The organism is Flavobacterium panacis (assembly GCF_024649945.1).
Classification (GTDB): Bacteria; Bacteroidota; Bacteroidia; order Flavobacteriales; family Flavobacteriaceae; genus Flavobacterium; species Flavobacterium panacis.
In genome coordinates this window covers 173,015-230,685 of record NZ_JANKMS010000006.1, presented here as the reverse complement: position 1 = coordinate 230,685, position 57,671 = coordinate 173,015, and the positions used below count along the sequence as shown (strand labels likewise).

The following is a 57,671-nucleotide window of genomic DNA, read 5'->3' as shown; positions in this document are numbered from 1 at the left end:
GTAACAAAACGAACCAACCGAACGCATTCCTTCAATTTCTGTCGGTGACACTACTTTTATCATTGCACCTTCTTCATTTGTTAAACCTAAACCAAGATTTAATAAAATATTTGACTGCCCTTTCGGGAAAGTGAATCTGCTAATCCCAACTCGTTTTGAAGCCGTGAATTCGCCTTTTACTTTGTACTTGTCGATGTTTACGCTGTAATAAGCCGCTTTTGCAACTTCATTAGAATAAGTCGAACCGTATTTTAAATGATCGATTTCTACCTTTCCAGTCGTTGGCATCAATAAAATAACGCCCAATTCTGGACAACCAACGCCGCTCAAATTGACTTGAGAAAATCCCGTCAAAAAAGTGTTTTCATTCACATACGGATTAGAAAGCCATTGACTATCTTTTTCCATCGGAGTATTTTTTACTCCCGCCACATTAAACGGACTAATACTTGCCATTCCTCGTGGTGCAATCGGACCTGGATAAGCCGCACCGTAATTTGAAGTTCCAATAAGCGGATTGACAAAGTCAACTGGCTCTTGCGCAAAAATCGTAATGCTAAAAAACAGCATGTATAAAATACATGCTGTTTTAAATTTATATTTAGTATTTAAAACCATAGGCTTCTTTTCTTATCTGTTAATCGCTTCGATTTTTAAAGTCCAAGCTTCTTTTGCAGGAAGATTGTTTCTTAAACTTTCTGGGATAACTACTTTAAATCCGTTTACTTCTTTTGTCCATTTTAAAGAAGTTTTAGAACCTAACATCGTAATTTTTGTTCCTTTTTTAGGGCTGATAGCTTTTACTGTAACTTCAGCAGGAATTTTATCTTCTCCTTCTTTAGCTAAATAAAATGCGAATACATTTCCTGCTTTGTTTTGTGTAAAGCAGATGTTTTCCTCTTTGTAAGGCTCGATTGGTTTTGTGTTGTAAATCGCTGTGCTGTTTACTTTCATCCAATCTCCGTAAGCTTGTAATAAATCGTAAGCGCCTTTGTCCCATTCTCCTTCTGGACTTGGAGCAACGTTTAATAATAAGTTTCCTCCTTTTGCTACAATATCAATTAACATGTGAATCCCTTGTCTTCCAGTCATATATTCAGCACCCGGAGAATAAGACCATCCGCCTCCAGCTGGAATACAAGATTCCCAAGGATAAGGCAACGTTTTAGCTGGAACACGTCCTTCTGGAGTTAAGTAGTTTTGGTTTTTACCGTGAACTGCTCTATCTACAACAATTAAACCTGGCTGTTTTTGACGTGCTTTTACCACTAACTCATCCATTTTAGGATCTTGGTCAACTACTCTGTGTTTAATGAAACCGTTTTTAGATTCGTTTTCTGTAAACTTCTCATCGTAGTTTTCTTTGATGTTTACTTGATCTCTTTTTCTAACCCATCCTCCATCTAACCATAAGATGTCTACTTTACCGTAGTTTGTTAAGATTTCTAAGATTTGGTTGTGCGTGAAATCAACATATTTCTGCCATTTTTCTGGATATAATGACGGATCGTAGTTTACGTTTCTGTCAAATGGTGGGAAATAAGGATCCCAATAGTTTTCGTTATGCCAGTCTGGTTTAGAGAAATAAGCTCCTGTTGAAATTCCTTCTCCTCTAAAAGAGTTGAAAATTTCTTTCAAGACGTCAGCTTTTGGATTTGTATGGAAAGGAACATCTTTACTCGTAATTTTGTAATCCGAATATTTAGTATCGTACATGTTAAATCCGTCATGGTGTTTTGTAGTGAAAACCATGTATTTCATTCCCGCATATTTAGCAGCTTTTGCCCATTTTGCAGGATCGAATTTCACTGGATTAAAAGTCTTTCTTAATCCTTCATAATCTGCAATGTACTGATTGTAATTAGCAGGATTGCTCCCTTTTTTACGCTCACACCATCCGTAATCTTCTGGACAAATAGACCAAGATTCTACAATACCCCACTGGCTGTAAGTTCCCCAGTGCATTAGCAAACCAAATTTTTTGCCTTGCCATTCGTCTAGGTTTTTTAATACTAACGGATCTGTTTCTGGTACGTATCTTTCATCTTCATAAATCGCCTGCGCGAATATCTGAGCTGAAAATAAAAGGGCGATAATGAATATTCCTCTTTTCATCTTTAATCTATTTATTAGGTTTTATTTATTCTTTTGTTTTTTGTTTAATAGGTATTCTTAATTTAATTTTTCAAGTATAGGCTGATCTGTAAAAGTTAATTCTGTTTGCTTATTTTCATTAAGTTGCTCTAACACAACAAACTTATTTTCACCTGCTTTCAACCAACAACCTGGTACATAAAGTGTTTGTTGTGGTCCTACTTTCCAGTAACGTCCAAGATTGTGTCCGTTTACAAATACAATTCCTTTTCCCCAAGTTGTCATATCAAGAAAAGTATCCGCTGGTTTGTCAATGTTTACTGTAGCTTCATATAAAACTGGACGCCCAGATTTTACCGTTTCATTTTTAATAACTGGAACTTCATTCATTGGCATTTTATACATTTCCCATCCACCACTAATTTCATATTCATTCAAAAATACTGGAGAAATAATTCCTTTCGTATTATGTACTATTTCGGCACCGTAATTAATACGTCCCATATTTTCAACTAGGATTTCTAACATACCGTTAAAAGGAATCGTAACATCTAATTCGTAGTTTTTGAAGACTCTATTCAATTCACCCGCTTTAACTCCGTTTACATAAACTGTAGCAAAGTCTCTCAATCCTTCAATTTTTAATTTACCAGAAATAGGCTGCGTAAATCTTTTTCGATATAAAACATATCCATGTCCTTGACCTAATTTTTCAAATGTTAAAGGCTGGTCATTTACAACTGGTTTTTCCTTTTTTATCCAACTTAAAACATCCATATTGGATTTGATAAGCTGATTAGGATATTTTGTAACTGGTATTTTCTCTGGAATTGATGCTAATTTTGTTTTAGAATACTTTTGCATTACTTCACGTATCGCCATATATTTTGGTGTTGCCCAACCTGCTTCGCTAATAGGCGCATCATAATCATAGCTTGTAATATCAGGCTGAATATCCATTTCTTCATTATAATTTGCTCCAGAAGTAAATCCGAAATTAGTACCTCCATGTACCATATAATAATTAAATGAGACACCTGCATCAAGATACTTTTTAGTTTGACTTGCAATCTCCTCAGATCCAATTCTAATAAATGGCTCTGCCCAATGATCCAGCCAGCCAGAATAAAATTCTGCTACCATATAAGGTCCTTGTCCTTTATGGAATTTATCAACTTCCTTTTTTAAATTATCTATGTTTGATTCTCCATTTGCAGTTGGCAACACGCCTTCAACACTACCACCTTCAAACAGCCAAGTTCCATCAGAAGTAAAAAAAGGTTCTGGAAATCCAGTTTGTTTTAGCATATTATAAATTGCTGTTTTGTATGCTTTATGATCCTCAGCTTTAATATCTGTTCTTTGAGAAACATAGGAACCAAATTCATTTTCAGCCTGAACCATAATAATTGGCCCTCCTTGATTAGCAAAAAGACCTTTGACCTCTGCATACAAATGTTCCATATAGGTTTTGCAAGCTTCTAAAAATGCTTTGTTATTGGTACGAATAACTAAATCTGGATTATTTTGCAGCCACCAAGGGTAACCTCCAAATTCCCATTCACCGCATGCATACGGACCTGGTCTAAGAATTACATATAATCCTTCACTTTTAGCAAGACGAATAAACTCTGCTAAATTTTTATTTCCTGTTTTAAAATCCCATACGCCTGGCGCTATTTCGTGATAATTCCAAAATACATAAGTTGCTACGGTATTCAATCCCATAGCTTTAATCATTTGCAATCTATGTTTCCAGTATTCTTTTGGAATACGTTCATAGTGCATTTCTCCAGAATGTATTTTAATAACTTTCCCGTCTTGACGAAATTCTCCATTAGATATAGAAAACCCTTTGGTTTGTGCAGTACTAAAAAACGGCATCAAACAAATCAATAATATCCCGAGCTTAAGTAGTATCTTATTCATTTCTTTAAATAATTAATCAATTAAAATTTCATCGACAAACAGCCAAGAACTTTCTCCTTTTGGACTTTTCTTCAAGTTGCGTGCAATTACTTTCACAAATCGTGCATTTTGTTTTTGGAAATTGATTTTGAAATCTTTCAATTCTGGAACCGCATTTATTGCATACGGACGAGTGATTTTTCCAACTTGCTGAAATTTAACTCCATCATTAGAAATCAAAACTTTAACTTCGATAGGGAAATTTACTCCCGCTCCTTGACTTTCTAAAGCTCCCAATTTTACTTGCTCGATGCTTTCTGTTTTTTGCAAATCGATTACCAATTCCATATCGTTAACCAACCAAGCCTGCCATTGTCCATCATGGAAATTTTTGCTTCCTCTGATTGTGTTTACCATTGTATTGGCATCTCCTTTATAACTTTGATTAAAAGGCGTTAAGTATTTTACTTTTTTCGCAAATGCTTTATGGAAAACTATAGTATCTGTATATGTTTTTCCTACTGGTTTATCATCTTGAAATAAAGAAGCTTTTAAAACAGTCGTTTCTTTGATTTCAATTGGAGAAATATATTTTACAGCATGATGATCAATACTTTGATTTCCTAAAACATAACGAATGTCTGGATTTGGAAACTCATTTTTCAATTCGACTTTGATTTGTTTATTAGGTAAATCAGCTGTTGAAGAAGCAGTTACCAAATAAGCACTTTTCGCATAATTGATTCCCAAATAATCGTAACGTTTAAATAAAGAAAACAATCTTGTTGTGAAATCATTCCAATTGCGTTTTTCTTTCGGACTCCATAAAGTTTCTGATAATGCTGCCAATCTTGGAAAAATCATGTATTCAGAATCTTTTGGTAATGCTAAATGTTCTGCCCATAAATTGGCTTGTCCACCTAAAACATGTGCCGCTTCTTGAGGTGTCATGGTTGAAACTACAGGATCAAACTTATACACTTCACTTAACGGATTATAAGCATCAAACGCTAAAGGTTCTTCGTTTTGTGGTCCTTGGTAAAAGTTGAAATAACAAGGAGATTCTGGAGTCATAATAACGTCATGACCTTGATCTGCAGCTTCAATTCCGCCTTTCATTCCTCTCCAGCTCATTACAGTTGCATCTGGAGCCAAACCACCTTCCAAAATTTCATCCCAACCGATAACTCTTTTACCTTTTGAGTTGATGTATTTTTCCATACGTTTTACAAAGTAGCTTTGTAATTCGTCAACACTTTTTAATTTTTCATCTTTAATTCTTTTTTGGCAATGCGGACATTTTGCCCAATTAGTTTTAGTCGCTTCGTCGCCACCAATATGAATGTATTTTGAAGGGAAAATCGTGATTACTTCGTCAATTACATTTTGTAAAAATTCAAAAGTCGATTCTTTTCCGGCGCAGTAAATATCTGTCAAAGGCCAAACGCCACCTGACGGAACACCAATTTTCTGATCAAAACATGCCAGTTCAGGATACGATGCGATAGCACTACTTACGTGCGCCGGCATTTCGATTTCTGGAATAATTTCGATTCCCTTTGTTGAAGCGTATTTTACGATTTCTCTTAATTCATCTTGCGTAAAGAAGCCACCATAAGTTCCTTTTTGATCTGCTGTAACCGGAAGTCTTGCATTCCATGATAAATTTTCCTGATCTACTCTCCAAGCACCAACTTCCGTTAATTTTGGATATTTTTTGATTTCGATTCTCCAACCTTGATCGTCAACCAAATGTAAATGCAAAACATTCATTTTGTGCATAGCCAAACGATCGATTGTTGCCAAAACATAATTTTTATCGAAGAAATGACGAGATAAATCCAACATTAAACCTCTCCATTTGAAACGTGGTTCATCGTTAATCGTCAAACTTGGAATTTCCCATTTTGCAGAAGTGATTACAAATTTACTTTCAATCGCTTCTGGAAGTAATTGTCTAACACTTTCCAAACCATATAAAAATCCAACATTTCCTTTAGCAGAAATCACAATACTCGTCGGATTTACATCTAAAACGTAAGCTTCATTCTTTAAGTTTGGATCTACTTTAAACTGAACAAAATTGCTTACTGGAGCTTTAGTTGTCGTTTCTGGTTTCCATCCTGCAGCCACTTCAAATTTAGAAGCCAAAGCATTTGCAGCATCTTTTTGGAAATCACCGTTTACTACAAATTTTGTATCTTTTGTGAATTCAAAAACACCTGTTTTAATAAGAGTCTGACTCGGTTTCGGAATGATACGAATATCATTCTCCGTATAAATTTTCTGCGCATTAGCCGAGAAAACTGAAGTGATTAGGGTTAGTAGGAATAGTAATTTTTTCATTCTTTGTTTTTTGGTTTCTCTATTTGCTAAATTAATTTAAACACATAGAGATATAGTTTTTTAAGCTTAAAAAGGCGTTTCACTTGTATAAATGCACATAGCCTTCGTTCTGTTTGTCATTTCGACTTTAGGAGAAATCTCCGTGAGTTGCTCCTCATAGTAGCTCGCCAATCTTTGTAGAGTTTCTTGCGGAGATTTCTCCTTCGTCGAAATGACAAATATTACATTTAATCCATCTAAACGTGATAAATTATTTATCCCAAGACATTTTAAATTTCGCGTCTTCCATTCTGTGACCTTTTGCATCATCAGAAACGGCGTAATTAAATCCTGATCTTAGGCTGTAACCTGCATATTCACCGTTTTTGTTCAAAGCAATAAAACCAACTTGAAGATACTCCATGTCTTTATGGTTTTTATGTTTGTTGTAAATACGTTCTGTAATTTCTTTACAAGCATCATAAGGCGATTTTCCTTGACGCATTAATTCGACTACCATTGCACTTCCTGCAGTTCTGATAACGGCTTCACCTAAACCAGTTGCCGCTGCAGCTCCCACTTCGTTGTCCAAGAAAAGACCCGCGCCGATTATGGGGGAATCACCGACGCGTCCGTGCATTTTCCAAGCTGCACCGCTCGTGGTACATCCGCCAGAAAGGTTGCCTTCTTGGTCTAACATTAGCATACTTATGGTATCGTGATTTTCTATATTAATAACTGGTTTGTATTTAGACTCTTCCATCCATTTTTTCCAGTCTTTTTCTGATTCAGGTGTTAGAAGATTTTCCTCTTTAAATCCTTCTGATAAAGCAAATTGCAAAGCGCCTTGTCCCGCTAACATCACGTGAGGCGTATTCTGCAATACTCTTTTTGCAACAGAAATAGGGTGTTTGATTCCTTGAAGAAAACAAACAGAACCGCAATTACTATTGTGATCCATAATACAGGCATCAAGAGTCACTTTTCCTTCGCGATCTGGATAGCCTCCGTAACCCACACTTCGAACAGTTGGGTCGGCTTCAGGTATTTTCATTCCAGCTTCGATAGCATCCAAAGCTGATTTTCCTTCTTTTAGGTTTTTCCAAGATTCTTTATTCGCAGGCAAACCGTGATTCCATGTCGAGATGATAATCGGTTTTGTCTGTTTTTTTTCTTTTGATTCAACTTCTAGTTCATTTTCGGGAGCAGCAAATCCGCTCACACCTAAAACAGAACCAATGGCTAAAGTGCCTAAAGTTGTTTTCTTGATAAAATCTCTTCTATTTGACATGTCTTTTGTTTTTAATTCAACCTTGAGAAACAAAATGTTCTTAATGTTGCTAAATTAATCAGTAATAATTTTTAATCCCACTAAAATCGATTATAACGTCGATTTTACTTGCTTAATTGTCTTTAAATTACTTTCTGATAAAGCATTTCCGTCAAAAAATGAAACTCCAGTTGCACCATTTTTCTTAGCTTCTAAAATCGCTTCTTTCAATTCTGCATCCGATTTTAAACCTGGAATATAAATTCCTGTATTTACTTTCGTTGGTTTTCCTTCTAAATCTGCCACGCCTTGTTTTGTTGCGTAACCTACCCAGTCAATTTCTTCATCATAAAAACTGTGATAAATCATTGGGTAAACTTCGTCAATATTCCATTTATCCCAACGCTGACGCACCATGTGATCAGCCATTTCTGGATAAGGAAATACTGCTGCTGTTAATTTTTTATTGTGTTTGTGAGCAATTTTATATGCATCATCAACTACCGCTTTTACCGCATTTAATCTGAAATTTTTCCATTCCATATCAATTGAAGTATTGTGGCTTTGTTTAGGATTTTTGTGATGTTCTTTTTCGAATTTGCTTACACAAGCATCACAATAACAAAAATCAAATTGTGGTAATTCTACATCTTGAACCAAGTTGTATTTTGGCAACAAACTGATTGGCAAGAAAATATCCGGGAAACGAATGTAATCTAAATGCACACTTTCAATTCCTTCCACTTTTGCTAAACCTTCAACTAAACCTAAAACGTGGTTTCTAGATTCTTCTTTAGTCGGGCAAAGCCATTGGTAATAATCTACATACGGACGGTTATCAAAACAAGATTTTCCTTCTTTGCTTACTTGATACCAATCTGGATGCTGTAAAGCTATTGAATCGTTTGGTCGGTTCATCGCCATAATCCAAGCGTGAACTTTTAGTCCTTCTTTTGTTGCAAGCGGAACCAATCTTGCTAATAGTTTTGGGTCGGTTTGTGTGTTAATTAAAACTTCGTCAATTCCGCCATCTTTGTATTTTTTGAATTCTTTCGAATAATCTGCATCTGATTTTTTAGCGTCAGCAGTCGTCCAAACACCAAAAGTGAATTTCCCGTTTTCTTCTGCTTTAGTATCTTTTTGTCCGCACGAGAATAAACTCAGCGAAAGCGCCAAAACTACAATCTTTGAAAAATTTTGTAATTTATTCGTTCGTAATAATTTTACCATCTTCTTTAATTATTAAGGTTTTGTTTGAAAAAGGACTCTTTACCAAGATATTAAATCCTGATGAATGATTTTCTAAAACTGGTTTTAAAACTTTTCCATCAACAATTATATTTTTTTTACTGATATTTTGAAGGGATTTTGCCCACGTTTTATTCTTGTCAAAATATCTTTTTTGAGCTCTGTACAAAGTGTACAATTCCCATTTTACTTTTTCTTCCTGCGGAATCGCAAATTTGTCATCGCTTTCTTTTGAAGAGAAGTATACATAAGCCCATTTTTCGGGCTCATGCATATTTATCACTCCCATAGGCGACCAAACCCAATTGTATTCTGGGAGAAATTTTCCTTCTTTACCTTTTTTACGTTCATATTTTCCGTCAACAATATCATGTTGCCAATTCACTCTAGAAAAATTCACTCTCCAAAATTTATCTTTCGGCACAATATCATCAAAATAGGACGTTTTATAAACCGACCATGGAATCGCAATTTCTAATGTCCAGCCTTTATCAATATCTGAAGCATTATTTAAAGTTCCGTCAATCTTTACAGCCGATTTTAATCCGTCGATATTCCAATCGTTTAAAACCGTATTTTTTTCTCTGTAAGGTTTATTGATGAATAAATCCCAAGCGGTGTTTAACGCGTTAATTTCTAATTCGTAATAATTATGTGTGTCATTATCTGGATCGATAAAAACTTCAAAATCATTATTGTAAAAAATAATCGTATCGCGCTGTCTTAAATTTGCCCAAACGTGAGGCTCCTCCATTTTTGCCAAGATATAGTAGTATTTATCGTCCCAAAGCATTTTGACTTGAGTTTTGTATTTTGGAGTTTCAACTCCTTCTATATCGATAAAAGGTGTTGTCCACTCTGCTTTTTCCCAAGCTTTATCTGCTCCGTCTCCGTCAATAACAATTTCTTTTGAAGTCTTATATGCAATATAACTTTTTGGTGTAACCTCTTTTTCAGATTGCGCATAAGTCATCAAACCAACAAAAAAAACGGCAAGGGACAATAAATTACTTCTACTATGCATCTTTATATTATAAACTATTATCTTTTGTAAACTGAATTACTTCACTTAATTTCCCGAAAGCAATTGCTACGTGAGTATCTGCAGCTCCATAATAAACGGCTAATTTGTCTTCTTCTACATCGTGTAAAGCTGCACAAGGGAAAACTACGTTTGGAACATCTCCAACCATTTCATAAGTCTCTGCTGGCCCTAATAAATAAGGTTGTGTTCTGTATTTTACTTGGTCTGGTGAATCAACATCTAAAAGCGCTGAACCCATTGCATAACGGAAACCGTTGCAAGTGTTGATCACTCCATGGTAAATCATTAACCATCCTTCTTCAGTTAAAATTGGAATTGGTCCTGCGCCCACTTTTGTACATTGCCAAGCACTTTGCTCAAACGGAGACGGTTTCATCACCAATCTGTGTTCTCCCCAATATTTCATATCTGGGCTATAGCTGATCCAAATATCTCCAAATGGCGTATGCCCGTTATCACTTGGACGGCTTAACATCGCGTATTTACCATTAATTTTTTGAGGAAATAAAACTCCGTTTCTGTTGAATGGTAAAAAGGCATTTTCACATTGAAAAAATTCTTTAAAATCGAAAGTATAACCAATTCCGATTGTTGGTCCGTTGTAACCATTACACCAAGTAATCCAATAACGATCTTCAATCCAAACTACACGAGGATCGTATTTATAAGCTGATTCGATCATTTCTGTATTTCCAGATTTCATCTCAATTGGTTCGTGGTTAATGTCCCAATTGATTCCATCTTTACTGAAACCAGCAAAAATGTTCATTTGAACCGCTTTGTTATCACATCTGAAAACCCCAGCATATCCGTCTCCAAAAGGTACAACTGCACTATTGAATATACTGTTTGATGAAGGAATCGAATATCTGTCGATAATTGGATTCTCAGAATATCTCCACATTACATCTTTACTGTTTTCGGGTCTGTCTTGCCAAGGAATAGTACTCATTTTTTTGTTTTTTTATTTATTAGTTTTTTATGCTTGTTTTTGTTTTGAGTGCTTATTTTATTAGAATATCCACTCAGTTTTGTCATTTCGACGAAGGAGAAATCTCCGCAAGAAGCTCCGCAATCTTTATCTCCAATCTTTGTAGAGTTCCTATGCGTTCCCATAGTTGAAACTATGGGCTATGTTGCAATCTTTGTCGCCAATCTTTGTAGAGTTACTCGTGGAGATTCCTCGTTCCTCGGAATGACAAACTGCAGAGAAATTCTCTACTCAAAAATCTTTCTTCTTGCTTCTATTTTCTTTCTTCTAAAATCTACTCTTCAATCTTCCTAACTCTATCCAGCCAAGTAAATTTCAGCACCGTAGTCGTCACTAAGAAAACTACTAAAGCCACTCCTGCTTTCGGATAATCTCTGATAATGAAGTAAATCGGAAGCAGAATCATGCTTGACTGCCAGATGATTCCGATTACACAATTCATCATATCTAAATAGAAATCATTATTTTTTTGGAAAGATTGATCTTCTGCTTTCAATTGTTTGTAAACTGGATTCCAGAATCCCCAAGGTCTTACATTACTGTAGAAAGATTTTAAAACTTCCATATCTGTTGGTTTACTTAAATAAGTTCCTAAAAGACAACCTAAAATTGACATTCCGAAAATTAATGGGAACAAGTAGATTGATGGTACTTGTGAAAGATCGTGCAAGAATGTTCCTGCCGCTAAATTCCCTTTGTTTTGATCTAAAACGAATTGAAGAGAAGCTGCGATTAATCCGCCGACCATTCCCCAGAAATAACCCCATCCGTTAAAACGCCACCAAATCCATTTTAGGAAGTTGGCTGCAACGTAACCTCCGTACAAAGCACTTGTAATCCAAAGTGTTAATGAGTTAATAGAATCTGCGAAGAATCCCATGAAAACTCCAAGACCAACCACCAAGAAAGAAGAAATCTGACTTACTTTGATATAATGTTTGTTTGAAGCAACTGGCTTGAAGTATTTTTTATAAATATCATTTACAATATATGCTGGTCCCGCATTTACGAAAGCTGAGAATCCAGACATGAAAGCCGCTAATAAACCAGCTAAAAGAATTCCTTTAATTCCAACTGGAATATAAAGATTTACCACTTTTGGCATTAATAATTCTAAATCGGCACCCGTTAAGTTTACGTTTGCATTTAATTCTGGCGCTAAATTCACTAAAGCAATAACCACAATTCCTGTAATTAATAAATATCTAGGAATGAATAAAATCAAGTTCGTGAAACCACTCATATAAGCTGCTTCTTTTACTGATTTTGTAGAAAGAACACGTTGTAAATCGTAACTTGGAGTTGGTCCAGCCACACTCGCAAAAAATCCTTTGAAAAGCGTCATTCCGATGAAAGCACCAAACATTTTGTAACCTTCTGTATCAATTAATCTGTTGAATGTTTCAAATTTATCGCTCCATTGTGTTTCAAATTCCCATCCAAAGAAAACATTTTTCCATTCTGGTGTAATAACCGAATTGATTTGAATATCTGTATAATTAATGAAGGCGTAACCAGCAATTAAAACACCAGCCACAATCATAATAATATATTGTACAACCTCTGTCGCAACTACAGAAAACATTCCTCCTTTAACGGTATAAATTGTAGTTAAGAAAATAATTAACAAGGCATAAGCTTGTTCTGAAGTTAAGAAAACAGAACCATTCATGTGAACTGTTAAATCCCAAGGAAGAATAATGGTTACAAATTTCCCAATTCCTACGAAGAAATAAGCGATGAAACCAATAGTAGAAATAATCGCAAAAATAGCCACAATAATATGGGATGCTTTTCCTGCTTTGTCACTTCCAAAACGAGTTAAAATCCATTCAGAACCCGTCATTACTTTCGATCTTCTGATCCAGACTGCGAGGAACATCATCACAAAAATCTGATTCCAAATCGGCCAAAGCCACATAAACATGAAGCTTTTTACTCCATATAAAAATAAAACTCCAATCATCCAGGAAGTTCCTGAAACATCAAACATTCCTGAGCCATTGCTCAATCCTAAAAAATACCATTTGATTGATTTCCCGCCAAGGAAATAATCGTCAAGCCCTTTTGATGCTTTTCTTGAAATCCAGATTCCTATACCAACCGAGAGTACGATATAGATTAAAATGATTGATACGTCAATAATGTTCATTAAATTATTTATTTTGAATTAGTTAGTTCTGACCCCAGTTTTTGTTTGGCTGTGCTCCCATTACAAAATGAAGCACACCTCCTTGTAGCATTTCTTGGTGAGAAATGGCTGTTTTATTAAATGTTTTTCCGTTCAACGTAGCCGATTGGATATAGAAATTCTTCTCTGAAACATTTTCTGCTTCAATGACAAAAGTTTTTCCGTTTGGAAGATTTAAAGTTGATTTTTCGAAAATCGGACTTCCAATTTCGTATTCTCCAGAAGCTGGATTCATTGGGTATAATCCCATTGAACTGAATACGTACCAAGCTGACATTTGTCCGCAATCTTCGTTTCCACTAAGACCGTTAGCAGTTGTATTATATTGTGTATCCAAAATATGACGCACCCAATATTGTGTTCTCCAAGGCTGACCAGCGTGATTAAACATATAAGCAATGTGGTGACTTGGCTCGTTTCCGTGTGCATATTGTCCGATTAAACCAGAAATATCTGCCGAAACATTGTTTCCTGTAATCTCAGAACTCTCTGTAAATAATTGTTCTAAACGTTTTGTAAAAATGTCATTTCCACCGTGAAGTTTAATAAAATTATCCACATTATGAGGTACAAACCAGCTGTGTTGCCAAGCATTTCCTTCTGTATAATCAGTATGCTCTCTGTGGTTCGAATGTTTTGGGTCGAAAGGTTCATTCCAAGATTTTCCATCTTCTGATTTTCCTCTCATGAAACCAGATTTCGCATCAAATAAATATTCGTAAGCTTTTGCACGTTTAGAGAAAAACTCATAATCGGCTTGTTTTCCTAGGGCTTTCGCCATTTGAGCCACACACCAGTCATCATAAGCATATTCTAAAGTGATCGTAACCGATTCGTCTAATAAATTATAAGGAATGTAACCGTATTTTTTGTAGAAATTTAATCCGCGTTCGTCTTGCATCATCGTTGCTTTCATTGCTTCGAAAGCTTTTTCAGCATCAAAACCTTTAATGCCTTTCATGTAGGCATCCACAATAACTGGAATCGAATGATATCCTGTCATGGTATTGGTTTCATTTGCATATAATGTCCAAACCGGAAGTATTTTTTTTGTTTCGTAATACGCTAACATGGAGTTCACCATATCCGAAACTCTATTCGGTTCTAAAATTGTAAGCAGTGGATTTTCAGCTCTAAAGGTATCCCAAAGAGATAAAGTAGAATACGCTGTATAATCTTTTGAAGTAACAATTTTGTCGTCTTCTGTTCTAAATTGTCCGTTTTTATCGCTGTAAGTTACTGGTGCAACTTGAGCATGATATAAAGCGGTGTAGAAAATCGTTTTTAGTGAATCTACTGGAGTTTCAACTGTAATTTTGCTTAAAGCTTTGTTCCAAACTGCAGAAGCATCTGTTTTTACTTTTTCGAACTCTTTGTTTTCTTCCAGATTATCTTTAGCATTAGCGATACTAACTGAAGAAAGTGCCACTTTTACATCTAATTCTTTAGAATTTTTAGAATCGAAAAATAATTGAAGAGCTGTATTTTCGCCTTCAGCACTTTTTCCAGAAACAACTTTTTTATCAGCTGTGATAATTGATTCTGTAATTGGTTTAGAAAACTTCGCTACAAAAAACACTTTCTGATTTTTTGCCCAACCTGTACTATAACGGTAACCGCTAATTGTATTCGCATCTTCAACCGTAATAGCAGTTTTTGTCGCTTTATCCCAGTTTATAGCAAAACCTAAATCAACCACAACAGATTGTGTGTCGTTATTATTATAGGTATACTTATGGTATGCGGTTCTTTGTGTAGAAGTTAATTCTACATTGATTTTAGGATCTTCAAGAAAAACTTGGTAATAACCCGGTACTGCTTTTTCGTTAACATGACTATATTTTGATTTATACGGTAGGAAATCGCGTGAAGCGGCTTTGGCGGTTAAGTCTAATTTTTTGTTTGTAGGCATAAATAAAATATCTGCCAAATCACCGATTCCTGTCCCGCTTAAGTGTAAATGACTAAACCCAGAAACTATGGAGTCAGAATAATGATAGCCTGAACACCAGTCCCAGCTAGAAATTCCATTATCTGGACTCACTTGAAGCATCCCGAACGGAACTGTTGCTCCCGGATACGTATGTCCATGACCTCCAGTACCTATAAAAGGATCTACATAATTTGTTGCAAAACTTTGTGGATGTTGATTTTTATCAACTTTTATTTTGCAACTTGCAATAAAAATTACCGTTAAAGAAAGCAGAGTAATTTTTTTCATATCAAAACAATATTAATTTAACTTTAAATTTAGATAAATTCAACTTTTACCAAAATAAATTTAGACGGACGACATTTAAACAGCTCTAAACATCAAAAAATACTAATAAACGACATTCTAAAACACCACTAATGATATTCAACTCAAGCAAGCTTTACAGAGTACCTGTACGTTTCCATGTTTACTTCTGGCTGACGTATTTTGTATTCAATACATTCCGCTGGGGAAGTTATTTCAACGATTACGTTTACTCCTTAAAAACTACATTACTTGGATTCCCAATTCACATGGCATTGTGTTATCTGAATATTTTGGTTTTGATGCCTTATTTGGTTTATCGCAAAAAATACTTCCTATATATAATAACCGTACTTTCGGCAATTTTTGTCATGGTGGTCATAAAATTTAATTTGACTTATTTGTTGATTACACACGATGTCTGGCCTGAAGGACCTCAAACCATAAACAATCTTACGCTAAATTATACAATTGATATGATGATGGGCGAATTGTACGTTATGACTTTTGTTACGGCAATTAAAATCACATTTGATTTATTGCAAGAGCAAAGACGTGTAACCGATCTGGAAAAATCGCAATTGGAAACAGAACTGTTGTTTTTAAAATCTCAGATCTCACCACACTTTTTCTTTAACACCTTAAATAATATCTATTCCCTTTCTGTAGAAAAATCTAACAAGACACCTAAAATAGTCCTGAAGCTCTCTGAATTAATGCGCTACATGCTTTATGAAACAAAGGAAAAGAAACAAAGCTTGGAAAATGAGATCATGTGCATTCAGAATTATCTGGATTTGGAAAGAATTAGAAATGGAGAACGCTTAGAAGTGAACATGTACATTTCTGGCGATATTCACGATAAAGAGATTTCTCCTGTTTTACTTTTGACTTTCGTCGAAAATGCTTTCAAACATGGCGTAAACAAAAACACTGGTAATGTTGTAATTGACATTAACTTTAAAGTAAAAGGTGATTATCTATATTTCATTATTTCAAACCCAATGCCTGAAATTACCGTACATAAAGATAATTTTAACAAGTCAAGTGGTATAGGCATTGAAAACGTCAAAAAAAGACTTGAGCTTGGATATAATAAAAGTGACTATAAGCTTTCATTTAAAAATAAAAAGAATATTTTTGTCGTTAAACTAGTTATAAAAGTCACATAGACCAGCTTTTAGCCATAACTAATATTATACTTACAAGAAAACCACATACCGGCCTAAAACAAAAAGTTACAAATGAAAATAAAGTGTTTAATTATCGATGATGAGCCATTGGCAATAAACGTTATTAAAAATTATATTGAACAGATTGAGGATTTAGAATTAATAAACACCTTTAGTAATTCTATTGAAGGATTAAATTTTCTAAAAAACAATACTATAGATGTAATTTTCCTAGACATAAACATGCCTGTTTTGGACGGTATTAATTTTATTAAAAGTTTAGAAAATCCACCTTTATTAATTATTACAAGCGCTTACGATCAGTTTGCAATTGAAACATACGAACTTGACGTTTTAGATTACTTGGTAAAACCAATTGAGTTTCCGAGATTAATGAAAGCGGTCAACAAAATCAACAAACGCCTTAACAATACAAGCAAACTTCCACAGGAAAACAGCAAAGAAAATCCTTTTATTTTCGTAAAAATCGATAAGAAAAAAATGAAAAAGATTTTCTTGAACGAAATTTTAGTAATTGAAAGTTTAAAAGATTATTTAAAAATCAGTACTACTTCTGGAAAGTTTATCATTCACAGCACTTTATCTGATTTTACAAGTTTATTACCTGAAAGAGATTTTATTAGAATCCACAGATCGTACACGATTGCAATTGATAAAATCGACGCTGTCGAAGGAAACAGCATTGAAATTGAAGGACTTAGATACGTAATAGGAAGATCTTATATCGACGAAGTTAAACAGAAGATTTTGAATTCTTCTATATAGATATTTAACCGCAATTTTTTTTACCGCAAAGGCGCTAAGGTTACGCAAAGTTCGCAAAGTTTTTTTGTGTTTGATGCCTAAAAAGAATAAAAAAAGTTCGCAAAGCTTTATGTTAAGCTTTGCGAACTTTTTTTTATTCTCAATTATATAAATAAATCTCCGCGATCTTCGCGTAAAAACCTTAGCGAACTTTGCGTAACCTTAGCGCCTGTGGTTAAATAATAAAAACGAAAATGCGGCCAACCACGACCGCATTTTCTCTCAATTATAGGTAACTAACCAAAATAAACCATGAAATAGTCTATTATCTTTATTGCTGCAAAAAGCTTAGAAATGATAACGTTTAAACGCCTCGATAGCCGAATAATCTGCCAATCCTAAGTTGTGATATTTTTCTGCAGTCAATCTATTTCTGTCTTCAACTCGAACCCAAAACTCCCTGCTGTCATCACCTTGAAACATAACGCCGTCTTTTTGAGACTGGTGATAAAAAATAGCATGTCGTTTCTTTAAAACCTGGTCAGGACTCATTGGAACTGCCATGTCAATTTGGTACGATTCCCATTCATGCCATGCGCCTCGATACAACCAAACCCAGCAATCCCTCATAAAGTCTTTATGTTTTAGTCTTTTTAAAGCTTCAAACAAACTATCCAAACACACTTTATGAGTTCCGTGCGGATCTGCTAAATCTCCAGCGGCATAAATTTGATGCGGTTTTATTCTTTCAATAATATCACACATAATGTTGATATCTGCATCCGAAAGATTATTCTTTTTAACCGTTCCTGTTTCGTAAAACGGAAGATCTAAAAAGTTTACATTAGAATCTGGCAAACCTAAATAACGAGTTGCTCCTAAAGACTCACTTCTTCTAATCAATCCTTTTAATTTTCTAACTTCTAACGAATCGATTTCATTTCCAGTTCTATTCTGAAGAAACTCAATAATTTCATTAGACACACCAGAATTTGGATTTAACGCTTTTGAGATTTCAGCAAATTTTAAAGCCTCTTCATTAGAAACAGCAATATTTCCCGAAGTCTGATATGCAATATGAACCTCATGTCCCTGCTCTACCAAACGATCAAATGTTCCTCCCATAGAAATCACATCATCATCTGGATGCGGACTGAAAATAATCACTCTTTTTTTCTCTGGAGTAGAACGTTCTGGTCTGTATGTGTCATCAGCATTTGGTTTCCCACCTGGCCATCCTGTGATGGTTTGCTGCATTTTATTAAACATCTTAATGTTCAAATCGTATGCAGTTCCTTCTTCCGTCAAAAGACTTGACATTCCGTTGTCGTTATAATCTTTATCCGTCAGTTTTAGGAAAGGTTTCTTCGTTAACTCACTTAACCAAGCGACCGCTTTTAGCTTTAATTCATCTGTCCAAATACAAGATTTCACCAACCATGGTGTTTTTACTCGTGTCAATTCAGACGAAGCTTCTGTATCCAGAACAAATGTTGTGTTGTGATGCTCTTGTAAATACGTAGCCGGTACTTGCGAAGAAACCTCGCCTTCGATTGTCTTTTTTATAATTCCTGCTTTACTGATTCCCCAACCTAGTAAAACGATTCTTTTTGCATTTCTAACGGTTCCAATTCCCATTGTAATGGCTTTTCTCGGAACATTGTCAATTCCCAAAAAAGAGGAAGCCGCATCTATACGTGTCAAATGATCCAGCGTAATACTTCTGGTTCCAGAATTCACGTGAGAACCTGGCTCATTAAAACCAATATGTCCTGTTCTGCCGATTCCTAAAAGTTGAAAATCTAATCCTCCATAAGAGATAATTTTCATTTCGTAATCGATGCAGTATTGTTGTAATTCCTCAGCACTCACCTGCCCGTCTGGAATATTGATATTTTCAGAAGGAATATTTACGTGATTGAATAAATGCTCATGCATAAAATGATAATAACTCTGAATATCATTTTTATCCATCGGATAATATTCATCTAAATTAAAAGTCACTACGTTTTCAAAACTTAGTCCTTCTTCTTTATGCATTTTAACCAGTTCTTCATATACCTTAATTGGCGAAGATCCTGTTGCTAAACCCAAAACACAAGGTTCACCTAATTCATTTTTCCTCTGAATTAAATTAGCAATTTCGCGCGCCACCAACAAAGAAGCTTCTTGCGATGATTCAAAAATAACATTGTGAATTTTCTCGAAACGAGTTTCTTCAAACTTTCCTGCTTCTCTAAAACCTATATCTTCTTTAATCATAACGCCTCGCTGTTTTAATTAATGCAAGATAAAAGTAGAATTATATTATCCTGAAATACTAAAAATTCGACTAATAACGATTGCCGTTCGTCAGAAAACAAAATAAGAAACGCAAAGTTGTTTTATACTTTCAAAAAAGAAATTTATTCTACAATACCGATTTCAGCTATCGAAACACTTTGTCCGTTTCCTACAGCAGCTGTTGCAACAAATCTTAAAAACCTTGCTTTTACTGCAGTAAAACTCTTCATTTGTTCAATCGGATTGTGTTTGATATTCGAGAATTCTCCTTCAGATTGTTTGGTCCAAGTAACGTTATCTTCACTAGTGTAGAATTCATAATTCGAAATCAAATTCGAATTACTTCCTATTTGTTTTGGAGTAAAAGTAAAACCTGCAATACTTCTTTCTTCTCCCATATCAATAATGATGGACTGAGGCAGTTTATTTTCGGTATTTCCAAATTCCCAATCGGTATTGGCATCTCCGTCAATAATTCTTTCAACCGATTTATTATCGCCACTAGAAATCGAAATTACTTTCCATTTTTCTTTAGAAATACCATATTTAGCCGATTTAACCGCACTGTTGCTTTTCTCTTTTGTGTTTCTTGAAATGGCTTTAATTTCTACTGCTTTATTGTACACAAAAGGTCCTTTATATAAAATGCTTTTTTCTGAAGGATTTTTTCCGTCAAGCGAATAGTAAACAGCATTTCCATCTTCCGCTTTAAGCGTTACCAAACCCTTTTTATCTCTAAGAATTTGTGGTTCTTTAACGAACGTTGGCGCATTATAAGCTTCAATTGTACTGATTACAAAACCTGCTTTTGCATCTAAAATATTCACTCTAATTGCAGAAGCCGTAACACGATCTAAACGCAAAATTCTTTTATAACCAATTGTAGTTTCATTGGCAATCGTTTTCCATTGTCCGTTTACATTGGCTTCAACCGAAAACGCTTTTACACGCTGTCCAAGCTTAATATATTCCTGAAGTAAAATTCTATTAATTGCGGTTGGCTTTTTAAACGTAAATTCGATTGTAGCTTGCTTTACTTTATCGTCTGTTGCCCAATAAGTGTCTTTATTTCCATCAATAACATTCTGCGGACCGAAATTAGAATCTGCCACTCTTGTGTTTGAAGCTTGAACTTTTGTTCCTTTTAATAATTCTGTTTTGAAATCGGCTTTGATTGTGGCAACCAATTCTTTTAATCTTGCTTCATCATTTTCATGAACCAAACCTCTTGTATCAACAGGAAGGTTTAATAATAAAGTCGCATTTCGTCCAATCGATTCGTAATAAATATCAACCATTTCGTCAAGCGAACGGACTTTGTCATCTTCAACCGAATGATAAAACCATCCCGGTCTAATAGAAACATCAGCTTCTCCCGGAACCCATTTTTCTCCGTCTTCGTGTCCAGACGTGAATTCGCTGTAATGCACTTTTCCAGCCAATTCATCTTTTTGGCGTAACAATGACCAATTGGTTTTTCCTGCACGTCCTTCTTCATTTCCAATCCATCTCGCTTCTGAAGGTCCAACTCCCCAAACCAAAGTTTTTGGAGCAATACTATAAATTAGTTTATAAGTTTCATCCCAATTGTAATAGGTAAGCGAATTGATTTTTCTAGTTTCGTTTGCACCTCCATAATAACCGTCGCCACCATTTGCACCATCAAACCACATTTCGAAAACATCTCCGTAATTGGTCAATAGTTCTTTTAGTTGATTTCTGAAATACGTTACATATTCAGGTTTTCCGTATTGCGGATGATTTCTGTCCCAAGGCGAAAGATATAATCCCAATTTTAAATCGTATTCTTTACAAGCTGCAGCTAATTCCTTAACCAAATCACCTTTTCCGTTCTCCCATGGAGAATTTTTTACAGAACGTTCTGTATAAGCTGAAGGCCATAAACAAAAGCCGTCATGATGTTTGGCAACTAAAATAATTCCTTTCATTCCAGCTTCTTTTACCACTCTCGCCCACTGACGAACATCTAATTGCGACGGATTAAAAAGTTCTGGCGATTCGTCTCCAAAACCCCATTCTTTATTGGTAAAAGTATTCAATGAAAAATGCACAAAAGCGTAGAATTCCATTTCCTGCCAGTCGATTTGTTTCTGCGTCGGAACAGGTCCAAAAGGTTTGGGAGCATTAGCAAATTCTTGACTCGAAACATTAGAAATTATACCAAAAAGACATAAGGAAAGGAATATTTTTTTCATTCTGAACTGCTTTAAAATAGTCTATAAAGCATAAATGTAATATAATTTGAAATCTGTTGTATAGAATTTCGACCAATGACGGGTTTTAAAGCGTTTTGGTTTAAAATGATTTGCCTTAATCACCTCCTCCTCCACAGCCACCGCATGAACTTCCACACGACGAACCACAAGAACTTCCGCCTGAGCCGCACGAGCTTGAACTTCCGGAATCATTGGAAAAAGAGTTACCAGAATTGTAATTAGTTATTGGAACAAAAAAACTGTAAAGTACTGCGCTTCCATAAAAAAAATAATTCCATTCCCAATCATTCTCTTTGGGGATCGTTTTTCTAACTTCTTGTTTAAATGAAGCTGGAATAATCTTAGTAAACATGAGTTTTAAGATGCGATGCAAAGTATACATCGTTATTAATATTAATGGAATAATCGATAATAATAAGTAAGTTACCGGTTTGCCTCTCCACATCCCTGTGAGAAATCGGCTGAAAATGATATCTAGAAATAATCCTAAAATGATCATCGATAACATTGCAATAAACGTGAATTCTTTTGAAGCAATAATTCTATTTTTGATTCTATAGGTTGCTTTCTCTAATTGTTCAAAAATCGGTTTCTGCATAATTGCAAGGCACAATTGTTTGTACGGCATTGGATCACCACCTTTCATAATTTCTATTACACAATTTTCATATCGATTATTTCCAAAACTGTTATCGAGTAATTCTAATCTGTTATCAGTTAATATTCTAATCTTTTGACTCAATATCAAATTATTGACAACACCATGCACCACTTTTTCCAGTTTGTCTTCTTTAAGAAAAACCAATTCTAAAGCAGAAAGATTTTGGATGATTGGGTTAAATCGGATCTTTTCATACAACAATTTAAAACTTCGTTTAACATAAAAATCTAATAAGAAAAGAAGTGAAACAAAGGATAAAATGTATCCGATTAAAAAATATGGATTATTGATTCTTATCAATAAAGGAAAAATCAGAATACATACTGGAACAGAAGCAAATATCGAATAAAGTAAAAAATTCTTTCTCAGTCTGTGAACGTCAAATTTACTATTTTCAAGTTGCAAAGAATCCATTTCATTATGGTAATCCCAAACTTCTGTTGGTTGAATACCAAAATTAAGCTCGTATAACTCTTTAGTACGTTCTTTGGCAATTTTAAATTTCTCGAATTCGGATCGATTGTGGGTTGACGGAATATGCTCAATCCTTTTTCCTAAAAGATTACAAAATTCGGAATATGAGTTTGTAAAAATTAAATGCTGATGCCAAACAATATCCACTATTTCAGAAGGCGAAACCATTTCATTATTGGTTGCTGCCAAAAACATGAATTTTTTATATTCTAATAAAGCACTTTGAGTAAAGTATAAGGTCCAATGATTTTCAAGTGCCAATCTTGTAGAAAATCCGTATTGATCAGTATCGTTATCAAACTCAAAACGCTCTACTTTTTCCCAAAGTATTTTATTCATAAAGACATCTTTAATCATTAAAAGTATACCAAAAATAACATCTTATTTTATTCTTCCAAATTTAATTCTATAAAGAAAACATCGTTTTATACAAAAAAAAGAGCTGTTCCTAAGAACAGCTCCTTATAAGGTTTTTCAAGTTAGTTGTATAAGCTTACTAATTCAAAATACTTCTAAAAAAAAATACTGAAAAACCAATGGTATTTTAATATTCTGGCGCAGTAACTTGAGGTTTTGATTTCATAATTACTTCAACCGTACTTGGTTTAGCAAAAAACTCTTTTGCAAAAGCTTTGATATCTTCTGGAGTTACTTCGTTTAATGTTTTTTTGTAGATAACGTCATCTTTGAACGTTTCATTGTTTAGAAGCATATTATTTAAATTTCCTAACCAAAAACTGTTGGTCATTACTTTTTCTGCTCTCGCTTTTAAAAGTGTATTTTTAACCGATTGAACATCTTCTTCTTTTGGTGCTTTTTTCTGAATCAAATCGATTTGTTCGTAAATAATTTTAGTCAGTTTTTCTTCTTTTTCAGGATCACTATCAAAGTTGATGGTCATAGTATATTCATCTGATGGTAAACGGCTTACTCCAGATTGAACGTGAACACCATAACTTCCACCCTCTTCTTCACGAATTAAATCCAAGTATTTTTTAGACAGTAATTCGGCTAAAATATGTGATGTAAATACATTTTTATAGTTGTATGGAAATTGCTTCACAAAACGAATATAAACACTCGCTTTTGGCACATTCATTTCGCGAACCAATAATTGTTTTGCAACTCCAGTAGCTGGATCTAATTTATTGTCTACAAAATTTTCTTTTTTGGTGTCTGAAGATATACTTCCAATATATTTTTCGATTAATGCTAAAGTATTTTCAGGAAGATTTCCAGTGAATACAAAAGTAAAATCACCTGCGTTTTGAATTCTTTGTTTGTAAAGTTCTGATGCTTTCTCAAAACTCAAACGTTTCAAAAATTCTTCGTTTAATAACGGAACTCTTTTGTTATGATTGTAATTCAATTGCGAAATAGTATCTTGAAAAACTTTCGGATTGGTATTTAAAGTATTCTCTAATGAATTTGTAAAACCAGTAACCATTCTTGTGTATGAGTCTTTGTCAAATCTCGGTTCTTCAAAATACAAATACAATAACTGCAGTAAAGTTTCGAAATCTTTTTGATTACTTGAACCTCTAAACCCTTCTGTTAATTCTGTGATGTAAGGTTTTAAATCAACAATTTTACCGTTTAGTTTGTCTTTTAAATCAGTGCTTTTAAAAGTGCCTAAACCAGAACTTTCTACCAAACTTACTGCAATTTGAGCCGACGGAATGTCTTCTGTTTTAATTAATGAACTTCCTCCAAAACTAAATCCTGAAAACAGAACTTCGTCTTTTGCTAAAGTCGTTGGATACAAAACAATCTTTGCTCCGTTTCCTAAAACATAGCTTTTTGCTCCAGCAATTCCCTCGATTGGAGTTTCTTTTGCTGCTTTAGAACCTTTTAATTCTGCTGTAATTAAAGGTTTGTCTGTGTCGGTTTCTTTGTATTTATCAAGAGCCATTTTCTTCACAGATGCCATAATCTTTTCGTAATCTGCTTTTGACGGATAAACCACCTCACTTTTTTCTGGACCCGTAACCATTAAAACAACATTGTCTATAGTCTGAAGTTTTTTAACTGCTTGATTTATATCTGCAAGTGTAACAGAAGCTAATCTCTTTTTTATGTTTTCATATTGCGTTTCGATACTTTCAAACGGAACTGCTTTCAAGAAATAATTCACCAATTCTTCAGACAATCCATCACTTTCGAATTTGTCTTTATTCTGAAGCATGTTTTCATAAGAACTCAAAACGGCTTCTTTGTTACGATCTAATTCTTTTTGTGTAAATCCGTAACGAACTGCTCTTTCAGTTTCGATCATCATTTCTTTGAAACCTTCTAGCGTTTTGTTGTTTTTTGGCGTCACATACAAATAGTACGAATCTGTTAATCTTGAAACTTCTGAAGTTCCTGTTCCTATTCCTAAAACCGCTGTTTCATTGTTTTGAATGAATTCCTGATAACGTCTGTTCATCATATCAGTACAGAGATTATTGATTAAATCTCTTCTAATGGTTTCGTAGCTTTTTACTTTATCAAATTCCTTTTTAAAGTATAAAACAACGTTAGTTTCGTTTGCTTCTTTATCTTTTGCCAAAACGTAATTGATACCTTTGTTTTTTGGAACAGAAACATAATAACGTTCCGCAGCATTTTTAGGCATTTCTATAGAAGAAAAAGTTTCGATAATCTTCTTTTCGATTTCTTTTGGATCAATATCTCCAACCACAATAACCGCTTGTAAATCTGGACGATACCATTTTTTATAATAATCTCTTAAAACTTGATAATCAAAAGTATTGATCAAATTTAAATCGCCAATTACGTCACGTTTTGCGTATTTTGAATCTTTGTACAAAACTTTATCTGTTTCCAAACGAAGTCTGAATTCTGAATTTCTTCTTGTTCGCCATTCTTCACGAATAACACCGCGTTCTGCATCGATTTCTGCATCTTTTAAAGAAAGAAAACCAGACCAATCGTGCAATGCCAATAAACAAGAATCGATTAGTTTTGAATCGTTTGCAGGAACATTACTCAAATTGTAAACGGTTTGATCTTGGGCAGTATAAGCGTTGATGTCTTTTCCAAAACTAACTCCCTTTTTCTCCAGCATATCAATGATTCCTTTTCCTTCAAAGTTTTGAGTTCCGTTAAAAGCCATGTGTTCTAAGAAATGCGCCAATCCGTTTTGATCGTCATTTTCTAAAATAGCTCCAACATTTTGTGCAAAATAAAAACAGACACGGTCTTTTGGCCATTCGTTATGCAGCACATAATACTTCATTCCGTTTTTTAATTTTCCCGAAACTACCTCCTTGCTCAACGGAACTGTAGTCGAAAACTGAGCAACGCTTTTAAATCCGATGAATAGGACAAAAAGCCAACATTTTGATTGAAAAATTTTCATTTGATATTTTTTGATTATTGATTATTGGGGTGTTTTTTCTTAACACATAGGAACATAGTTTTTTTTCTCTTGAAAAGGAAATTGAAGAGAAACTCGTTTCTCAACACATAGCTTTGAGGTATTTCTATGTTTGTTCAAATAAATAAAAATGCCTTTTAACGCAATCCTAATCCTATGATTCTATGTGTTTAAAAAATTAAACCCAACAATATGTTTTGATTATTTTTTGAAATTCCGGACTCCTTCTTGAAGCCAGTTGTAATAGCCGTTAATATCTGGATTATAAGCCGATGGTTTGTTCAAATCCTTTTCGTTGTGATCCATTAAAACATAATATGGCTGTGCATTTGTTTTATATTTTAAAATTTGAAGCTCACTCCATTTTTGTCCTGTATATTTTAAGACTTTACCTGTAATTTTAGAAACCACTTGTTCATTTTCTGGTAAAGGCCTTTTGTCATCCACATACAAAGAAATCAGCACTACATCATTATTTAAAACTGCTAAAACCTTTGGATCTGGCCAAACTCTTTCTTCCATTTTACGACAGTTTACACAAGCATAACCAGTAAAATCTATCATTACAGGTTTGTTTACTTTTTTCGCGTAAGCTAAACCTTGATCATAATCATGGAAAGTCGGAATTCCGTTTGGACCACTTTCTGCTCCTTGTGGTAAATCGCTTTTTTCTGTATTTTGAGTCACAACATTTCCAAAGCCATTTGGTGATTCACTGTATTGTTTTGCTGGTGGAAATCCGCTAATGTATTGTAACGGAGCTCCCCAAAGTCCCGGAATCATATACACTACAAATGACAGCACAATAATTCCTAAACTCAATCTTCCTACAGAAATATGAGTCGAAGGCGAATCATGCGACAACTGGATTTTTCCAAACAAATAAAAAGCTAATACCGTAAATATGGCAATCCAAATGGCTAGGAATACTTCTCTTTCTAATAAATGTAATTGTAAAACTAAATCGGCGTTGCTTAAGAATTTAAGTGCTAAAGCCAATTCTAAAAAGCCCAAAACCACTTTAACCGAATTCAACCATCCGCCTGATTTTGGCAATGAATTCATCCAGCCTGGAAAAGCAGCAAATAAAGCAAATGGTAAAGCAATGGCCAATGAAAACCCAAGCATTCCGACAATTGGTGCAATTCCCGCCTGACTTGCTGCCTGAACTAATAAAGTTCCAACAATTGGTCCTGTGCAAGAAAACGAAACTACAGCCAATGCCAACGCCATAAAGAAAATTCCAACAGCTCCACCAATTTCCGATTTTTGGTCGATTTTGGTCAACCACGAACTTGGTAAAACAATTTCGAAAGCACCTAAAAATGATAAAGCAAAAACCAATAAAAGGAGGAAGAACACGATATTAAAAACAACGTTTGTCGCTAAAGCATTTAAGGCATCTGCACCAAAAATTGCTGTCACTAAACTTCCTAAAATCACGTAAATTATGATGATAAAAATACCATACATCATGGCATTTTTAATTCCTGCCGCTTTCGTTTTACTTTGTTTTGTAAAGAAACTCACCGTCATAGGAATCATTGGAAATACGCATGGCGTAAACAAAGCAGCAAGACCTCCTAAAAAGCTGAAGAAAAATAAAGTCCAAAGGCTTTCTTCAGGGGCTGTTTTTCCTGAATCAGTTTCTGTTGTCTTTTTTAAACTTTCAGAAGTGTCTTTGCTGACAGTGCTAACAGAATCTGTTGTGTTGTTTGTGGTATCCTGTTTAGTGATTGATTCGTCTTGTGCAGGCAAATCTGTATTTTTTTCTTCTGTTACTGCAACTGCCGTATCTTCGTTTTTAACTGGCGTATCTGATTTTTTAAAAGTAAATTTTACTTCTTTTTCTCCTGGAGGCAAACAGCTGTTATCATTACAAACCATAAAAAATATGGTCGCATTTATAGTAAAAGCTTCGTTTGTTTTTCTTTCTATATTCTGCGTAAAAACAGCTTTATCTGCAAAATATTTAATTCGCATATTAAAAACCGGATCGTCTACTTCATGTCCTGCAGGTTCCACTACAGAACCAATCGTTTTGTAGTTTTTAGACTTCGGAAAAGTAAAATTTGTTGGTGCTGGTCCGCCAGATGGAACGTTTTGAGAATAAATGTGCCAGCTTTTATCAATTTTGGCAATTATACTCAAAGTATATTTGTTCTCTCCTATTTCTTTTACGGATGTTGTAAACGAAACTGGATCGTAAATTTGAGCAGTGAGATTACTTATCGCAAAGAAAAATGCGATAAAAAGGACTATTTTTTTCATGATGTTAGAATGAAATACTACAATTGAAAAGTTGTGATGATTTTAATCTTTGTCAAAGTTTTGAACTTTGACAAAGATCTTTTTTTTCATCATTTTTTATAACGGGTCAAAATCCATTTTGAAATATCTACCAGCACTTCTTCGGCAAAAACTTCATCAATTTCTTTGGCTTCATTTTGCGTACAAGTTTTACAATGCTGATACATATGATTCAAATTTGGATAAATCTTTGTCGTAAGGTCTTTTGTTCCTAAATATTTTTTGAACGAATCAATGTTTTCAACAGCTGGAACTTGAATATCTTTATCGCCATTTGCTATATATACGGGAACGGTGATTTTTGGAAGGTAATTTTCTGGCTTATAATGAATCGTATAACGATACCATTTTCTGTCGGCATCTTTTCCGTAACGATACAAGAAAGTCTGATCACGTCCGTCTAGCAATTGTACTTCTTTTAAAGTTGTCGAATCTTGCTTTTGCATCCATTCTTTCAACTTTACTTCCATCGCTGGTTGTGCCGATTCACCGTCTTTGGTATTGTACACAATATTGAACATGATGTTGTACATTTCCATTTGTTTCGCTACTACTTTATCTGTGAAATTATAGCTTTTAAGAATCGCTGTATTTTGAAGATTCAGCATTTCCAATCCGCTTACTCCAACACCAGAAAGGCTAATCATGAATTTTACATCTTTGTTTCTTGAACTCACAATCGATGCAATCATGCCGCCTTCACTATGGCCTATTAATCCAATGTAAGAAGCATCGATGTTTTTGTCGCTTTTCAAATATGCAATTTCTTCATCGATATCATCTGCAAAATCTCCTGTTGTGGCATTTTGGAAATCTCCTGTTGTTTTACCAAATCCGCGGTCGTCTACACGTAAAGAAGCAATTCCGTTTCGTGCCAAATAATCTGCTAAAACCGTAAAAGACTCTCTTCCCATATAGGTATAATTACGATCGTGCTGACCGGTTCCCGAAATTAAAATTGCTAACGGATATTTCTTTTTCCCTTTCGGAATAGTTAATGTTCCTCCGTAAGTCAGTTTCGTGTTTTTTCCTAAAAAAGTCATATCAATAACCTGATACGGATACGGTTTCTTTGGATGTTGCGAAAAAAACAAAGGCTCAATACTGCTTTGTTTCTTTAAAACAATTGCTGCATTTGGAATCGAATAGTTATTAAAAATACCAGAAATCGCAGTTTTATCGGCATTGTACTTTCCTTTAAAAACGAAATTATACATTTCATTTTTAAAGAAAACACTATCCTTTTCTGTTCGAATTCCAACTTTTATTCCGTCGTAAGACATTTCAGGAATACTCAACAAAAGAGAATCTTTTTTACTGTCAAGATCACCTGTAACTATTATTCTGGAAGAGTGGTACTGTCCCTGCCAGATGGTTTGCGAAAAACCAATCTGACAGCACAATACTAAAACACTGAGATATAAAAAATGAACAATTTTCATTACTTAACCTTTATTAACTAAATTATTTATTCTCAGATTTTAAATATTCAACGATGATCGAAATTTCGTCAGCCAATTCGCTTGGGCTTCCAAAATAACCATTCGACATCCATCTTAATTTTCCGTTCTGATCGATGATCATTTTTTCTGGAATTCCAGAGAAATGAAATGCTTTTGAATACTTGTCATAAACAGCATCAAATTTTCCTGTTTTTGGATTTTTGCTATCGTAAAGAATTGTAAAATCAAATCCTTTTTCTTTGATAAAAGCCTGAGTTTGTGCTTTAAAATCTTTGATGTATTCCATTGTATCCACAAAATAGAATTTTACATTCTGATCTTCTTTGTATTTATTCACTGCCATATTCATTCCTGGCATTGCATTTTTACAAGGTCCACACCACATTGCCCAGAAATCAAGAACTACAATTTTACCTTTTTGGTCAGCTAATTTTACTTTTCCGCCACGGCTGCTTTCCATCTCAAATCCGTCAATTGGAAGATTGATCAATTCTGAGATTAATTTCTTTTTGTGCTCTTCGTTTGTTTCTGATTTTAAAGAATGGAAATAAGCCTCAAAATCTGCTTCTTTTTTTCCTTCTTTTACAAATAAATCTTTGAAAGTTGCAATAGATGTTGGCGTGATTTTGTTTGCTTTTGCAGCTGAAACTAGATAAGCTTTTCCTTCAGCCGTTTTTCCTTCTCTTAAAAGCATTCTTGAATACACTTCATTGTATTGTGCATCTTCAAACTTCATAAGTGGTTTGATTTTCTCTAAATATTTTTTAGATAAATCATAGTTTTTGAAAATTTCTAAAAGTTTAGCATAAGTAAAATATTCTCTTGCAGCATTTTGTAAAGCTTGAGCCTGCCATTCTTTTAAAGATAATTTTCCAACATATTCTTTTGGTACAAATGCTTCTCTGCTTTCCATTTCAGGGATAATTACATCTGCATATTTTTTCAATGTTTCCAATGATGTTTTTTCAGTTCCTTCCTGATCTCTATCAAAAGGAATTGAAATTAAATGCCAAGCATAATCTACCAAGATATTATAAGAAACATTTTTTACACTATTGATTGCATAGCTGTAATCTTTGTTTTTTACGATATAGTTGTAAGCAATTCCTTTAAACATTTTATCATAAAACAAACCTTCTGTATCTGTATTTACATCAAGAAATTTGCTTTGCGGAAAGTTTTTCTCAAAAGCATTATACATCGCTACTTTTTTATTGAAATCAGCTTCATTAAAAATCTTTCTAATTTCAAGATCACGTGCTAAAACTCCGTTTGGATATTTTTTCAATAAAACATTCTGAACAGAATCTGCAAAAACTTTATGTTCTGGTGCCAATAAACCAATCGTTTTCTGAATGTTGTATTGTGTTGCATTGTCTAAATCTTTTCCACCTAAAACAAAACGAACTTCTCTTTTAATCAGTTTTGGCTGTGGTTCACCAGTTTCAAGTTGTTTCAATTTTGAACCTTCATAAAACACATGCGTACGGCTTTCAGGGTGATATTTCAATTCATTATTAATCCAAAACAAAGAAACTTCTTTTTTAATATAAGCACTGTCATGAACAATATTCGGAACTTGATCTTGTAAATCTGGACTTCTCAAAAATCCCCATCCTACATAAGAACCAAGACTTTTTTCTAGAATCCACGAATACGTCAATTTTCCTCCATTATCTTTAATCGTATCCGATTTGAAAACACAGTTAATAAAAGCCGCCTTATCTGAAAGTTTCATTTTAGTCTGCCATTTTTTATTGCCAACCGATTTTAACGTAATATCATCTGCAAGCCATCTGAAGTTATCGTAAGTATAAACTACACCTTCAACATGTTTTGCATTTTCTAGAGGAGTGTCAGCTGCATCATAAGTAATTGTGATTTCTTCGCCAGCGTTTGGATGTTCTGGCGAAAGAAGAAATTTTTGTCCGCCACTTTGAGCCAATAAAGTACTAGTGATACCAAAAAAGAATAGTACCAGTTTGAAATTTTTCATATTGTTTGTTTTTTGAAATTTAGTGCACTCAAAAATTTTGAGTGCACTTTTATGATTAATCTAATTATGGATTTTGCTGTAAGTTTGGTGCGTAATCATAATAAATTGGAGCGTAAGGCATTTGGTAACGATCACCATTTGGTGCTAATGTAAACGTCTGTCCTGCAAAAGTATGCGTAATGGTTCTAGCAAATTCTGGTTCTTTGTTTAATCGTTTCAAATCGAACCATCTAAAATTACCTTGTCCCATTAACTCTCTTCTTCTTTCTGCCAAAACTTTTATTAAAGCATCTTTACTGTCTGTTGCGGTCATGGCAACGTATTGTGCAGCTCTGAATCTTTTTTGTCTTAATTTATTGATTTCTGTCATTGCCAATTCTCCAGAACCAGCTCTTGCTAAACATTCTGCTTTTATCAACATCATTTCTGCAACTGTTGGACCTCCGTTTCGGCTTTCTCCTGTTATTCCCTCTTTAGCATAAGATCTACCAATTGTGTAATCCGAACTAAAAGTGCTGCTTGGTTGTGTAAACAACACATAACGTAAATCGTTTGTGTCAAATGTATTAATCAGCTCATTGCTTAATGATAGGATTTGTGGCGCATAAGCAAGAGAACTGTATCCGTTCCATTTTGATAGAATTAATTCTTTATCTAATCTTCTTGTTGGAAAAGCACTAAACTCATAATCTTCATAATTATTTAAAGTACTTTGAATAGCCAATGCTTTTTCTGCGTTTTCTAAAGCCAAAGGGTAGTTACGCATATACAGATACGTTCTTGCTAAAAGTGCATAAGCAGCCGCTTTAGAAGGAAATGCTACATTGTTTCCTGAATTAATTGGTTTTAATCCTGAATTTACAGCATCGTTCAAATCACTTAAAATGATATCGTATGCATTTTGAACAGAAGATCTTCTAATATTTTCCGAAACTGTTGGAGTTGTAAAAAGTACAATACCTAGATCTGTTGATGCTGTTGTAGCATCATAAGCTTTGCCAAAAGCATTTACTAAGGTTAGAAAAATAAACGCGCGGTGAACTTGTGCTTCTCCTTTTATCGCCAATTTTTCAGCTTCTGTTCCTCTTTTACTTTGCATTACTTCACTGATTATAATATTAGTATTGTACAAAGCACTATACATACTATTCATATTATAATCTATTTCACCGTCAAAATAAATTTGCTCTGCCCATTTATATTGATTAACAAAAGGACGATAATAATCTGAAGATCCTAATGCAGTTGTTTGAGCATCATTTTGAAAACTTATATCATCTGATGCTACATCTAAAGCACCATAATTAATGTCCAAGGTAGACGAATTATTTAACAGATATCTGTAGTTTTCCGTTTCTTCAGGTATTAATCTACCCTCTGTTTTGATATCAACGTAATTATCACAGCTCAAAACAATTGCTCCTACAGCTAATATTGTGATGTATTTTAAATATTTTTTCATCTTTAAAAAATTAAAAATTAACATTAAAACCAATTGAGTACATTGCCATTGCCGGCAATTTCATGTTAGTTCCTGTGTAAGGCAAGAAGTCAGGATCTAAACCGTCTTTGTTTTTTCTCCAAAAGAAACCAAGATTTCTAGCAGTAAAAGTTACTGAAGCACCAGTAATAGAACCTCTGTCAATCAATTCGCTCAAATCATATTTTAGTGAAAGTTCTCTAAAACGGATATGATCACCCTCCATAATACGGTTATCTGAATTCATATATCTCGCAAAACTTAGTCCGCTTGAGCCCACAATTCCTGGAACCGATGTAGTTGCCTCATCTCCTGGATTTCTCCATCTTTTGTCAATATCTGTATTTAAATCGTATCTACTGAATCTTCCTGATCTGTCTACATAACCTCCATAAGTTGGTTTAAACATTACGTAATCGAATTTATAAGTTGCCAAAATGTATAATGACAATTTTTTATACGTAAAAGTGTGGTTAAAACTTCCAAAATAAGATGGAATATTTGTTCCCATATATTTCATGTCCTCAATGTTCTTTAAAGAAGTAAAAGAGTTCACAATATTACCATCCTTATCATACACCTGTGTTCTACCAGTTGCATCTAATCCTGCTGATCTAAAAGCAAATATACTGTTCAATGGATAGCCCTCAATTGGTGGCGTTCCTCCTGATCCATTTAAATACTGGCTGAAATTTTGAAAACGAGAATCTGTTACTTCTGTAGTATTGTATGTAACTACAAGACCTGCATTCCAAGAAAAATCTTTTGCTTTAAGAATAGTTCCGTTCAAACTTAAATCTACTCCCTCTCCTGATAGTGTTGCTGCATTTTGTTTTAATGCGTTATTTTGAACACCGTAAAATGGCGAAATTGGGAACTCTACAATTAAGTCTTTACTATTCTTTTTATAATATTCTACAGTACCATTTAATCTACTATTAAAGATAGAGAAATCAACTCCTAAGTTTAATATTGCAGTTTTTTCCCAACGCAAATTAGGATTCGCAGGAGCAGTAATAAAAGCATAAGGTTGTTGCGAAAAAGTATCCAAATTACTTAAACTGATGTTTGTAAAAGGAAAAACTTCTAAATTGATATTTCCGTTATAACCGTAACTTGCTCTTAAACCTAAACTATTAAAAAAGTTACTGTCTTTTAAGAAAGATTCTTCTTTAATATTCCATTTTGCTCCTGTTGACCATAAAGGTGTTCTTCTTAATCTTTTATCTACTCCAAAGTTATTGTAGTCATCTAAACGTGCACTTCCTGTAAGTGTATATTTATTTTTATACGTATAACCAGCATTGGCATAGTATGATAAAAATCTTCTACGAACATCTTTATGCTCGTTACCATAACCTAACGTATAATTATACCCGTTTACATCAACGTAATTTAACGAAGGAAGATCTACAGACGTTTGCGTTTTTGGATTATAACCAAACAACGTTCTACCGTCTTGACTTTCTCTAGTTTCTCTAGCTTCGATACCTGCCATTGCGTTAATTAAATGATCCTGACCAATAATGCCATCATAATTTAATTGCCCTCTCATCGTATAACTGCTTGTACCGAATTCATTATTTTGATAAATACCTCCTAACGGAATTGCATTTACTAAATCGCCATTACTATTTATAGAAGTTGCCGAGTTGATTCTATCACGTGCAAAGAAGGTATCTTTATTGTACATATTATCATTTGATGTACGTGCACTTTCTATAGAATAAGTACCTACGGCATCTAAACCTTTTAATAAAGGAGCTGTAGCCGAAATGGTAGCACCAACATTTAATTCATTTGATGACCTGTCACTATTGTTCAATTCATCAATATAGTTGTAAGTCCATGGTAAATATCCCTTTTGTTCCAATGCCATAGTTTGAGCACTGTAATAACGTTGATAGTAATTTACTGAATTGCCATCATCTCCTACAATTTGATTATAGGGTAACAATGTATTTGCATCAATTCCTAACGGCTTTAATCCTAAAGCATTTTCATTATATTTAAAGATCGAACCTCTTAAGCTTGTTGTCATTTTTAAATAATTAAAAAGCTTAAAATCTTGGTTAGATAACAAAGTTAAACGTTGTCCATCAGTTCCTTTTGCCTGAGTTTCTTCCTTAGAGTACGACCCCGACATGAAATACGAATAATCATTTTGTGCTCCACTAAACGATAAATTATAGTTTTGAGTAGATGAAGCTTGCAGGAAATATTGTTCTGCTTGTCCGTAAGTATTACGATTACGCAATACATCTAGACCCGCATTTTTTTGAGCTTCAGAAATTTGACCTCTTTTGTACTGAAACATCAATTCCATTCCCTGACTAATAGGAGGAGCTAACATATAAGTTATACTTGCTGGATCTGTAACCAAATTTTTATCTACAAATTCTTGCTCTAAATTTAAAACCTGAGAAGAATTCATTAATGGCAATTTTGATAAAGAAGGCTTGTTAGAAAAACCATAATTTTGAGAAAAATTAATTCTGGTTTGTCCTTGTTTTCCTTTTTTAGTATCAATTACCATTACTCCATTTGCAGCTCTCGCTCCATAAATAGAAGCCGATGCAGCGTCTTTTAAGAATGTAATTTTCTCAATATCATTTGGATTAATGGTTCTAATGTCTAACTCTGTAGGCGTACCGTCAAGTACAATTAATGGCATTGCATTAGATCCCGCATTTGCAAATGTAGATGTTCCTCTAATAGCAACTTTATAACTCCCATTTCCCTCAACTGATCCTCTTGTATTTCCGTAAACAAAAGTGTTGTCAGAGTCTTCAATATTTAATTGCAAACCTGCTACCTGCCCTTCTAATCTGTGAAGCACATTATTTACCGGGACTTTATCTAATTCTTTAGCTGTAATTGCTACGAAAGATCCTGTAGAACGTTCTCTGTCAATTTTTTGGTAACCTGTTGAAACGATTTTTACTTCATCCAATTTGCTTACATCCTCTAACAAAATTGGATTAATAATTAAGTTATCAGAAACGGTTACTTCTGATTTTTTGTATCCTAAATATTCAAAAACAAGAACGTCTCCTTTTTTAGCCATGATTTCGTAAGAACCATCAAAATTGGTAATAGCACTTTTTCTAGTACCTTTTACCCAGACTGTAGCACCAATTAAAAATTCTTTTTTGGCATTGGTTACCACTCCTTTAATTTTCACTTCTTCATCTACTACAGAAGCTGTTGCTGTTCCTATATTTGCTTTTGTATTTAATGCAATAACAATCAATTTGTTATTTACGAATTCTGCTTTATAGTTATCACCTATTAACTCTTTGATAACTGCCATGACATCAGCTTTATTGACTGATATATTTACTCTTCTCTGTGCATCAAAAACATCATCACTATAGAAAAACTCAACATTGGTTTTTCTCGTAATTGTTTTTAAAACATTAGATACTGATTGGTTTCTTGCATTTATGCTTACTTTTTGGGAATAGGCAAAGGCAACTACGTTAAAAAGAAATATGGTTAATATTAGGGATTTCTTCATAAGGTCAAGAAATTTATCCCAAAGCGCGGATTTTACCCCACAATCTTTTGCGGATAGGTTTTTTTTCATACTTTTAAATGTTTTGGTTGGTTAATTGATTTCGAACTCTTTTTGTCGACTGAACAAATACTCGCCGGGAAATACTGCAATATTTTCCGGTTTTCTTTTTTACTTACTTACGGTTACTTCATACGTTTGGTTTACTTTGGTTATTTTATATTTAACATTGGATGATTTACTAATGACATCAAGAAAACGATCTATTGGTTCGTCTTTCAAAACGATTCCTGTGAATTTAATCTGCTCTAATGCTTTTTGTTCGAACTTCACATTAAAGTTGTACCATCTTGCCATTTTGGTCAAAATGTTTTTTAGATTTTCATTTTCAAAATAAAACTTACCATCTTTCCAAGCCGTATAAACAGATGGATCAACATCGACAACACTCAGACCTGCATTTTTAGAACGAGCTTGTTGCCCTGGATTTAAAACGACTGTTTGATTATCTTCAGAAACTTTTACTTTTCCTTCAGCAAGAGTCGTTTCAAAATTTTTGTCTTCTTCGTAAGCGCTCACATTAAAATGAGTTCCTAAAACAGTTACGTTTCCAGATTTAGTTTTTACTGTAAATGGAGCCTTCGGATCTTTACTTACTTCAAAGTAAGCTTCTCCTTCTAAAGTTACGTTACGTGTATTTCCACTAAATTCAACTGGATATTTTAAAGTAGATTTTGAATTCAGCCAAACTTTAGTTCCATCTGAAAGATTAACTGCATAAATACCACCAACTGGCACAATCAAACTATTTTCTCCTGTAGAAACTTTTCCGTTGAGTGCTTTTGCATCGTAAACCAAGACTTTGTTTACATTAGAGATGACTCCGTTCTTAGAAACAATTTTTTCTTTTTTAGGTTCTAAAGAAACAACCGTTCCGTCTGCCAAAACCAGGGTCGGATGATTGTATTGTGGCTCAATACTTTTTACCACTACTTCTTCCTTTTTTGGCTCTCCAGTTTTATTCAGATAAAAGAAAACAGAAGAGATTCCAGCTAAGAAAACTAAAATTGCAGCATATCTCCATACTTTTCTATAGTTGAAAAGTGAAATTACAGGTGAATCTTCAAAACCAAGTTTTTCCTTAATTCTTTCGAAAGCTGCATCAGTATTGACCGCATTATAAAATCTTTCTTTTCCCTTTAAAGTTTCTAAATCAATAACTTTCTGATAATATTCTTGATTTTCGGGTACAGAAAGCCACTCTTGCAAAAGAGCATTTTCTTCAATCGATAATTCTCCCGTAAGCAGTTCTTTTCTTATGAGAGCAGCGATTACAAATTCTTTCTTTCCTTGGGACATATTTTTTGATATTAAGTATCGGTTATTAACACTTTAAGTAAATGTTATATAACTAAGAGTACGAAACATCAAAAATGGGTGGAAGGTTTTTTGATTTTTTTTAAAGAAAAAGCAAAATAAATAAAAGTTCAGAGTGATTTTTAAGTTTTTCCTTCAATAATTCTATCGCTCTGGCACGTTGCGACTTGACGGTATTGATAGAAATATTAAGCTGTTCGGCAATATCTTTGTATTTCATTCCTTCTAAACAAGAAAGTTCAAAAACTTCTTTACATTTTTCAGGTAACGAATTTAAAGCATCAATTAAATCAGAATATAATTCCTCTTCCAGAATATTAAAATCAAATTCTGTAGTTTCATCAGAAAGTTTATGGTCGAGTTCTACCACTTTTTGTTCTTTCTTCAAAGCCAATAAAGAACCGTTTCGAACCATGGTGTAGAGATATGATTTTACATCATTTATCTTTTCAAACTTCACACGGTTTTCCCAAAGTTGTAACATTACATTTTCGACAACTTCTTCGGCCAGGAAATTGTCCTTAACAAAGTTTAAACTATAGCTCACAAGCCTTGGATACAAAGAATAAAATAGTTCTTTGTAGTAAGCTTCATCAATTCTAATATTTCCTTGTTCTGAGCTAATCTTTGTCTTCCTTTATTTGCGCAAATATAAATTTTATATCAACAAAACATCATTTTTACAAAATAATTATCATCAAATTCCTTAAAGCACTGCAAAAAAGTAAGAATAGAATGCTTTTTTGGTTTCAAGTCATTAGAATTCTCAAATTTTGAAAAATGGTTTATACTAAATATACGTAATAATTTGATTTTTGTTTTTATAAATAAAATCTAAATCTCTTTAGTTCTCATTTTGGAAATAGAAATCAGTATAACAGACAAAACCACAAAAGCAATTAAAACAAAAGTTCCGTTTATAAGAGCGGTTTCAAAACCTAATTTAGTAACATCAATAAACGGATAAGGATAAAAATTTGTCATTATTCCGTGAAACAAAGTGTAAATGATATACATAATCGGATAAATCAGCCAAAACGAAATAACCTTAAATGAAATTTTTTCTGGACTGACAAAAACTAGCCAATACAAGAAAAACAAAACTGGAACAACCGTATGAAATATTTCGCTCACAATAAGATGATGCCCTTTTAAATCAATAAGGGAACGAAGAAGGAGATTAAAAACCATTCCGACAATTAAAATATAAACCGTGATTGCAGTAATGGTTGTACACTTTTTAAAAAAGGAATTTAATTTACATTTTCCTCCAAACAGCAATAGTGCGCTACAAAAGAAAACTATTGTATTGGTCAGAATAGTAAAGAAGCTAAAAAAACGAACTGGGGCACTGAAGAAAGTAAATTCAGAACCTTTTAATAGCAAATAAAACTGAACAGGCAAGGCGTATAATTCGAGAGCAAAAATAATACCCAGCAAAATTTCCCCTTTAATCTTTGTGGTATTTTCGATTTCCATAATCCTATTTATGTCAGTAGACTAAAATAGAAATTTTATTCTAAAGTTTTACATGACTCTTTTTTGATTTTCACTCTCTATAATTGTTTTTTCAAGTCTCGACAATTGTGTTTTTTCTTGTTTAGCGCTCATGATCCAATGAACCATTACTTTCTTATAAGATGGTGCTTGTTTCTCAAAAAACTCCCACGCTATTTTATTGGTTTTAAATTGCTTTTCATAAGCCTCTAAAAGCGGAACTGGTTCTTTTTCATGCGAATAAATTTTAGATTTATTTTCTGTTCTAAAACTAAACGCTTTTAAACCTGCATTGGTCATTAAACCCGCTTTAGTTAAATCTTCTATTTTCTGAATATTGATAGCGCTCCAAATACTAGAAGTCTTTCTGGGTGTAAAACGAATCGTATAACTGTCTTTATCAACCGACTTTCGAACGCCGTCAATCCAGCCAAAACAAAGCGCTTGATCAACAGATTCTGACCAACTCATAGAAGGCTTTTTGCTTGTAACTTTATAAAAACCAACCAAAAGTTCTTTTTCTTTCTGATGGTTTTTCTCAAGCCATTTTCTAAAGTCTTTCTGATCTGCAAAAAAAGTAGGAGTCATTTTGTTTTTTTATAAATATATAAAGAATCTTCGGAAGTCGCTAAAACGTAAAATTTTAAAAAACAAACCATATAAGTCATATAAGTTCAATTAAGCAAAAACTTAAATTACTTACATAACTTATATGGTTCAAAAAATTTGCGTCTTAGCTCCCGATGGTTATTGGGATTGCAAGCAATAAAACTATCTACTTATTAAGTATCACAAGTTACGTTATCCCAATCTTGACCCATATAATGAATCAGCCAATTAAGTGCGTATTGTCTTTCGTAAACAATTCCAGGATTAATGCCTTCAATTTGATTTCCTTTAATTCTTTCGTCTACACAAGCCCAATTGTATCTGTAATACAAATCGGCTGCATCTAAAATTTCTTTTTTAGAGCGAACTTCATTCACTGCATTTATAAAATCAAAAGGATCTTTGTCTTTTCCAACAGGATAATTCTCTGCACTGATATTTTCCAGATTGCAAAACTCGCTTGGAAAATCAAGAGTTTCTACTTTTTTCAAAGCCCAGGTTAATGTCCAGATTCCTTCACATTTCCAAGTTTCATACATTTTCCTGTCATCTGTTGGATTTGCTAAAAACTCTTTTTCGCCTTCTGTTACAGACTCCCAAAGTTTATAATTTTTTAAATAATCAACAGCTTCTTCTGGTGAAATACTATTAAAAGCCACCAAATTCGTTACGGCCAAAACACTCACTCTTTCAGCTATTTCTTTTGCTGACCGAATTGTAGTTTCTCTTTCCGATTCAATACAAGGCAAATGTTTGTTGATTTTAATATTTTTCCTTTCAAGAATTTCTTCATTTTTGGCTTTTCTTTCAATTTGATCTTCTTCTAATTCATTCTGATCGTTATCAAAATATTCGGAATTGATATGAACTTCTAAATTATCTATTTCACATTTTCCTTCTGTATTAATAATCAGATTTAGATCTTTATTTAAAAAATGCTGTGTTTCAGATTTACTAATAATAGTTTTAGGCTGAACAAACAAAACAGCATCAAATTCCTTTGCAAGATCGGCTATAATAGCTTTCAATTCTTTTAGTTCTCCTTTGTCTTCACGAATAGAAAATTCAGAATTCAGCGTTTGTATTTTATGAAGAAACAATCCTTTTACCTTTTCATTATCAGTTGGTAGCGAATCTACAAAACCATACAATCCTTTTAAATTGGCAGTTAATTCAGAATCGTCAATTTGCGGAATTTGATAAGAAGGAACAGCTCTTTCTCTGTAAAAAATGGTCACTTTTTTTGACGGACTTAAGATTCCGCCTTTTACTTCAAATTCGAGGTTTTCACCATTGACAGAAAAAACTCCTTTAGGAACATGAGAAAGAAATATTTGTTTGATTTTATCCAGTCCTAAATGATGCGAATAAATTGTACAAGTCATTTTACGGCTTTTAAATGTTATTTAAGCTAATATAGGTTTAATTTTATAAAAAAGCACAAACAATACTTCAAAGCATATTATTAAAAATCTCGCAAAGTCGCGAAGGCACAAAGATTATATAAAAAATAAACCATATAAGCCATATAAGTTCAATTAAGTAAAAACTTAAAATCTCTTACATGACTTATATGGTTCAAAAAACTTCGCGTCTTAGCGACTTTGCGAGCAATAAATCTATTCTACCTTAACTTCAACAACAGAAGTTTGTAAATTTCCTACACTCGCTTTCAACTGAATATTTTCTTTCTTTCCATTAGATTGAATAATCGCAACACATTTTCCGTTAAAAAGCGTACAGGAATTCGCTTTAAAAGATTCCAAATTGGCTTGATAACCATTATCAACTCCAACTAATTTTCCTCCGCCCGTAACTTCAAAATTGATTAAATCCATTGCATCGGGAACTAAATTCCCGTCTTTATCTGTCATCGAAACCGTTACGTAAACTAAATCGTAAGTATCATTTTTAATCACTTTTTTATCTGCTTCTAAATTCAGTTTAGAAGCTTCTCCAGCGGTTTTAATTTCTTTCTCTAAAACTACTTTTCCATTCTTTCTTGAAACCGCTTTTAAAGTTCCCGGTTCGAACTTCACTTTCCAAGAAATATGTAGATCATCATTTTGTTTTGATTTCTTTCCTAATGATTTTCCATTTAAGAATAATTCCACTTCATCTGCATTGTTGTAATACGCCCAAACGTTGATTTCCTGATCTTTTTTCCAGTTCCAATGTGGTAAAATATGCAAAACCGTTTTATTTGACCATTCGCTTTGGTACATATAATATACATCTTTTGGAAGTCCGGATAAATCTACAATTCCGAAATACGAACTTCTTGCAGGAAACGGATAAGGATCTGGTTCTCCGATATAATCGAATCCAGTCCAGATAAAAGTTCCTGCCATGAAATCCTGACTTTTTATTGTTTTCCAGTTTTCCTCGTGCGTTGCGCCCCAATACGATTTTATTTGATCGTAAGCCGAAACCGTCCAATCTGCATTTCCATCAAATGGAGCACCGTGTTTTACCGGCCAAGCCTGAATAATATCCGATTGATCATAATGTCCACGTGTTTCTAAAGCTGAAACACTTTCTGAAGCTAATATTTTTTGCCCTTTAAATTTAGTTGGGAAATCCTTATAATCTTCATGTTTGTAATTGAATCCCAAAAGATCTAAAGCGCCTGATTGATAGATAAAATTCTTCTCAATCACATTTTCTGTTAAGGCAGAAGTTACGGGACGAGTTACATCTAATGACTTTACAATTTTAGCCAATTCTCTCGTAATCGCAATTCCAGTGCTGTCAAACTGCTCTCTGATTTCATTACCAATACTCCACATCATAACCGATGGATGATTGCGGTCTCTTTTAATAAAATCTTCTAAATCCTGTTTGTGCCAAGCATCCCAATCTTTGTGGTAATCGTTGGTTACTTTTTTCTTTTTCCAAACGTCAAAAGCTTCGTCCTGAACGATGAATCCCATTTCGTCGCACAATTGCATCATTTCCAAAGAATGAGGATTATGAGACATTCTAATAGCGTTTGCTCCCATTTCTTTCATCAAAGTCAGTTTTCTTCTAACAGCATGAATATTTTCTACAGCACCTAAAGCACCGTTATCATGATGCAGGCAAACTCCGTAAATTTTAGTTGGAACACCGTTTAATGAAAATCCTTTTTCTGAATCGAAGTTGAAAAATCTAAATCCAAGTGGAGTTTCGTAATTATCAACTAGTACCGATTTCTCGTAGATTTTTGTAATGACTTTATACAAATACGGATTTTCAGTATTCCATAATTGTGGCTTTAGAACATCGAGATTATGCACTTTAGTTTCAAAAGTTTTAGCTCCGATTTTCTCTACCGAAGTTTTATTGGCTACTTCTTTATTCTTAGCATCTAAAATTGAAGTCACCAATGTAAATTCTCTGGCACTATCATTATCGTTATTGATTGTAACTTCTAAATGCACTTTTGATTGCTTTGTTGAAACCTCAGGTGTAGTTACAAAAGTTCCCCACTTCCCTACGTGCAATTTTTCGCTAGCCACCAATCTCACATTTCTGTAAATTCCAGAACCTGTATACCATCTTGAATTGGGCTGAGAATCATTATCGACCTTAACTGCGATAGTATTGGCTTGTCCATAATTTAAATACGGAGACAAATCGTAGGCAAATGAGATATAACCATTTGGACGAACTCCCAATGATTTCCCATTTAAGAATACTTCGCTATTCTTAAAAACACCATCAAATTCAATCGAAATTGTTTTACTTTTCCAACTCGCGGGAATCGTAAAAACTTTACGATACCATCCTTTTCCAGCAGGCAAAAATCCTTGCGCTTGTTTGGTTTTAGCATCTTTATCAAAAGCGCCTTCAATACTCCAATCGTGCGGCAATTGAAGCGTTCTCCAATCTGATACGTTATAATTAGCATTTATCGCTTCGGGATAATCTCCTAATTTAAAGTTCCATTTTTTGTTGAAGTCTTCTACAATTCTGGCTTGTTTTTGTGCAAAAATTGATACCGAAAACAATAATGCAAGTGTAATTTTTTTAAACATATTTTTATTTTTTCTCTCGCAAAGTCGCAGAGTCGCAAAGTAAATTAAACCATATAAGTAATATAACATAATTTAAGTTTTGTCTTAATTGAACTTATATTACTTATATGGTTCAGAAAAAAACTTTGCGTTTTTGCGTCTTTGCGAGATTATTTTATTTCTTTATAATCCTAAATTGTAGAATTACTTTGCGTGGGCTTCGACTTCGCTCAGCCTGACAAACTAATACCTTTTCAAAAGAAACCTTTGTCACTTTGTTACTCGTCACTTTGTCCCTCTAAAAAAATCTACTGAAACTCGAAATTATCAATCATCAGCCCTTTCAAATCATCTCCATCTAAAGTAATTTTATACGTTCCTGCATTGATATAACCTCCTGATGTTGTGTTCAAAATTTTCCATTTTTCTGGTGAAGGGAAAAATTCAATCGTATCGTTTCTCATTAGGATTCCATACGCATCTTCCATTTTGAATTTCACTTTCATTGGCATTTCATTTCGATTCATAAAACGGAAACGCATTAAATAAATCCCTGCAACACCTGGTTTTACTTCAAATTCGATACTATTATTGGTCTTTTTAGTGAACTCAATATAATCGGCTTTTTTGAAATTACCTTTTTCAATTCCTTCTCCTGTAGTTTTTGTTTTTTCTGCTTCTATAATTACAACAGGTCTCGAATCGTCTTTTTCGCCCATATCGTAAGTTGGAACAACTGCAATTGTCAAAATTGTCTCTTTATTGTCAAAAATAACTTTCTCGCCTTTCTTTACTTTTTTAGTGAAAACATCAAAAGAAATTCCGTTATTGTTTTTCGCTTTTTCTTCTATTTTTTTATAATCTGAAAGTCCTTTTATTGACTTTATTTTATCATCAATTAAAACAAAAATAGTCGATTCTTCTTTTGCTGTGAATGAACCTGAAACTTTTGAATTATCAGCAAACTGTAAATAATCTGCACCAAAAACTTCTGAAGGCAATTCCGTAAAAATAACTTCAGAGTTTGAATATTGTTTTGAATTAATATCTAACCAAGAAGCCATTTTAAAATCTTTAGCATCTAAACTTACATTCTGAATATTTCTTGGCGATTGGTCCGTTGGTTTTACATTTTTATTTTTTGTTGCAATCGCAATCGCTGAAATAATGGCTTGTCCCGCTTTTACATTTGGAAACGAAATCACTATTTTTCCATTGACACTTTTTACAGTAAAAGTTTTCTTTAACGCTTTATCATGTCTCACTTCTGCCCAAATATCAAAATCTTTTAAAACTACAGCATCATTAATGGCAACATCAAACAAACGCCAGCCTTTGCAGTCTAATCCTCCGCCTGTTCCGTACCAAGGTTCTGAGAAATACAATTCAATTTCATATTCTCCGTCTGGTGCAGGAAATTCATAAAGTAATTTATCCACTCCGTATCTGAAATTCTGAAATAATTCTGGATCTTTTGTACCATTTACAGGATCAAAACTGCTTCTCTGACTTGCAAAGAAATCTGGCAATTTTTCGAAATTATCTGTCCAAGACAATGATCCCCAAGTATTTTGACCGCTTTTATGTGTATCGGTAAACCAAGTATTTCCATTACGATCTGTATATTCTGAACCACCGCAATTTACTCTGTAGATATAGTTCAAACCAGTTTTTGCTTTTAAAATATCCGTTCTATCAGAAACTAGAGTTTCTAAATTTGGCGCTTTCGGAAGAGTATTCAAAACAATATAATCTTTGGCAACGGCTTTTCCGTTTACATATCCAACAGCATATAAAACATTGTACTGAATATTGACATTGTTAAATTGAAAATGCTTTCCAATTCCCGGATTTTTTAGTTTTCCCAGTGAAACTTTATTCACATCATTAAACAATTCAACTTCGTCACAATTCGAGTAAATATCAATTCCGTTTTTGATTCCTGCTTTTTCCCAACGACTTGGCCAAGTGTGCGAAACAATATAAACCATCGGATTTGTTTTGTTTGAAGCATAATTGGCGCGATACATATAAAACGCATCCAAAGGCTCTCCCCAAATCGTAAAAAGTCCTTTGTAATTTACTGGTCCGACTTTATCAATATCTCTAAATCCTTCTCCGTTTTGTACACGTCCTGGGTTTTCGTGCGAAGCAAAAAGCCAATTGAATTGTCCCGCGATTTTATCTCGAACCGATTCCGCTTCTCTTACTTTAATTTCCATTAATTGAGAAAAACGGTTTTCGCTTAAAGTTCCTTTTTGGTCGAATTCGCCTTCCGTATGTAAATCTGCCGAACGCCAAGCACCGTATTCTCCATTTAACAACTGAGTCGTCATTTCTAAATGGTATTTTAACGGATCTCCGCCATACGTTCCTGACCAGTTTTGAACCACATTCCAATCTGTTCCTTCTCCTCCATTACAAGTCGTTACAATTCTTTGTGAAGCCGATAACGGATCCATTTCGCGGATAATCTGCGTGCATTCTTCTGCAAATTCTTTCGGAATTGTACTTTCATTCTGTAATCCCCACATGACAACTGATGGACTGTTTCTGCGTTCTTTAACCCATTCGCGCAATAAGGTTTTGAAATTTTCTTTGAATTCTGGCGTATCGTACCAAATATGTGCCGAAAACTGACTCCAGAATAAGATCCCGTTTTCGTCTAATTCTTTTTGGTACAATAAATTATGAGGCTGATGCGCTTCTCTAAAAGCGTTAAATCCACCCGCTTTGATTTGTTCAATTCTGGCATGAATCTGTTCGTCTGAAAACGCATGACTATTTCCAATTTGATGTTCGTATTCGCAAACGCCATTTATAAAAACAGGTTCGTCGTTAATGAAAAAACGATTGTCTTTTCCATCACGACTCACTGGCCAACTCACCCAGCGAATTCCGTAAGGCGTTGTTAATTGATCGATTATTTTTCCGTTTTCAAAAACAGAAGTAACCAATTTATACAAATACGGATTAGATGGCGACCATAATCTCGGATTTTGAATTTCCGGTAAAGTCTGAGCAACCAATTTTATTTCGCCTGAAGTATTTTTAACTGTACTTTTTGATGTCGAAACCTTTTTCCCTGAAGCATCGAAAAGGACATTTTCGATGGTTAGATTTCGATCTGAAGTTCCGTAATTTTTAATTTCTGTTGTCGTAAGCAAAGTCGCTTTTTGTTTCGAAACCGATTTGTCATTCCAGATATGAACTCCAAAAGGTTCGATTCTAACATCGTTTGTAATCACTAAAGAAACGGGTCTGAAAATCCCCATTGGCTGAGAACCTTCTGAGAATCCCCATTCGCCAGAACATCCTCCGCAAACCCAAGGAAGATCTGCAATAAAGGATGGATGTGACGCTTTTACTAAAATCTGATTCTCTTTTTCTAAAGAAACTGCTTTGGTAATATCAAGCGTAAAAGTGGTTCGACCACCTTTGTGTTCGCCCACTTTTTTACCGTTTACCCAAACAGTCGCATAAGAACTAACGCCTTCAAAAAACAAAAAGAGTCTTTTTCCAGCCGTAGTTTTGTCGAGTTTTAATGTTCTTTTGTACCATGCAGTACCGTGCAAATTTCCATGTTTTGTTCTTCTGAAACCATAATACTGATCCCAATTGTGAGGCACACTAACCTGCTGCCAATTGGAATCAGTTTTAGGATGGTCTACAAACCTCTCTTCCTGCACCGGAAGATTTTCCAAGATTATGGTTTCCCAAGATGAATTCAGAGAAATCTCTTTTCGAAATTTACCTGAATCTTTGCTCTGACTCCAAACAAAGCAAAGACTTGAAAAAAAACAAAAAATAAAAAAAACTATTCTGTTCATATTTTTAAAAACCATATAAGTTATATAAGGTAATTTAAGTTGTTATTTCTGCGAAGTTTAATTCGCTGTTTTGTCATTTCGACCGAAGGGAGAAATCACACTAGTAACTCCGCAATGTTATTTCTAATCTTTGTCGAATCCCGTGTGTGATTTCTCCTTACGTCGAAATGACAAACTATTGTCGAGTTTCTTGCGGAGATCCCTCGTTCCTCGGGATGACAAGATTGTGTTTATACCTTTGTTCGCGTGAAGGATGGCAGTGGAGCTCTTTTTTGAGGCGATTTTTCTTCGCCCCAAAAAAAGCGGGAACGTACAGCCCGATTCGCCGCGGCGAACACGCCCAAATTATTCTTTTAATTCTAAACTTTTATTTATACCTACAAGGTTTTGAAAACCTTGCAGGAACGTCCATTAATAAAACAACCAATCTACTGCTGCTTTCTCTCCTGCATCAATATATCCGACATCACGTGGTGTAATATTTTGATCGGCATCGATGAAGCCTAAAATCAATACTTTTCCTTTTCCTAAATCCAATTTATTTTCTCCTGGTTGGAAAGTATACGTATGAATATTTACACGTGGTAAATCTTTCAAATTCATGGCACTTGCCAGAATTACTTCAGCTTGACCATGAGCATTTCCTGCAGCATCTGTCTCTAAACTTGGAGGTAATAAAAATCTCTTCTGATCTGAATTGAAATAACCAACTACTAATTTAACGGCTTTTGTATTTCTAAACTTTAAGTGTGTTCCTTTTTCGTTTTGATCGTTTTCTACAAACGAATATCCTCTTAGGTTTTGAAGTTCAGGAGCTATTTTAGTTAGTTCAGAAATATCAGTTCCGTAGACTTTTGTTCCTGTTTTTACTAAATAAGTTCCCGGTTTTTCGTCAATAAAAGTTACATCAGCAGTTTTCCAAGGTTTCCCTTCTTTGCTTTCTACTTTTCCATCTTTTGAAGATTTTAGCTTCTCTAGATTTCTTTTGAAATTAGCCAATTCACGCTCATAGTGCGGTAATAATTCAGCCCAAGTTTTGTTGTTTCCGTCGTCTCCTCCAATCGGAATTCTACGTTGTGCTGTCTGCATACTGTTAGCATAGTGATACGTGTCTTTCGTTAATTTTACCAATAATTCGTAATGTTCCAAGCTTTTTTCTAAATGAGGCATCGCTTTGTCTAAATCAGCAATATCATTTGAATAACTGTATCTCAAAACCAACAAAGCTGCTTTTACTTTTTCTGAAAAGAAATCGGCGAAAGCTTTGTACGCATGCATATCGTTTTTAAGACGTGCAAATTCTTCTTTGTCTTTCGTTACACTAGCTTCGGCTTTGTCGATAGCTTCAACTGCCAATCTTCCGTGTTCTGTAATTTCAGCAATAATCTGCGTTGGAAGTTCACCAGAATGTGGTTCTTTATTCCATTCTTTTTTAGCATATTCTAAAAGCAATTCACCCGCTGGGCCACAAGATTCGTGGAAACCTGGATAAACTCTCCATTTTGACGGATTCACCAATTGGCTTTCAAACATTCCTAACAATAAAGTTTGTCTGTTTCCTTCTGTGATTCCGAAACGTCTTAACGTTTTTGGAGCAATTTCTCCTGTTTCTTCGTATGCTTTTAAAATATTATTTGCCGCTTCTTGACTTGTTCCGAATTTCTTCGCTAAATCATTATCCCAATATTTAACTTCTTCGTTTCTATCTCTTTTGCTGTCCCACGCATATCTTGCCCAAGCTTTGTACCAAATCCAGTCTCGATCCATTTCTAACAAACGTTCTCCTGATTTTGTTTTATCGGCAGAATATGGCCAATCCCAATAAGAAGCTTGCGGATACAAGTGTAACGCATTGGCTCCGTGCACGCTGTGCATTGCTTTTACTGTCTTTTGGATAAAATCTGGAGAACCATATCTGAAAGGTTCTAAGTTTGCCAAAATGTGAACATTCTCAATATGAATTGATTTTAAAGCGCTCAACTGTTTGTGTGTTTCTCCCCAAGGTCCTCCTGGAGTATAAGTCGTTAAAGACTCACCTGTATATTTACTTTCTGTATATAAGTTTTTGTATAATGGAAGCGATTTCTCCATCACCAAAGGTCCGTCTGTATCATGAGATCTTAAGATAATCGGTGGTTCTTCTGTTTTTCCTAATGCTTGCAAACCATCGCGAACACCTGGAATAATCGTTTTGGTAAACCATTCTACGTCATCATCAACGGTATTGATTGCTTCTCCCAAACAAACCATTAATCCAACGTTTGGATATTTTTCGATGAAAGCGGCAATAGATTTTCTAGTATAATCAGACAACAAAGGCGTGATTGGTCTAGAACGATCTTGCGTTTTAATGTTGTAATGCTCTGCGAAAGGCTTAGAAACGATAATGTTATAAAACATCTGAATTACCCAAATTCCTCTTTTGTTAGCTTCAACTGTCAGGAATTTATAGATTTCTTCGTTCTTTTTAAAGTCTTCATCGCTTACTTCAACCGCAAAAGGATATTCTTTTAATTTTACCAAAGAAGCAAACGGGTGTCCGTTCCATAAATACAAAGAATTCATGCGGTTATCTACCAACATATCTAAGTATTTAATCCAAAGTGCTTTATCGTAAAACCAAGGAAAAGTTTCTGGCGTATACGGATATTCGTAAACATCGCGTCCTGGAAGATAAACGGGTTTCTGCATTCCGATACAAGCTCCACGAAGAACCATTTCTGGACTGTCTTCAATATTGATTTCTGATGGAAGCTGACCTGAACTTTTAATTCTGTCTACCAATTCCATTGCCCCGTACAGCGTTCCACTTGCATCGGTTCCTTCAATGAAAATGATGTTTTTTTGAGTACGAATTAAGAAACCTTCTTTCTTGGTTAATTTGCTATCATCGATTTTAGCACTTTTCGCATTCTTTTTCCAAAAGTCAGTTCCTTTTTCTCCAATAACAATTACTTTATCTTTTGAGTTTTTCAGTTTGTCAACAGAGGTTACTTTGAAACCTTTTGCTGAAAGGGTTTCTGATAATTTCTCCGCTCCAAATTTTGCTCTTGGCGAACTTGCGTCACTAACAACAGTAATGTTTTGCGCTGTCGCGAAAGAGACGTAAAGACATAAAAAAAGTAATTGTAAATATTTCATAGTATGCTGTTTTTGGGTATTCTGTTTAAAATTAATCTGCTTAATCTGCTAGATCTGCGGGAAAAAATAAACTCTCGCAGATCTAGCAGATTCGGCAGATTTGTAGTGATAATTTGTTTAGTTTAACGATTACATATTCATCACTGAATTTTTATTTAATTTTGAAAAATTTTCTTCAAATAAGCTACATTTGCTCCATAATTGGCTTTTACATTATGAACTTGTGTCGCGTCTCTAGAACGTTCTACAATCAGCCATCCGCTCCATTTCATTTCGTCCAAAGTTTGTTTGATTTTTGGCATATCAATCGCAGGGTCTTTTTCTAACCAAAATTGATCAGTATTTGATGCATGAATCTGTGCTACATATTTCTTTCCTAAAATCTTTAATTCTGAAGAAATATCTCTTTTATTATCTAATGCATTCGCAAAGTTGAAAGAGCTTTTAATGTATTTGGAACCCACTTCATCTAAAAGTTTTTTCTCTTCTGTTGCGCTTAAAGAAGTTTCAATTGCAATTACACCTCCAATTTTCCCCACTTCTTTTCCTGCCCATTGCAATCTCTTAATTACTTCTGGACGTAATTCTGGATTCTTAACCAAATCTGTTTGTGTTCCTAAAGGAAGAAACGCTATTTTAACTTTCATGTTTTTCATTGCCTGAATGCAATCATTAATCATGGGTGTGATTTCTCTTGTAGCAAATGATTGTGCATAAAATCCAGACATCGCAATCGAACTGATTCCAACTCCAGTTTCTTTCGATTTATCTAAGAATTTTTGTCTTTCTACAGGATCGCCTAATTTGCTGTCAAAAGTTGGTCTGTTTCCTAAACCTCCCATGTCTAGTTCGATTCCATCAGCTTTTATCTCAGCTGCTAAAGCAAAAGAACCTAGCTTTTGTCTTTTCAAAATCATCCAATCACAAACAGCAACTTTATATTTTTGCTTTTTGTTGGATGACTGAGCCGTTGCACAGCTGTTGAACGTTGTTGATAGAACAACAAGCATGGCAATTAATAAATGTTTTTTTGATTTCATGTTTATATATTTTTCTGCCACAGATTTAAAGGATTATTTGGATTAAAAAATCTGCTCAATCCGCTCAATCTGCGAGAAAAAATTTTACTCTCGCAGATTGAGCAGATTTTGGAGATTAATGAGAATAAAAATCATTTTTATCCTTTTAATCTGTGGCTTATCTTTTTACTCTTCTTCTGCCTTTACAGCTGTTACCACTTTTCCTTCTTCTCCTGGCCAAATTCCATTTTTGATAGGAAGCGCCACTAATTTACTCGGATCAATTTTTACGTATTTCAGTTTTTCTCTTCTCCAAGTATAAACAATATGCACCATTCCGTCTGAACCTTGAATCATCGAAGGATAAGAATATTGACTGATTTTTGAATCTTCTAAAACCAAAGCTGCATTCCAATGAATTCCGTCTTTAGAAACCGAAACATTCAAAGGCGTTCTTGGTCCTTTTGCTTCTTTTCCAGGAGGAAGAACGTGGTTGTAAACCAATAAATGTCTTCCATCTTTAAGTGTTACAGCATCTGTGCCAGAATTGTTATTTGGAAGTCCGATTAACTCAACATCCGACCACGTTTTTCCGTTGTCTTTTGAGAAAGTGCTGAAAATTGCTCTGTTTCTTGTTCTTCCGATTGCCTGAATACTTCCATCTTTGTGAAATAAAATACTTGGCTGAATCGCATTGATTTTTTGTTTTCCTCTTGGAAGCGTATCGCCCATTACCCAAGTTTTTCCGAAATCTGGAGTAGATTCCATGCGAAGTCTCCAGCCGTCGCCTTCGATACTTGACGGACATAATAAAGTTCCGTTACTTAATAAAACAGGTTTATTTTTGATTGGTCCTAAGAAACCATCAGGCATTTTTTGAGCCTCAGACCATGTTTTTCCGCCATCAGATGAAGTTCTGATTACGCCCCACCATTCCGATGGTTTTGGTCCAATTTTGTAGAAAAGCATTAAATCGCCACCCGGTATTTGATATAAAACCGGATTCCAAGTTGGTAATCTTGGCCCTTCTTTCATTACTCCGTCAGCTACTTTTACGCCTTCGTTCCAAGTATCACTTCCTTTCGGTTTTATGGCAACGTAAATACAAACGTCCGGATTTCTTTCGTGAGTTCCGCCAAACCAAGAAGCAACTAAATCACCATTTGTAGCTTCGACAATTGTAATGGCATGGCAAGATGGATAAGGTGCTTTATCGTAAACAAATTGGTCTACGAGAATTCCTTCTTTCCAAGTCTTTTTTTCTAAAGCCGACTTACAACTTCCTAAAAGGAAAAGTCCAAACAAGACAAATGCTAATTTTGTGATCTTCATTCTTAATTATATTATGAATTATTTTTTTCGACTATAAATATATACCTAACATTTTTTTAGGTAAAAATATTTATTAAGTGTAAAAATAACACTAAAAAATTAACAATGTATCCTGTACTGTCCCGAAATACTAAAAATGCAGGTTATTTAACGTTTATCGCATAATTTCCTGACGAAAGTGTAACGATAACCTGATTTTTGTCTTTAGAATAAGCGAAAGAAGTCTTATCCAGCTTCTGTTTATTGATTAAAATAGTCGATACATCACTAGCAGGAAGATAAACAATTGCAGAAGTATTGGCTGGAATTGTAATATTCCAAACTAAAGCCTTTTTATCTTTCTTCCAATCACTTTTAATTAAGCCGTAAACCGATTCGTAAGAAGCGTTTACATAAGTCAATCCTGCATTGAAATCTGGTTTCATGATGATTTGTTTGAAGCCCGGAGTTTCAGGATTGCTTTTGATTCCCGCCATATTTTCGTAATACCAAATCAGTAAATCACCTAAAAGCATTACGTGATTTTGCGAATTCATCGCTGGATCTGCGGTATTTCCGTTCCAAAGTTCCCATATTGTAGTGGCACCGTTTTCTACCATATAACCCCAACTTGGATAGGTTTTGTTTGAGGCTAATTTGAAAGCTAAATCACCACGACCGAAATTGGTCAACGTTCGCATTAAAAACTGTGTTCCAATAACTCCTGTACTTACGTGACCGTTTTTAGTCACTTCAACTTCATGTGCCAAATTTTCGAATATTTTGATTTGAAGTCCTTCTGGAACCATTCCGAAAGTTAGAGGCAATAAATTGGCTGTAACCGTATTGTTTGCATAACTGTTTTTGTCCGCATTCAAATATTTGGTATTAAATGCTTTTTTTATTCTTAAAGCCAAATCATCATAATGTTGAATGTCATTTTTTGAATTTGCAATCACAGCAAATTTCTTCATGATGTTCAAAAGCTGATAATAAAAAGCGCTCGAAATCAATTCGCCATCCGTTAAACGAGCTGGATCTTTTGAACGAATTAATTCTAGAGATTCTGGCGGAACGCACCAATCTCCATATTTATCTTTGGTCATTAAATCGTTAACCAGATAATTTTCTTCCATATAATCCATCCATTTTTTCATGTACGGATATTGTTTTTCTACCACTTTTCCATCGCCAAATTGTTGATACAACATATCTGCAACCGTGATATATGTTCCTGGCCACGTTACATTGTCTCCATAATAACGCCAGAAAGCTGGCGCTACATCTGGAAGTCCACCGTCTATAGTTTGCGAATTTTTAATATCGTCTAACCATTTTGCGTATAAAGCATTATTATCGAATAGAAAACTTTCGCCATAAGCCCCCGTTGTTCTATCTCCCAACCAAGGCTGACGTTCATTTCTCTGTGGACAATCGATTGGCATTCCTTTATAATTCCCACTAATTCCCCACCAAGCATTCTTAAAAATCTGATTCATTATTGGATTTGAAGAATCAAAAGTTCCTGTGGTTTGGATATCATCATAAACTACTTTTCCAACAAAATTTTCTAGTGTTGGTTTTGCGGTAAATCCTGAAATTTCAACAAATCTAAATCCGTGGAAAATAAAACGAGGTTCCCAAATTTCTTCTCCTTCGCCTTTTAAAGTATAAATATCAGTTGTTTTTGCATCACGCAAATTGGCAATGTACAAAGAACCGTCTGGCTGAAGCGATTCAGCAAATTTCATCGTGATTTTATCGCCTTTATTTCCTTTGACTTTCAATTGCAACCAGCCCACCATATTTTGTCCCATATCTAAGATATAAGTGCCGCGTGGCGTTTGTTTTATAGAAATCGGTTTTACTTCACCCTTTACTTTCATATTAGCCGACATCTGCCCTTCATAGAATCCGCCCGGTTCTTGAACATATTCTGCCGAAAGCCATTTTTTATCATCGAAATTAACGGTATTCCAACCTGTCATTTCTTTGCGGGCGTCGTACTCTTCTCCGTCGTATTCGTTATTTGATAAAATTGGTCCATCAGTTGTGATTTTCCAAGTATCATCTGTCCTGATTATGTCTTTACTTCCATCCGTATATTCTACAAATAACTGCAAGGCCATTTTCGGATACCCAAAAGTTTTGATTTTGTATGGTTTGTAATCCTGACGCATGGTAAAAAAACGCCCGTTTCCTAAAATCGTTCCTAACATGTTTTTGCCTTCTTGCAATTGCGAAGTCACATCAAAAACATTGTATTTTACATTCTTCGTATAATCTGTCGGAACGGGAGCTAAAACCTGATCTCCAATTTTATTTCCATTAATGTAAAGTTCATATAATCCCATTCCCATAATGAAAACCTTGGCATTTTTGACTTTCTTTTTTAGGTTGATTTCTTTTCGAAGATAACGTGCAGACAATCTCGAATACTGCGAAATACTATCGCCAGTAGACGTTTTTTCATAACCAATCCATCGAGTTGATTTCCAATCTGCATAAGTCAAAATCCCGATACTGAAATGTGCATTTTCTTTCGATTGAATTTCTCCTTTATTCGTAAAAACAGTTACTTTCCAAAAAACATCTTGACGGTCTTTTAGTTTTTTTCCGTTATACATTACATTTACAGAAGCATCACTTTGTACTTTTCCGCTATCCCACAAATCACCATTTCCAGCGTTTAATTTTTCTAAACTGGAAGAAGCAATAATTTGATATGCCGTTTGTTTTACATCGTTTACTTCTGCTTTTATTTTCCAGCTTAATCTTGGCTGTAAAACGTCAATTCCTTCTGGATTGGTAAGCATTTCGCATTTTAAATCACTTACAATAATTTTGTTTTGGGCTTTCGCCGAAATTGTGAAAAGTGAGATGATTAGTGTAAGATGTAAAAAAAACTTTTTCATGTTTTATAATGTCAAGTCCCAGAGGGACGATATATTTATAGATTTTATAATTGTATGTCTATTAAGCCCCAGCGGGGTGACATATGCTATCAAAATGTGTCGCTCCGCTGGAGCTTTACATTATTCGGAGGGATTTTTTGCTATAAATATTAAGCTTCTCCGAAGCCAATTCTTAGTTTAAGGATTAATAAACCTTTTCAATTTATCCATCGTACTTAAACTTTCAAATTCGATTTTATTCTGTTCTAAGAATTTGCTCGTTTTCCAGCGTATTTTCCATTCAGGGTCCTTCAACTTTTGTCTCAACTTAGAAACTACTGTCAGATTACTTTTCAAAACCGCTTCATCAGTCCAATCTTGAAGAAATTCCAGTGCATTTAAACGATTCTCTAAATCTTTATTATCCAGACCTTTCAGTAATGCTTCTCTAACTCTATCAGCGCTATAGGAAGTTATATTTTCGACTAAAATCTCGTATAAAACGGGAGTTAAGTCTTTAACTTTATTTTGGTTTAATGCTATTTGATATACTCTGCAAAATTCCTCACAAAGAAAATCTGCCCATTTATCAATCTCATCATCTTCACTCAACGAATAATAAACAAAACTAACTTTATCGGGCTGCGCGAAAAGTTGATTCTCACAAAAGCGTTTTATTGCATCAAGATCTTTTACAGCCAATTTCTGGACATCTTTTATAGCTTCTTCTGAGTCTTCATGCTCAAGATCATAATAATGATCTAAAGTTATGATTTGGTCAAAATCATGTATCGGTTTGTAAACTATTTTCTCTTCATTCATAGGACTTGGAGTATATTTTGGAGTATATTTTTTCAGAAGTTCTTTTATTTCATTTTCAGATACATCAAAATCATCTATTTTTATTTCAATCGTTTCCTGTTTATAAACAAAAGTCAGGTAAA

General features: G+C 34.3%; 33 protein-coding genes (2 of these 33 running past the window's edge). 2 read left to right on the top strand and 31 right to left on the bottom strand.

Annotation, left to right across the window (positions count from 1 at the left end; translation table 11 throughout):
- From NQQ59_RS14450 to NQQ59_RS14405, 10 genes are all read right to left on the bottom strand, one after another.
- A protein-coding gene (locus tag NQQ59_RS14450) for a GH92 family glycosyl hydrolase (protein WP_144219603.1) crosses the window boundary here: on the bottom strand, nt 1–618 show its 5' end (the start). It extends 1,626 nt beyond the left edge of the window; the window shows 618 of its 2,244 coding nt (coding positions 1–618); its start codon is at nt 616–618; its stop codon lies beyond the left edge, outside the window.
- A 12-nt stretch (nt 619–630) separates the two neighbouring features.
- Entirely contained in the window at nt 631–2,115 is a 1,485-nt protein-coding gene (locus tag NQQ59_RS14445) for an alpha-L-fucosidase (protein WP_144219602.1), read from the bottom strand.
- Nucleotides 2,116–2,172: 57 nt separating this feature from the next.
- Nucleotides 2,173–4,023: a beta-galactosidase gene (locus NQQ59_RS14440; protein ID WP_144219601.1), complete on the bottom strand. Its 1,851-nt coding sequence runs from the start codon at nt 4,021–4,023 to the stop codon at nt 2,173–2,175.
- 12 nt (nt 4,024–4,035) lie between these two features.
- Nucleotides 4,036–6,348, bottom strand: a complete 2,313-nt coding sequence (locus tag NQQ59_RS14435) for a glycoside hydrolase family 20 protein (RefSeq protein WP_144219600.1) — start codon at nt 6,346–6,348, stop codon at nt 4,036–4,038.
- Nucleotides 6,349–6,598: 250 nt separating this feature from the next.
- Nucleotides 6,599–7,618 (bottom strand): isoaspartyl peptidase/L-asparaginase family protein, encoded by a 1,020-nt coding sequence (locus NQQ59_RS14430; protein WP_144219599.1) that lies wholly within the window; start codon nt 7,616–7,618, stop codon nt 6,599–6,601.
- Between the two features lie 90 nt (nt 7,619–7,708).
- Nucleotides 7,709–8,827, bottom strand: coding sequence for a putative glycoside hydrolase (locus tag NQQ59_RS14425; RefSeq protein WP_144219598.1), 1,119 nt, complete (start codon nt 8,825–8,827; stop codon nt 7,709–7,711).
- Entirely contained in the window at nt 8,802–9,869 is a 1,068-nt protein-coding gene (locus tag NQQ59_RS14420; RefSeq protein ID WP_144219597.1) for a carbohydrate-binding family 9-like protein, read from the bottom strand. Before NQQ59_RS14420 ends, NQQ59_RS14425 begins: the two co-directional genes overlap by 26 nt.
- A gap of 7 nt (nt 9,870–9,876) precedes the next feature.
- Nucleotides 9,877–10,842, bottom strand: a complete 966-nt coding sequence (locus NQQ59_RS14415; protein ID WP_144219596.1) for a glycoside hydrolase family 130 protein — start codon at nt 10,840–10,842, stop codon at nt 9,877–9,879.
- A gap of 313 nt (nt 10,843–11,155) precedes the next feature.
- Nucleotides 11,156–13,033 (bottom strand): sodium:solute symporter family protein, encoded by a 1,878-nt coding sequence (locus NQQ59_RS14410; RefSeq protein WP_144219595.1) that lies wholly within the window; start codon nt 13,031–13,033, stop codon nt 11,156–11,158.
- A 22-nt stretch (nt 13,034–13,055) separates the two neighbouring features.
- Nucleotides 13,056–15,293, bottom strand: a complete 2,238-nt coding sequence (locus NQQ59_RS14405; RefSeq protein ID WP_144219594.1) for a GH92 family glycosyl hydrolase — start codon at nt 15,291–15,293, stop codon at nt 13,056–13,058.
- 131 nt (nt 15,294–15,424) lie between these two features.
- On the opposite strand from NQQ59_RS14405, the gene NQQ59_RS14400 reads away from it, so the two are divergent.
- Together NQQ59_RS14400 and NQQ59_RS14395 are read left to right on the top strand one after the other, a co-directional pair.
- A complete protein-coding gene (locus tag NQQ59_RS14400) occupies nt 15,425–16,483 on the top strand; it encodes a sensor histidine kinase (RefSeq protein ID WP_144219593.1) in 1,059 nt (352 codons plus the stop codon).
- A 72-nt stretch (nt 16,484–16,555) separates the two neighbouring features.
- Nucleotides 16,556–17,269, top strand: a complete 714-nt coding sequence (locus NQQ59_RS14395) for a LytR/AlgR family response regulator transcription factor (protein ID WP_144219592.1) — start codon at nt 16,556–16,558, stop codon at nt 17,267–17,269.
- A 327-nt stretch (nt 17,270–17,596) separates the two neighbouring features.
- Here NQQ59_RS14395 and nagB read toward each other — a convergent pair whose 3' ends face one another.
- The 21 genes from nagB to NQQ59_RS14290 all read right to left on the bottom strand — a co-directional run.
- Nucleotides 17,597–19,510: a glucosamine-6-phosphate deaminase gene (nagB, locus tag NQQ59_RS14390; protein ID WP_144219591.1), complete on the bottom strand. Its 1,914-nt coding sequence runs from the start codon at nt 19,508–19,510 to the stop codon at nt 17,597–17,599.
- Between the two features lie 143 nt (nt 19,511–19,653).
- A complete protein-coding gene (locus tag NQQ59_RS14385; RefSeq protein WP_144219590.1) occupies nt 19,654–21,747 on the bottom strand; it encodes an alpha-L-fucosidase in 2,094 nt (697 codons plus the stop codon).
- A 115-nt stretch (nt 21,748–21,862) separates the two neighbouring features.
- On the bottom strand, nt 21,863–23,242 hold the full coding sequence (locus tag NQQ59_RS14380; RefSeq protein WP_144219589.1) for a glycine-rich domain-containing protein: 1,380 nt from the start codon (nt 23,240–23,242) through the stop codon (nt 21,863–21,865).
- Nucleotides 23,243–23,447: 205 nt separating this feature from the next.
- Nucleotides 23,448–26,267: a M16 family metallopeptidase gene (locus NQQ59_RS14375; protein WP_144219588.1), complete on the bottom strand. Its 2,820-nt coding sequence runs from the start codon at nt 26,265–26,267 to the stop codon at nt 23,448–23,450.
- 219 nt (nt 26,268–26,486) lie between these two features.
- Nucleotides 26,487–28,556, bottom strand: coding sequence for a protein-disulfide reductase DsbD family protein (locus NQQ59_RS14370; protein WP_144219587.1), 2,070 nt, complete (start codon nt 28,554–28,556; stop codon nt 26,487–26,489).
- 89 nt (nt 28,557–28,645) lie between these two features.
- Nucleotides 28,646–30,037, bottom strand: coding sequence for an alpha/beta hydrolase family protein (locus NQQ59_RS14365; RefSeq protein ID WP_144219586.1), 1,392 nt, complete (start codon nt 30,035–30,037; stop codon nt 28,646–28,648).
- A gap of 22 nt (nt 30,038–30,059) precedes the next feature.
- Entirely contained in the window at nt 30,060–32,054 is a 1,995-nt protein-coding gene (locus NQQ59_RS14360) for a TlpA family protein disulfide reductase (RefSeq protein WP_144219585.1), read from the bottom strand.
- 64 nt (nt 32,055–32,118) lie between these two features.
- Nucleotides 32,119–33,516, bottom strand: coding sequence for a RagB/SusD family nutrient uptake outer membrane protein (locus tag NQQ59_RS14355; RefSeq protein ID WP_144219584.1), 1,398 nt, complete (start codon nt 33,514–33,516; stop codon nt 32,119–32,121).
- A 10-nt stretch (nt 33,517–33,526) separates the two neighbouring features.
- Complete coding sequence (locus NQQ59_RS14350) at nt 33,527–37,123, bottom strand: SusC/RagA family TonB-linked outer membrane protein (RefSeq protein WP_144219583.1); 3,597 nt, start codon at nt 37,121–37,123, stop codon at nt 33,527–33,529.
- A gap of 99 nt (nt 37,124–37,222) precedes the next feature.
- Complete coding sequence (locus NQQ59_RS14345; protein ID WP_144219582.1) at nt 37,223–38,410, bottom strand: FecR family protein; 1,188 nt, start codon at nt 38,408–38,410, stop codon at nt 37,223–37,225.
- Between the two features lie 100 nt (nt 38,411–38,510).
- A complete protein-coding gene (locus tag NQQ59_RS14340) occupies nt 38,511–39,026 on the bottom strand; it encodes an RNA polymerase sigma factor (RefSeq protein WP_257698359.1) in 516 nt (171 codons plus the stop codon).
- A 236-nt stretch (nt 39,027–39,262) separates the two neighbouring features.
- On the bottom strand, nt 39,263–39,907 hold the full coding sequence (locus tag NQQ59_RS14335) for a Pr6Pr family membrane protein (protein WP_144219580.1): 645 nt from the start codon (nt 39,905–39,907) through the stop codon (nt 39,263–39,265).
- Between the two features lie 48 nt (nt 39,908–39,955).
- Nucleotides 39,956–40,513, bottom strand: a complete 558-nt coding sequence (locus NQQ59_RS14330) for a YdeI/OmpD-associated family protein (protein WP_144219579.1) — start codon at nt 40,511–40,513, stop codon at nt 39,956–39,958.
- Nucleotides 40,514–40,707: 194 nt separating this feature from the next.
- Nucleotides 40,708–41,919 carry a DUF4272 domain-containing protein gene (locus NQQ59_RS14325; RefSeq protein ID WP_144219578.1) on the bottom strand — a complete coding sequence of 404 codons (1,212 nt, stop codon included), beginning with the start codon at nt 41,917–41,919 and terminating at the stop codon, nt 40,708–40,710.
- A 234-nt stretch (nt 41,920–42,153) separates the two neighbouring features.
- Nucleotides 42,154–44,553, bottom strand: coding sequence for a sugar-binding domain-containing protein (locus NQQ59_RS14320; protein ID WP_144219577.1), 2,400 nt, complete (start codon nt 44,551–44,553; stop codon nt 42,154–42,156).
- A gap of 287 nt (nt 44,554–44,840) precedes the next feature.
- On the bottom strand, nt 44,841–48,362 hold the full coding sequence (locus tag NQQ59_RS14315) for a malectin domain-containing carbohydrate-binding protein (RefSeq protein ID WP_144219576.1): 3,522 nt from the start codon (nt 48,360–48,362) through the stop codon (nt 44,841–44,843).
- A gap of 411 nt (nt 48,363–48,773) precedes the next feature.
- Entirely contained in the window at nt 48,774–51,503 is a 2,730-nt protein-coding gene (locus NQQ59_RS14310; protein ID WP_144219575.1) for an alpha-d-galacturonidase, read from the bottom strand.
- Between the two features lie 155 nt (nt 51,504–51,658).
- Entirely contained in the window at nt 51,659–52,543 is an 885-nt protein-coding gene (locus NQQ59_RS14305) for a sugar phosphate isomerase/epimerase family protein (RefSeq protein WP_144219574.1), read from the bottom strand.
- Nucleotides 52,544–52,708: 165 nt separating this feature from the next.
- Nucleotides 52,709–53,854, bottom strand: a complete 1,146-nt coding sequence (locus NQQ59_RS14300; protein WP_144219573.1) for a sialidase family protein — start codon at nt 53,852–53,854, stop codon at nt 52,709–52,711.
- 143 nt (nt 53,855–53,997) lie between these two features.
- The gene (locus NQQ59_RS14295) at nt 53,998–56,748 is read right to left on the bottom strand and encodes a glycoside hydrolase family 78 protein (protein ID WP_144219572.1); all 2,751 of its coding nucleotides are present in this window, start codon (nt 56,746–56,748) and stop codon (nt 53,998–54,000) included.
- A 177-nt stretch (nt 56,749–56,925) separates the two neighbouring features.
- A protein-coding gene (locus NQQ59_RS14290; RefSeq protein ID WP_144219571.1) for a hypothetical protein crosses the window boundary here: on the bottom strand, nt 56,926–57,671 show its 3' portion. The gene runs 343 nt beyond the window's last position; 746 of the gene's 1,089 nt are visible here — the last part of the coding sequence; the start codon falls outside the window, past its right edge; the stop codon is at nt 56,926–56,928.

Bases quoted from the DNA above. Each gene is read 5' to 3' on its own strand.
- NQQ59_RS14445 (WP_144219602.1), bottom strand. From the start codon at position 2,115: ATGAAAAGAGGAATATTCATTATCGCCCTTTTATTTTCAGCTCAGATA.
- NQQ59_RS14440 (WP_144219601.1), bottom strand. From the start codon at position 4,023: ATGAATAAGATACTACTTAAGCTCGGGATATTATTGATTTGTTTGATG.
- NQQ59_RS14435 (WP_144219600.1), bottom strand. From the start codon at position 6,348: ATGAAAAAATTACTATTCCTACTAACCCTAATCACTTCAGTTTTCTCG.
- NQQ59_RS14430 (WP_144219599.1), bottom strand. From the start codon at position 7,618: ATGTCAAATAGAAGAGATTTTATCAAGAAAACAACTTTAGGCACTTTA.
- NQQ59_RS14425 (WP_144219598.1), bottom strand. From the start codon at position 8,827: ATGGTAAAATTATTACGAACGAATAAATTACAAAATTTTTCAAAGATT.
- NQQ59_RS14420 (WP_144219597.1), bottom strand. From the start codon at position 9,869: ATGCATAGTAGAAGTAATTTATTGTCCCTTGCCGTTTTTTTTGTTGGT.
- NQQ59_RS14415 (WP_144219596.1), bottom strand. From the start codon at position 10,842: ATGAGTACTATTCCTTGGCAAGACAGACCCGAAAACAGTAAAGATGTA.
- NQQ59_RS14410 (WP_144219595.1), bottom strand. From the start codon at position 13,033: ATGAACATTATTGACGTATCAATCATTTTAATCTATATCGTACTCTCG.
- NQQ59_RS14405 (WP_144219594.1), bottom strand. From the start codon at position 15,293: ATGAAAAAAATTACTCTGCTTTCTTTAACGGTAATTTTTATTGCAAGT.
- NQQ59_RS14400 (WP_144219593.1), top strand. From the start codon at position 15,425: ATGATATTCAACTCAAGCAAGCTTTACAGAGTACCTGTACGTTTCCAT.
- NQQ59_RS14395 (WP_144219592.1), top strand. From the start codon at position 16,556: ATGAAAATAAAGTGTTTAATTATCGATGATGAGCCATTGGCAATAAAC.
- nagB (WP_144219591.1), bottom strand. From the start codon at position 19,510: ATGATTAAAGAAGATATAGGTTTTAGAGAAGCAGGAAAGTTTGAAGAA.
- NQQ59_RS14385 (WP_144219590.1), bottom strand. From the start codon at position 21,747: ATGAAAAAAATATTCCTTTCCTTATGTCTTTTTGGTATAATTTCTAAT.
- NQQ59_RS14380 (WP_144219589.1), bottom strand. From the start codon at position 23,242: ATGAATAAAATACTTTGGGAAAAAGTAGAGCGTTTTGAGTTTGATAAC.
- NQQ59_RS14375 (WP_144219588.1), bottom strand. From the start codon at position 26,267: ATGAAAATTTTTCAATCAAAATGTTGGCTTTTTGTCCTATTCATCGGA.
- NQQ59_RS14370 (WP_144219587.1), bottom strand. From the start codon at position 28,556: ATGAAAAAAATAGTCCTTTTTATCGCATTTTTCTTTGCGATAAGTAAT.
- NQQ59_RS14365 (WP_144219586.1), bottom strand. From the start codon at position 30,037: ATGAAAATTGTTCATTTTTTATATCTCAGTGTTTTAGTATTGTGCTGT.
- NQQ59_RS14360 (WP_144219585.1), bottom strand. From the start codon at position 32,054: ATGAAAAATTTCAAACTGGTACTATTCTTTTTTGGTATCACTAGTACT.
- NQQ59_RS14355 (WP_144219584.1), bottom strand. From the start codon at position 33,516: ATGAAAAAATATTTAAAATACATCACAATATTAGCTGTAGGAGCAATT.
- NQQ59_RS14350 (WP_144219583.1), bottom strand. From the start codon at position 37,123: ATGAAAAAAAACCTATCCGCAAAAGATTGTGGGGTAAAATCCGCGCTT.
- NQQ59_RS14345 (WP_144219582.1), bottom strand. From the start codon at position 38,410: ATGTCCCAAGGAAAGAAAGAATTTGTAATCGCTGCTCTCATAAGAAAA.
- NQQ59_RS14335 (WP_144219580.1), bottom strand. From the start codon at position 39,907: ATGGAAATCGAAAATACCACAAAGATTAAAGGGGAAATTTTGCTGGGT.
- NQQ59_RS14330 (WP_144219579.1), bottom strand. From the start codon at position 40,513: ATGACTCCTACTTTTTTTGCAGATCAGAAAGACTTTAGAAAATGGCTT.
- NQQ59_RS14325 (WP_144219578.1), bottom strand. From the start codon at position 41,919: ATGACTTGTACAATTTATTCGCATCATTTAGGACTGGATAAAATCAAA.
- NQQ59_RS14320 (WP_144219577.1), bottom strand. From the start codon at position 44,553: ATGTTTAAAAAAATTACACTTGCATTATTGTTTTCGGTATCAATTTTT.
- NQQ59_RS14315 (WP_144219576.1), bottom strand. From the start codon at position 48,362: ATGAACAGAATAGTTTTTTTTATTTTTTGTTTTTTTTCAAGTCTTTGC.
- NQQ59_RS14310 (WP_144219575.1), bottom strand. From the start codon at position 51,503: ATGAAATATTTACAATTACTTTTTTTATGTCTTTACGTCTCTTTCGCG.
- NQQ59_RS14305 (WP_144219574.1), bottom strand. From the start codon at position 52,543: ATGAAATCAAAAAAACATTTATTAATTGCCATGCTTGTTGTTCTATCA.
- NQQ59_RS14300 (WP_144219573.1), bottom strand. From the start codon at position 53,854: ATGAAGATCACAAAATTAGCATTTGTCTTGTTTGGACTTTTCCTTTTA.
- NQQ59_RS14295 (WP_144219572.1), bottom strand. From the start codon at position 56,748: ATGAAAAAGTTTTTTTTACATCTTACACTAATCATCTCACTTTTCACA.